Source organism: Corynebacterium bovis DSM 20582 = CIP 54.80 (assembly GCF_030408615.1).
GTDB classification, from domain to species: Bacteria; Actinomycetota; Actinomycetes; order Mycobacteriales; family Mycobacteriaceae; genus Corynebacterium; species Corynebacterium bovis.
In genome coordinates, this window is the sequence record NZ_CP047187.1 from 288,357 (window position 1) to 346,027 (window position 57,671).

The following is a 57,671-nucleotide window of genomic DNA, read 5'->3' on the forward strand; positions in this document are numbered from 1 at the left end:
GGGAGGGGGAGCGGGAGCGGCGGCGGGCGGAGCTCGCGGCGGCGGGGCGGGTGCCGGCGTTGCGGTTGCGGGCGGACTGTGACCGGTGGTCGGTGCGGGAGGGGTTCGCGACGGCGGACGAGGAGGGGCGGCCGGTGGTCGACGGGGTGTACCGGGGGCCGGTCGACGACATGGTCGTGCGCCGGGGCGGCGCGGCGGCGCAGGTCACGGGCCGGGAGTACGCCTACAACCTCGCCGTGGTCGTCGACGACGCGCTCGCGGGGGTCGGGCAGGTCGTCCGCGGCCGGGACCTGTTGTCCTCCGCGCCGCGGCAGGCGTACCTGGCGCACCTGCTGGGGCTGCCGGAGGTGGGGTACGTCCACGTGCCCCTGGTGCTGGGGCCGACGGGGCGCCGGTTGGCGAAGCGTGACGGGGCGGTGACCCTGCGGGAGATGCCGGGGCGTGATGTGGGGGAGCAGGCGCGTGAGGTGCTGCGGTGGGTGGTCTCGACGCTGCGTCTCGGCGAGGCGGCGGAGGGGGTGACCCGGCTGGAGGAGCTGGTGCCCGTGTTCGGGCCGGGGTGTGTGCCGCCGGAGGATGTCGTGTGGCGGGGGTCGGCCGCGCGCTGACGGGGGCGGTGGGGACCGGGCGGGTCTGACAGTGTCCCGCGGCGGGTGGCGGGGGCGGACGTCGTCCCAGGACAGCGGGAAATCCGCGGAAAAACATACTCTCAGTGTCCTTTTATCGCATTCACGGCATTCCGTTTGCATGTTCACCGCAGACGCATATATTTACCGTCGGAGCCCTGCTTCACGACTGCGGCACCGGGCTGTGGCGTGGGCCAGGGAGCGACACCACTGAAAGAAGGTTGAACACCATGTCGTGGACTGCACACCGCAGGCGACGGGATGAGGCGGGCCCGCCGGGTCGCACACCCCGGCGACGGGCCTGGAGGTCCGTCATCGCCACGGGGTTCGCTGCGGCCCTCACGGTCGGCGGCACCATGCCGGCCAACGCTGAGGTCCCCCGCACCCCGGACACCACCATTCTCGCCGCCGACGCGGCAGCGGCCCCGACGGACGCGGGGGCGGCCCCGGGCGGGGTAGCGTACGCGGACGACCCCGGCCAGAGCGCGGCCCCGGGGACGGCGCGCATCCGGATCACGGCCCGCGCGTTCACGGACAACCCGTGGGCGGCGCAGGCGCAGGACATCGCCGCACAGTCGCCGGACGCACGGTACAGCCAGGGCATCACCTTTGAACTGTGGTCGGCGATCGAGGACCGCCGGGACATCTGGCTCCCGACGAACGACTACCCGCAGGGGGAGCTCCCCAGCTATCCCCGTAACCCCAACAGGCTGGCCCTCGACGCCATCGAGAACGCCGGTCCGCAGCAGAGGATCGACGCGGACTGGGCGCGCTGCACGACCGACGCGGACGGGCGGTGCGACATCGTCGTGCCGCGGGACGGCCTCAACAAGCGGTACTTCGTCAGGCAGATCAGCGACGCGCCGGGTGCCTTCCACACGGATGACCTCACCTGGGCGACGTCGAACCAGCGTGTCCGCGTGAGCCTGCCCGGTCTCACCGGCAAACTCCAGCCGGGTCGCGTGTACACGTCGCCGGCGCCGAGGACGTATCTCGCCCAGGTACCGACCGCCCGGCGTGACGCCCGTGGGTCCTTCGGCGCCGCGGCGCAGTCGATCGTGAACCCGCCGTTGGACACGACGCAGGTCTGTGAGCAGCCGGCATCGGGGCCGACGATCGCCCTCGTCCTCGACACCACCGGGTCGATCTCTCTGTCGCGAGCCGAGGGAACCCTCCGCGACGCGGTGTACGGTCCGGGCGGATTCCTCGAGAACCTCAAGGGGACGGGGGTGAAGATCGCCTCCTTCAGCTTCGCGACCGTCTCCCCGGGCAGCGAGCGGGAGAACGACCCCGAGCCGTTGAACATCGACACGGACTACGACACGATCGTCGCCCGTATTCGTGACCGCCAGCTCAACAGGATCGAAGGGCTGACGAACTGGGAGGACGGCCTCCGGGCCGTCGACGAGAACAACGCCAAGTACAAGTACGACGAAGTGATCTTCGTGACCGACGGTGACCCGAACCGGTGGAGCAACAACCCGAAGGTTGACGTCGGCACCGACGGCTCCGTCCGTGGTGTCGAGGCGGCCGTCTACCGGGCGAACCGTATCAAGGAGGCGGGCACCCGGATCGTCACGATCGGCGCCGGGTTCGCCGAGACGGACACGACCTGGGACGGGGAGGGCAACCTCAAGGCGATCAGCGGGGCCGTCAACGGGGCGGACTACTTCGCGACGAAGTGGACGGACCTGGCGCAGACCCTGCGGGCGCTGGCCGGTCAGTTCCAGTGCCCCACGCCGATCAGCGTGAAGAAGACCATCGTCGACGGGACGGGGGCCGAGCTCCCGGACCAGAGCGCGGCGAACGACTGGGCCGTGGACGTCCGGGTCGACAACCTCGCCGGCTTCGTGGACAACGGCCGGGGGAAGAACCCGTCAAAGTTCCCGCTCGCGACCCTCACCCCGAACGCGGACGCCACCGACGACAGCGACGTCGACACCTCCGCGGCGGTGATCCGCGACAGCGGCCGCACGGCCGGGGACACCCACACCGCCCGCTGGGCGCTGTCGTTCAACGCCGGCCAGAAGGAGAACGCCCACGGTGACGTGACCCTCTCCGAGAAGACCGACTCGAAGCCGGGCTACCGGTTCGTCCCGGGCCGGACGGTCGACGGGAAGACGGTCGGCTCCCACTACCGGATCTTCGACAGGTCCACGGGGAAGACCGTGGGCCGGGACGTCCTCATCACGTCGCCGACGCAGACGATCCCGAACGTCACCTGGGGCCAGGGGGTGGAGGCCGTGTTCGCCAACACCCCTGAGCCGAAGATCAGCGTCGCCAAGACCGCGAAGACGAACGAGGTCACCGTCGGCACCGACGGGACCTTCACCGCCGAGTACACGGTGACCGTGACGAACACCGCCGACCACACCGCGGTGGCCGAGCCGGTCGGGGACCGTCCGCAGCTGCCCGAGGGGTGGACGGTCCGGAGCGTCAGCGTCGACGGCGAGGAGCGCACCGCCGGCGGTGACGGCACCTACCCCGTCGCCCGTGACCTCGTGCTCGACGGCCACGCGACGAAGGAGTACACCGTGGCCGTCACGGGCCTCGCCCCGAAGGAGTTCACCGACGGCCGGACCCCGGAGCAGTGCTCCGCGGAGAACCCGCAGGGCGGCGTGCGCAACACCGTCACCATGGGCGGGGACACCGACGGCGACGGCAACAACGCCGCGTGCGTCACCGTGATCCCGCCCGCGCCGGGCAGGCCGACGGTGACGAAGACGTTGGACTCCGTGAACCGGAAGGACGACGGCACCGCGACCGCGACCTACACCGTGACCGTGACCGGGGACGCCCAGCGCCCGTCGTGGTACACGCTCGCCGACCGCCCGTCGTTCGCGCCGAACGTCACGATCGACGGCTGGACCGTCACCGCGGGTGCAGGGACGCCGGAGGTCACGCCCGCGATCAACGGGCCGTACACGGATCCCGGCACGATCGTCGGCACCGACGCGAAGATCGACGCGGGGGCGACCCACACCTACACCGTCGAGTTCCGGCTCAGCGGGCTGAAGGATGTCCCCACGGCGAACGTCGTGTGTACCCCGGGCGAGGACGCCCCCGGCCACGGCCTGTTCAACGAGGCGACCCTCACCGCAGGAACGAAGGAGCAGACCGCCGACGCCTGTGGTCCGGTGCCCGCCATCCCGGGTGCCCTGAAGATCGTCAAGAAGATCAAGGGGAATGACGCCAACGACGCTCCGGGTGTCGAGGTTGCTCCGGGTGAGGACATGCCTGTCACCTACGAGGTGACGAACACGGGCGAGCTGCCGGTCTTCGACGTCACCGTGACCGACAAGATCACCACCGAGGGTGACAAGGTTGTCGACGGCATCACCGTGTCTGACGAGGAGAGGCCGAAGGCCGAGAAGCTCAACCGGGGGGAGACCGTCACGTTCACCGCGACGATCAAGGCCCCGGCGACGGGTGGGACCCTGCACACGGATCTCGCCCAGGCCCACGGCCGGCCGGCCGACCCGAACGACCCGACGACCGTCGACGAGAACGTGACCGATCACACCGTGAACTCGAACGAGGATCCGGCGAATGCGACGACCTCGGCGCATGACGGGCTGACGATCGTCAAGAAGATCAACGGTGACAACGCCAACGACGCTCCTGGTGCGTCGGTTGACCCGGGTGCGGACATGAATGTCACCTATGAGGTGACGAACACGGGTAACCGCCCGGTGTTCAACGTGACCGTGGCCGACAAGATCACCACTGAGGGCGACAAGGCCGTCGAGGGCATCACCGCGTCTGATCCGGAGAAGGCCAAGCGCCTGAACCCGAAAGAGACGGTGACGTTCACCGCGACGATCAAGGCGCCGGCCACCGGTGGGACCCTGCACACGGATCTGGCGCAGGCTCATGGTGTGCCGCCGAAGCCGGGTACGCCGAATGAGCCGGGTGATCCGAACGATCCGAAGAGCCCGCCGGTGAACTCGAACGAGGATCCGGCGAATGCGACGACGAAGCCCAAGGATGGGCTGACGATCGTCAAGAAGATCAAGGGCAATGACGCCAACGACGCTCCTGGTGTTGAGGTTGAGCCGGGTGAGGACATGCCTGTCACCTATGAGGTGACGAACACGGGTAACCGTCCGGTGTTCAACGTCAATGTCACGGACAAGATCACCACTGAGGGTGACAAGGCCGTGACGAACATCACCGCGGATGATCGGGCGAAGGCTGCGAAGCTCGACCCGGGCCAGACCGTGACGTTCAGCGCGACGATCAAGGCCCCGGCCACCGGTGGGACCCAGCACACGGACCTGGCGCAGGCTCATGGTGTGCCGCCGAAGCCGGGTAAGCCGAATGAGCCGGGTGATCCGAATGATCCGAAGAGCCCGCCGGTGAACTCGAATGAGGATCCGGGTAATGCGACGACGAAGCCCAAGGATGGGCTGACGATCGTCAAGAAGATCAAGGGGAATGACGCCAACGACGCTCCTGGTGTTGAGGTTGAGCCGGGTGAGGACATGCCTGTCACCTATGAGGTGACGAACACGGGTAACCGTCCGGTGTTCAACGTCAATGTCACGGACAAGATCACCACTGAGGGTGACAAGGCCGTGACGAACATCACCGCGGATGATCGGGCGAAGGCTGCGAAGCTCGACCCGGGCCAGACGGTGACGTTCACCGCGAAGGTCAAGGCGCCGGCCACCGGTGGGACCCTGCACACGGATCTGGCGCAGGCTCATGGTGTGCCGCCGAAGCCGGGTAAGCCGAATGAGCCGGGTGATCCGAACGATCCGCAGACTCCGCCGGTGAACTCGAATGAGGATCCGGCGAATGCGACGACGAACCCCAAGGATGGGCTGACGATCGTCAAGAAGATCAACGGCAATGACGCCAACGACGCTCCTGGTGTGGAGGTTAACCCGGGTGAGGACATGCCTGTCACCTATGAGGTGACGAGCACGGGTAACCGTCCGGTGTTCAACGTCAATGTCACGGACAAGATCACCACTGAGGGTGACAAGGCCGTGACGAACATCACCGCGGATGATCGGGCGAAGGCTGCGAAGCTGAACCCGAAGGAGACGGTGACGTTCAGTGCGACGGTCAAGGCGCCGGCCACGGGTGGGACGCTGCACACGGATCTGGCGCAGGCTCATGGTGTGCCGCCGAAGCCGGGGAAGCCGAATGAGCCAGATGATCCGAAGGATCCGCAGACCCCGCCGGTGAACTCGAATGAGGATCCGGCGAATGCGACGACGAACCCCAAGGATGGGCTGACGATCGTCAAGAAGATCAACGGCAATGACGCCAACGACGCTCCTGGTGTGGAGGTTAACCCGGGTGCGGACATGAATGTCACCTATGAGGTGACGAACACGGGTAACCGTCCGGTGTTCAACGTGACCGTGGCCGACAAGATCACCACTGAGGGTGACAAGGCTGTGACGGACATCAAGCCGTCTGATGCGGCGAAGGCTGCGAAGCTGAACCCGAAGGAGACGGTGACGTTCACCGCGACGATCAAGGCGCCGGCCACCGGTGGGACGCTGCACACGGATAAGGCGACCGCTCATGGTGTGCCGCCGAAGCCGGGGAAGCCGAATGAGCCAGATGATCCGAAGGATCCGCAGACCCCGCCGGTGAACTCGAATGAGGATCCGGCGAATGCGACGACGAACCCCAAGGATGGGCTGACGATCGTCAAGAAGATCAACGGCAATGACGCCAACGACGCTCCTGGTGTGACCGTGGAGCCGGGTGCGGACATGAATGTCACCTATGAGGTGACGAACACGGGTAACCGTCCGGTGTTCAACGTCAATGTCACGGACAAGATCACCACTGAGGGCGACAAGGCCGTGACGAACATCACCGCGGATGATCGGGCGAAGGCTGCGAAGCTGAACCCGAAGGAGACGGTGACGTTCACCGCGACGATCAAGGCGCCGGCCACGGGTGGGACGCTGCACACGGATAAGGCGACCGCTCATGGTGTGCCGCCGAAGCCGGGGAAGCCGAATGAGCCGGGTGATCCGAACGATCCGCAGACTCCGCCGGTGAACTCGAACGAGGACCCGGCGAATGCGACGACGAAGACGCCTGCCGAGACGTCGTCCTCGACCCCGCCGGCTCCGCCGGCGGTCACGAGCACGACGGAGCCGCCTACCTCGTCCACCGAGCCGGCCCCGTCGACCTCGTCGACCGAGCCGCGTCCGACGACCACGGAGCCGACGACCTCGACGACCGAGCCCAGCCCGTCGGCCCCGGCGACGTCCTCGACTGAGCCGAGTGCCACGACCTCGGTGCCGCCCGCACCGACGACGCCGGTGACCCCGCCGCCGACCGGGAGCATCCCGTTCCTGCCGCTGATCCCGCTGCTGATCCCGCCGATCCCGCTGCCGGTCCCGCCGGCTCCGGTGATGCCGCCGGCCCCGCCGGTGCCCGGCACCGTGACGCAGCAGGTTCCGGTTCCGCCGGCGACGCGGACGCCGGGCGCTCCGGAGCCCGGTGTGCCGACGCCGCCCACGACGGTCACCCCGGGTGTCGCCGGGGACCGTGCCCCGGGTGCTGCGCAGCCCAGCGAGGCAGGCCGCCAGGGTGTCCTGGCGAAGACCGGTGTCAGCGCCGGTCTCGGGTACGCCCTCCTGGCGGGCCTGGTGCTCCTCGTCGCCGGTGGCGTGTTCGTCATCGCGGGTCTCCGTCGCCGACAGGAAGGAGACCGCTCCTGATGCGTGACCCGGCCGTGTGACACGGCCAGGCCCGACGGCCGTCACCCTTCTCCACGCGGGGAGGGGTGACGGCCGTCGTCGTGGGTGGGGGCTGGGTGACCGGCGGTACCTGAGGGCCGGTGGCGGTGGTACCGGGTAGGAGGTTGCGGCGCCGGTCACGTCCGGTGGCTGTGTGGGTGGCGACGTACACCGTCGCTGCTGGTTACGGGGGTGCGGTTGCTCTCGCTGTTGTCGTGTTGTCGCCCGGGCGCGGCCGTCGTGCACGGTGGTGTGGGTGGTGGGGAAGGAGGGCTGCGCGGAGGTGATGTGCGCGGGGCGACGGCAACGTTGACAGGTCTTCAGCCGGGGGCGGGGGTAGGTGGAGACGGGGAGTCTCTGGACGACTCATGACAGTTGGGGGTGCCAGGAAAAGCGGTGCAGATGATTCTGATAGTGGAACTGCACTGATGATGTACTTCCGTATGGGGTCCGGTCATCGGCCGGGGGGTGGCGATAAATTCATCGGTACGAATCCAATTTTAGAGCGGGGGGAGGCTTTGTTTCGACCTGTGTAGATAAGGTGCTCCGATAACTGAATTCCTGGGAATTATGTCTGCCGACCGTGGTGCATCTGTGCTGTTCATGGCCGTTAAGTGGGAAGATTATGAAACAAAAAGGGAAGCGACGGTTCGTAATACCGTCGCGGGCGTTCTATGTCCCGTTTGCATCTGTCTCGAAGCTACTTATATTTACACGTGGCTTACTCTGTGCAGCCCTGCGGCGAAGTGCTTCAGGAGGTGTGCATGAGGGGCTATGTCACCAAAGGAAGGTTTGAGACTATGTCGTGGACTGCACACCGCAGGCGACGCTCAGACTCGGGGCCACCGGAGAAGAATGTCCGGTACAGGACCCTGAAGTCTGTGTTCGCCGTGGGGTTCGCCGCGACCCTCGCCGTCGGCACAGCCGTGCCTGCGAACGCCGAGGGACAGCGAGCGCCACGTGCACCGCAAGGGATTGAGGACGCCGTCCTCAGCCAGTTGCGTGATGCAAACACCACCACCCTGGCCGCTGCGGCGGACGGGAAGAGCGCAGGGAAGGAGGTGAAGAATCCGGTCATGTACGCCGCCGCGGGGGAATCCGCCCCGGCGGGCACGGCGATCCTCCGGATCAACGCCCGGGCGTTCTCCGACAATCCGTGGGAGGCACCGAAGCGCGCGACCGCGGCACAGTCCACGGACTACCGCTACTCCAGCGGCCTGAAGTTCGAGCTCTGGACGGCCGACTCCGATGAGGATGACGCTCAGGAGAAGGGCGCGAAGGAGAAGGTCAACGCGGACTGGGCGAGCTGTACGACCAACGACCAGGGCACGTGTGACATCGTCATCCCGCAGTCGCACCTGAACAAGCGGTACGCCGTGAAGCAGGTCAACGACGCCCAGGGCTCGTTCCACATGGACTACTTCAACTGGGGCGACCACGGCAACGCGAAAAACCGGCACAACGCCCCGTACCCGGGGTACACCGTGCGGGTGCAGTCCGGGAAGGTCTACTCCTTCCCGCTGACCAGCGACATCGATGATGACCGCCGGTCCTTCGGTGCCGCTGCCCAGTCCCTGGACAACCCGCCGCTGGAGGCCGCGCGAACCTGCTACCCGCGTGGCCCGCGGATCGCGCTGGTCATGGACACCACGCTCTCCATCGAGGACAGCGGGAACAAGAACAACCTGCGCAATGCGGTCTACGGCCCGGACGGCTTCGTCGACAACCTCCTGGGAACCGGCGCGGAGATCGCGTCGTTCAGCTTCGCTGAGCTCTCCCCCGGGGATGACCAGCAGAACTTCCCGGAGCCCCTGAATGTGGACACGGACGCCGAGAAGATCAAGAAGCAGATCCGTGAGCACAACCTCAACAACTTCGACGACGCGACCAGCTGGGAGCAGGGTCTCGCTGCCGTCTACGAGGCGAACAAGCAGTACCACTACGACGAGGTCATCTTCATCACCGACGGTGACCCGAACCACTGGAGCCGTCAGGTTGAGGGCCCGAACAACGACGGTAGCGTCCGGGCCATCGAGGCCGGCATCTACCGCGCGAACCTCATCAAGGCGATGGGCACGCGCATCGTCACGATCGGCGCCGGCTGGGCGGCCAACCCCGGCCAGACCGACAGCTCCAACCAGCTGAAGGCCGTCAGTGGCCCGGTCAGCGGCCTGGACTACTTCGCGACGGACTGGGGCCGCCTGGCCGAGAGTCTCCGCTACGCGGGTAACCAGATCACCTGTCAGACGGGCGTCAACGCCAAGAAGGTGATCGTCGACGCGGCGGGTAAGCCCGTCGCCGATCAGTCCCCGGCGAAGGACTGGGCGATTGACATCTCCGCAGAGAACTTCGCGGGCACGGTCGACAACGGGCGCGGCGAGAACCCGGCGAATCTTCCGCTGGCTGCTCTGAACCCGAACAACGACACGGACGACAGTGCGAACCCCCTGGTCCTGAAGGACCAGGAGCGGACCACCGGTGACGACAACATCGCGCACTGGGGCATCAGCTACTACGCGCGCGACCGTAAGGACGCCCACAGCGACGTCACCCTCGCCGAGAAGACGGACTCCAAGCCCGGCTTCAAGTTCGTCCCCGGAAAGATGGTCAACGGGGAGCCGACCGGCTCCTACTACAAGATCATCGACCGGACGACGCGGCAGCCCGTGGGGGATCCGGTGATGATCACCTCGCCGTCGCAGAAGATCCAGAACGTCCAGCGTGGACAGACGGTGGAGGCGGTCTTCGCCAACACCCCGGAGGCGAACTTCAGCGTCGAGAAGACCGCGAAGACCAAGCGCATCACCGCAGGGTCCGACGGAACCTTCACCGCGGAGTTCACCGTGACCGTCACGAACAGCAGCAAGGTGGCCGGGACGTCACCGTCGGTGAACGACCGGCCGGTGGAGGACAGCGACTTCGTGGCCGACACCGTGATGGTCGACGGCCACCAGGTCGAGGTCGGTGACGGTGGAACCTACGAAGTCACCCCGGGTGTTCCGCTTGAGCCGGGTGGAAAGAAGACCTTCACCGTGACGTTGAAGGGCCGGACCCCGCCGGGCTTCCTCGAGAACCAGCGCCCGGCCGAATGTACGCCGGAGAATCCCGACGGCGTGCGCAACGGTGTGGAGATGTCCGGCGACACGGACGGCAACGCGAACAACGAGGCGTGTGTCTCGGTTGATCCGCCGAAGCCGGGTGCCCTGGCGATCATCAAGAAGATCAACGGGGACGACGCCAACAACGCCCCCGGTGTGTCCGTTGAGGTCGGTCAGGACATGAACGTCACCTACGAGGTGACGAACACCGGTGGCATGCCGGTGTACAAGGTGACCGTCGCCGACAAGATCACCACTGAGGGTGACAAGGCTGTTGAGAACATCACCGCGGATGATCAGGCGAAGGCTGCGAAGCTCGACCCGGGCCAGACCGTGACGTTCAGCACGAAGGTCAAGGCCCCGGCGACCGGTGGCACCCTGCACACCGACGTGGCGAAGGCCCACGGTGTGGCCACTGACCCGAAGAACCCGAACGCCCCCGGGCAGAATGCGCCGCAGGTCGAGTCCAACGAGGACCCGGCGAATGCGACGACGAAGCCCAAGGATGGGCTGACGATCGTCAAGAAGATCAACGGCAATGACGCCAACGACGCTCCTGGTGTTGAGGTTGAGCCGGGTGAGGACATGCCTGTCACCTATGAGGTGACGAACACGGGTAACCGTCCGGTGTTCAACGTCAATGTCACGGACAAGATCACCACTGAGGGTGACAAGGCCGTGACGAACATCACCGCGGATGATCGGGCGAAGGCTGCGAAGCTCGACCCGGGCCAGACGGTGACGTTCAGTGCGACGATCAAGGCGCCGGCCACCGGTGGGACGCTGCACACGGATCTGGCGCAGGCTCATGGTGTGCCGCCGAAGCCGGGTAAGCCGAATGAGCCGGGTGATCCGAACGATCCGCAGACTCCGCCGGTGAACTCGAACGAGGATCCGGCGAATGCGACGACGAAGTCTCAGGATGGGCTGACGATCGTCAAGAAGATCAACAACGCCGATGCCAATGAGGCTCCTGGTGTTGAGGTTGAGCCGGGTGAGGACATGCCTGTCACCTATGAGGTGACGAGCACGGGTAACCGTCCGGTGTTCAACGTCAATGTCACGGACAAGATCACCACTGAGGGTGACAAGGCCGTGACGAACATCACCGCGGATGATCGGGCGAAGGCTGCGAAGCTCGACCCGGGCCAGACGGTGACGTTCAGTGCGACGGTCAAGGCGCCGGCCACCGGTGGGACGCTGCACACGGATCTGGCGCAGGCTCATGGTGTGCCGCCGAAGCCGGGTAAGCCGAATGAGCCAGATGATCCGAAGGATCCGCAGACCCCGCCGGTGAACTCGAATGAGGATCCGGCGAATGCGACGACGAACCCCAAGGATGGGCTGACGATCGTCAAGAAGATCAACGGCAATGACGCCAACGACGCTCCTGGTGTGGAGGTTAACCCGGGTGCGGACATGAATGTCACCTATGAGGTGACGAACACGGGTAACCGTCCGGTGTTCAACGTGACCGTGGCCGACAAGATCACCACTGAGGGTGACAAGGCTGTGACGGACATCAAGCCGTCTGATGCGGCGAAGGCTGCGAAGCTGAACCCGAAGGAGACGGTGACGTTCACCGCGACGATCAAGGCGCCGGCCACCGGTGGGACGCTGCACACGGATAAGGCGACCGCTCATGGTGTGCCGCCGAAGCCGGGGAAGCCGAATGAGCCAGATGATCCGAAGGATCCGCAGACCCCGCCGGTGAACTCGAATGAGGATCCGGCGAATGCGACGACGAACCCCAAGGATGGGCTGACGATCGTCAAGAAGATCAACGGCAATGACGCCAACGACGCTCCTGGTGTGACCGTGGAGCCGGGTGCGGACATGAATGTCACCTATGAGGTGACGAACACGGGTAACCGTCCGGTGTTCAACGTCAATGTCACGGACAAGATCACCACTGAGGGCGACAAGGCCGTGACGAACATCACCGCGGATGATCGGGCGAAGGCTGCGAAGCTGAACCCGAAGGAGACGGTGACGTTCACCGCGACGATCAAGGCGCCGGCCACCGGTGGGACGCTGCACACGGATAAGGCGACCGCTCATGGTGTGCCGCCGAAGCCGGGGAAGCCGAATGAGCCAGATGATCCGAAGGATCCGCAGACCCCGCCGGTGAACTCGAACGAGGACCCGGCGAATGCGACGACGAAGTCTCAGGATGGTCTGACGATCGTCAAGAAGATCAACGGGAATGACGCCAACGACGCTCCTGGTGTGTCGGTTAACCCGGGTGAGGACATGAATGTCACCTATGAGGTGACGAACACGGGTAACCGTCCGGTGTTCAACGTCACTGTCACGGACCGGGTGGAGTCGGAGAACAACGCTGAGGTGAAGAACATCGCCCCGGCGCAGGTTGATCGGGTTAATCCGGGTGAGACGGTGACGTTCACCGCGACGATCAAGGCGCCGGCCACCGGTGGGACGCTGCACACGGATAAGGCGAGCGCTCATGGTGTGCCGCCGAAGCCGGGTAAGCCGAATGAGCCGGGTGATCCGAATGATCCGAAGAGCCCGCCGGTGAATTCGCCGGAGGATCCGGCGAATGCGACGACGAAGCCCAAGGATGGGCTGAAGGTCGTCAAGAAGATCAACGGGGATGACGCGAATCAGGCTCCTGGTGTGTCGGTTGACTCGGATGCGGACATGAATGTCACCTATGAGGTGACGAACACGGGTGGCCGCCCGGTGTTCAACGTCAATGTCACGGACAAGATCATCACTGAGGGTGACACAGCTGTGACGAACATCACCGCGGATGATCGGGCGAAGGCTGCGAAGCTCGACCCGGGCCAGACGGTGACGTTCAGCGCGAAGGTCAAGGCGCCGGCCACCGGTGGGACGCTGCACACGGATCTGGCGCAGGCTCATGGTCTGCCGCCGAGTCCGACGAACCCGAATGAGCCGGGTGATCCGAATGATCCGAAGAGCCCGCCGGTGAATTCGCCGGAGGATCCGGCGAATGCGACGACGAAGCCCAAGGATGAGCTGAAGGTCGTCAAGAAGATCAACGGTGACGACGCCAACATCGAGCCTGGTGTTGCGGTCAAGCCGGGGTCTGACATGGATGTCACCTATGAGGTGACGAACACGGGTAACCGCCCGCTGTCCGATGTCACTGTGACCGACCGGATTGTGTCGGAGAACAACACTGAGGTGAAGGGCATCACCCCGGAGAAGGTCGATCAGCTGAAGCCGGGTGAGACGGTGACGTTTAAGGCGACGATCAAGGCGCCGGCTGCTGATGGTGTGAAGCACCACGATGTGGCCACCGCGCATGGTGTGCCGCCGAGCCCGAGTGAGCCGCCGAGCCCGACGGAGCCGAATAAGCCGGGTAACCCGCCGAGTTCGACTGAGCCGCCGAGCCCGTCTGAGCCGAACAAGCCTGGTGTTCCGCCGGTGAACTCGCCGGACGATCCTGGGTATGCTCACACCCCGCCGAAGGACAGCCTGAAGATCGTCAAGAAGATCAACGGTGATGACGCCAACACCAAGCCTGGTGTTGAGGTTGACGCGGGGTCTGACATGAAGATCACCTACGAGGTGACCAACGATGGTCAGCGTCCGGTGTTCAACGTCAGTGTCACCGACAAGATCACCTCGGAGAACAACGCTGAGGTGAAGGACATCACCACCGCAACGCCGGAGAAGGCTGCGAAGCTGAACCCGGGTGAGAAGGTGGAGTTCACCGCGACGATCAAGGCGCCGACTGCCGGTGGTGTTCTGCACACCGATGTGGCGAAGGCTCATGGTGTGCCGCCGAGCCCGGACGACCCGGAGAAGCCGGCTGAGCCGCCGAGTCCGGATGATCCGAACAAGCCTGCTGTTCCGCCGGTGGAGTCGAATGAGGATCCGGGTAATGCGACGACGAAGCCCAAGGATGGGCTGAAGGTCGTCAAGAAGATCAACGGTGACGACGCCAACGCCGAGCCTGGTGTTGAGGTTGCTCCGGGGTCTGACATGGATGTCACCTATGAGGTGACGAACACGGGTGACCGCCCGCTGTCCGATGTCAGTGTGACCGACCGGATTGTGTCGGAGAACAACACTGAGGTGAAGGGCATCACCCCGGAGAAGGTCGATCAGCTGAAGCCGGGTGAGACGGTGACGTTTAAGGCGACGATCAAGGCGCCGGCTGCTGATGGTGTGAAGCACCACGATGTGGCCACCGCGCATGGTGTGCCGCCGAGCCCGAGTGAGCCGCCGAGCCCGACGGAGCCGAATAAGCCGGGTAACCCGCCGAGTTCGACTGAGCCGCCGAGCCCGTCGGAGCCGGGTAAGCCCGGTGAGCCGCCGAGTCCGTCGGAGCCGAACAAGCCTGGTGTTCCGCCGGTGAATTCGCCGGAGGATCCTGGGTATGCTCACACCCCGCCGAAGGACAGCCTGAAGCTGGTCAAGAAGATCAACGGTGATGACGCCAACAACGCTCCCGGTGTGTCGGTTGAGCCGGGGTCTGACATGAAGATCACCTACGAGGTGACCAACGATGGTCAGCGTCCGGTGTTCAACGTCAGTGTCACCGACAAGATCACCTCGGAGAACAACGCTGAGGTGAAGAACATCACCACCGCAACGCCGGAGAAGGCTGCGAAGCTGAACCCGGGTGAGAAGGTGGAGTTCACCGCGACGATCAAGGCGCCGGAGGCGAGTAACAAGCTGCACACCGATGTGGCGAAGGCTTATGGTGTGCCGCCGAGCCCGAGTGAGCCGCCGAGCCCGACGGAGCCGGGTAAGCCGGGTAATCCGCCGAGTTCGACCGAGCCGCCGAGCCCGTCGGAGCCGGGTAAGCCGGGTAATCCGCCGAGCTCGACCGAGCCGCCGAGTCCGGATGATCCGAACAAGCCTGCTGTTCCGCCGGTGGAGTCGAATGAGGATCCGGGTAACGCGACGACGAAGCCCAAGGATGGGCTGAAGCTGGTCAAGAAGATCAACGGTGATGACGCCAACAACGCTCCTGGTGTGTCGGTTGAGCCGGGGTCTGACATGAAGGTGACCTATGAGGTGACGAACACGGGTGACCGCCCGGTGTTCAACGTCAGCGTCACGGACAAGATCACCACTGAGGGTGGCAAGGTTGTCGAGGGCATCACCGCGTCTGATCCGGAGAAGGCCAAGCAGCTGAATCCGAATGAGACGGTGGAGTTCACGGCGACGATTAAGGCGCCGGAGGCGGGTAACAAGCTGCACACCGATGTGGCGAAGGCTTATGGTGTGCCGCCGAGCCCGAGTGTGCCGCCGAGCCCGACGGAGCCGGGTAAGCCGGGTAATCCGCCGAGTTCGACCGAGCCGCCGAGCCCGTCGGAGCCGGGTAAGCCGGGTAACCCGCCGAGTTCGACCGAGCCGCCGAGCCCGTCGGAGCCGGGTAAGCCGGGTAATCCGCCGAGTTCGACCGAGCCGCCGAGTCCGGATGATCCGAACAAGCCTGCTGTTCCGCCGGTGGAGTCGAATGAGGATCCGGGTAATGCGACGACGAAGCCCAAGGATGGGCTGAAGGTCGTCAAGAAGATCAACGGTGACGACGCCAACGCCGAGCCTGGTGTTGAGGTTGCTCCGGGGTCTGACATGGATGTCACCTATGAGGTGACGAACACGGGTGACCGCCCGCTGTCCGATGTCAGTGTGACCGACCGGATTGTGTCGGAGAACAACACTGAGGTGAAGGGCATCACCCCGGAGAAGGTCGATCAGCTGAAGCCGGGTGAGACGGTGACGTTTAAGGCGACGATCAAGGCGCCGGCTGCTGATGGTGCGCAGCACCACGATGTGGCCACCGCGCATGGTGTGCCGCCGAGCCCGAGTGAGCCGCCGAGCCCGACGGAGCCGAATAAGCCGGGTAACCCGCCGAGTTCGACCGAGCCGCCGAGCCCGTCGGAGCCGGGTAAGCCGGGTACCCGCCGAGTTCGACTGAGCCGCCGAGTCCGTCGGAGCCGGGTAAGCCGGGTAATCCGCCGAGTTCGACCGAGCCGCCGAGTCCGTCGGAGCCGGGTAAGCCGGGTAATCCGCCGAGTTCGACCGAGCCGCCGAGTCCGTCGGAGCCGGGTAAGCCCGGTGAGCCGCCGAGCCCGTCTGAGCCGAACAAGCCTGGTGTCCCGCCGAGCCCGGAAGAGCCGAACAAGCCTGGTGTTCCGCCGGTGAATTCGCCGGAGGATCCCGGGTTCGCTCACACGACGCCGAAGGACAGCCTGAAGCTGGTCAAGAAGATCAACGGTGATGACGCCAACGCCGAGCCTGGTGTTGATGTCGCTCCGGGGTCGGACATGAAGATCACCTACGAGGTGACCAACGATGGTCAGCGTCCGGTGTTCAACGTCAACGTCACGGACAAGATCGTCTCGGAGAACAACGCTGAGGTGAAGGACATCACCGCGTCTGATCCGGAGAAGGCCAAGCGCCTGAACCCGGGTGAGACGGTGACGTTCACGGCGACGATCAAGGCGCCGGCTGCTAATGGTGTCCAGCACCACGATGTGGCGCAGGCTCATGGTGTGCCGCCGAGCCCGAACGATCCGGAGAAGCCGGCTGAGCCGCCGAGCCCGGATGAGCCGAACAAGCCTGGTGTTCCGCCGGTGGATTCGCCGGAGGACCCCGGGTTTGCCCGGACCACGCCGAAGGACAGCCTGAAGCTTCAGAAGCTCATCGGTGACGATGATGCGAATGAGGCTCCGGGTGTTGAGGTTGCCCCTGGCGCTGACATGAAGATCACCTACCGGGTGACGAACGATGGTCAGCGTCCGGTGTTCAACGTCAATGTCACCGACAAGATCGTCTCGGAGAACAACGCTGAGGTGAAGGACATCACCGCGTCTGATCCGGAGAAGGCCAAGCGTCTGAACCCGGGTGAGACGGTGGAGTTCACCGCGACGATCAAGGCGCCGGCTGCCGGTGGTGTCCAGCACCACGATGTGGCGCAGGCCCATGGTGTGCCGCCGAGCCCGAACGATCCGGAGAAGCCGGCTGAGCCGCCGAGCCCGGATGAGCCGAACAAGCCTGGTGTTCCGCCGGTGGATTCGCCGGAGGATCCCGGGTTCGCTCACACGACGCCGAAGGACGGCCTGAAGGTCGTCAAGAAGATCAACGGTGATGACGCCAACACCGCTCCTGGTGTCGAGGTCAAGCCGGGGTCTGACATGAACATCACCTACGAGGTGGAGAACACGGGTAACCGTCCGCTGTTCAACGTCTCTGTGGTCGACAGGATCGCGACCGACGGCAACGCCGAGGTCAAGGGCATCTCCCCGGCATCGGTGGAGAAGCTTGAGCCTGGTGCGAAGGTGACGTTCACGGCGACGGTGAAGGCTCCGGAGGGTGACAACAAGTGGCACGCGGATGTTGCCCGTGCCTACGGTGTCCCGCCGAGCCCGACGGACCCGTCGAAGCCGGGTGATCCGAACGATCCTCGGACCCCGCCGGTGAATTCGCCGGAGGATCCGGGTAACGCTCACACCCCGCCGCCGGCTGAGCCTCCGGCTCCGCCGAAGCGTGGTCTGAAGGTCGTGAAGAAGATCAACGGTGACGACGCCAACGTCGTGCCCGGTGTCGAGGTCAAGCCCGGCTCGGACATGAAGGTCACCTACGAGGTGACCAACACCGGTGACCAGGTGCTCAACGACGTCCGCGTCGTGGACCGCATCGTCACCGAGTCCGATGCTCCGGTTAAGGGCATCACCCCGGAGAAGGTCGACAGCCTGAAGCCCGGTGAGACCGTGGTCTTCACGGCGACGATCAAGGCGCCGCAGGCGTCGGCGACGGTGCACCATGATGTCGCGAAGGCGATCGGTGTGCCGCCGTCGGGTGGCAACAAGCCGCCGAGTGGTGGTGTCACGCCGCCTCCGGGTGGTCAGACCCCGCCGACCGGTGGTGTCACGCCGCCTCCGGGTGGTCAGACGCCGCCTCCGACGGGCGAGGTCACGCCGCCTCCGGGTGAGGGCACTCCGCCGCCGGTGGAGTCGCCGGAGGATCCGGGATTCGCTCACACGCCGCCGCCGGGTGACAAGACCCCGCCGCCGCCGGTGATCCCGATCATCCCGATCATCCCGATCCTGCCGCCGCTCCCGCCGGTTCCGCCGGCGCCGCCGGCTCCGCAGGTTCCGACCCCGCCGGTGCCGCCGGCTCCGAACCCGCCGGCTCCGCAGGTTCCGGCCCCGCCGGCTCCGCAGGTTCCGGCCCCGCCGGCTCCGAATGCTCCGGTGCCGCCGGCTCCTGCCCCGCAGGCGCCGACGCCGCCTGCCCCGGAGAACAACCGGGGTGGGGCGCTGGCCAAGACCGGTGTCAGTGCCGGCCTGGGTTACGCCCTGCTGGCTGGCCTGGTGCTGCTGGCTGCCGGTGCGGTGATGTTCGTCCTCGGACGGCGTCGCCGCTCGGAGGGAGGTGACCGCTGAGTCACTCCCCGGACAGGTCCCGGCCCCTGCGGGGGTCGGGGGTCTGTCACCTGAGGTGAGATAGCCCGACGCGGCCGTCGTTCCACTCCCTGTGGTCAGGGGGAGGAGCGGCGGCCGTTCGGCGTGGGTGGGGGAGCAGCACCGGTTCGGCGTGGGTGGGGGAGCAGCACCGGTTCGGCATGGGTGGGGGAGCGGTGCCGGTTCGGTCTGAGGGGCGGCGGCCGTTCGGTGTGGGTGGGACACCGGTGCCGGTTCGGCGTAGGAGGGGAGGGCGCCGCCTCCGTGGGGGCTCGTCGGGTCGCGGAGGGGGACGTCGTCCCTCCCGGTCGGGAGGACCCGGCCCGGCCCGGACCCTCCTGACCCCGTGCGCGCACAACAAAGAACCCCCCGATCCGAGGACCGGGGGGTTCTGCTGGCGGAGGATAGGGGATTTGAACCCCTGAGGGATGTGACTCCCGCACGCGTTCCAGGCGTGTGACATAGGCCGCTAGTCGAATCCTCCGCCGATGAATATACACATGCCCCGTGCCGGACAACAAAATGCCAGGACACCGTGGGTGCCGGGTGTCGGGGGCACTGCCGGCACGCGGCCGGCACGCGGTCAGCGCGGACCGGGCCCAGCCCGGTTGTCCGGACCGTTCGTCATCCGCTACGCTGGTGGACCGGATCCCGTGCGGCGTCCATCTCGCGAACTCCCCCAGGGCAGGAATGCAGCAAGGGTCAGTGAGCTCTGACGGGTGCGCGGGGTCCTTCGACTTTTCAGCGTCCCCGGGGGGGGGCTGTGACGCCCGAGGCTCTGCGACGTGCGGGTGCCCTGTGACGCCCGGTGTCCCCGGGCCGCCGTCGGGCCCCGCCCGGGGGTGCGGGGCGGTCCCGGACCAGGGCCGTCGGGGGGTGCGGGGTATCCGGCGGGGGGCCGCGGGGCGCCGCCGGGGGTGCATCGGGAGTGCAGCGTCGGCACCCCTCACCTGGCCCGGTAGACTCGGTGCGGACACGAGACAGCCGACCCCATTCACCACAGGAGGACCGGGGGACATGACGCAGGATGACGTCCGTACAGAGACACTGCTCGCCCTCAAGGACGAGGCCCGGGCACGGTACGAGGAACTGAGGTCGAAGGGGCTCGCGCTGGACCTCACGCGGGGGAAGCCGTCGCCGGAGCAGCTCGACCTCGCCGACTCCCTGCTCACCCTCCCCGGCCGGGGACCCGTCGCCGGGGACGGCACGGACGTCCGCAACTACGGCGGGGCCAGCGGGATCGCCGACATCCGGCAGATCTGGGCGGAGGTGCTCGGCGTTCCCGTCGACACCCTCATCGCCGGGGACGCGTCGAGCCTGAGCATCATGTTCGACCTGGTGAGCTGGGCGCACACCTTCGGCACGCAGGACTCGCCCCGGCCGTGGTCGCAGGAGGAGCAGGTCACGTGGATCTGCCCGGTGCCCGGCTACGACCGCCACTTCGCGATCACCGAGCGGTTCGGCTACCGGATGGTGACCGTCCCGCTGCGGGAGGACGGCCCGGACATGGACGCCGTCCGGGAACTCGTCCGTGACCCGCAGGTCAAGGGCATGTGGACGGTCCCGGTGTTCGCCAACCCGACCGGGGTGACGATCTCCCGCGACGTCGCCCGGCAGCTCGCCGAGATGGAGACCGCGGCCCCCGACTTCCGCGTGGTGTGGGACAACGCCTACGCCGTGCACACGCTCACGGACACCTTCCCGGAGATCATCGACGTCACCGCCCTCGCCGCCGAGGCCGGCCACCCGAACCGGTTCTGGCACCTGTCCAGCACCTCGAAGATCACCTTCGCCGGCGCGGGTGTGGCGTTCCTCAACTCCTCGACGGAGAACCTGGACTGGTACCGGTCCATCGCCGGGGTGCGGTCCATCGGGCCGAACAAGGTCAACCAGCTGGCGCACGCCCGCTACTTCGGCAGCGCCGACGGGGTGCGGGAGGTCATGCTCCGGCACGCGGACTCGCTCGCGCCGAAGTTCCGGGCCGTGCTGGAGATCCTCGACCGCAGGCTCGGCGGGCTCGGGGTCGCCGAATGGACCCGCCCGGAGGGTGGGTACTTCATCTCGCTCGATGTTCTCGACGGCACCGCCGCGCGGGTCGTCGAGCTGGCCCGGGAGGCGGGCGTGTCCCTCACGGCCGCGGGGTCGTCCTTCCCCCTGCGGCACGACCCCGACGACCGGAACATCCGCCTCGCGCCGTCGATGCCGACGACCGAGCAGCTGGTCACGGCGATGGACGGTGTGGCGACGTGCGTGATCCTCGCCGCGATCGAGGCCGTCGAGGCCGGGGGCGCGGCCGGTGGCGCCGGGGCCGCCGGGACGGCGGAGGATGACGCGGCGACGTCCGGTGCCGAGGCGGAGGCCGCGGCCGAGGGTGCACCCGAGGCCGAGGGGCGCTGACCGGGTGAATCTCGACGAGAGCCGCATCTGGCTGCGCAGCATCCTCCCGGACGACCCGCAGTTCACGGTCCGGCAGGTCGGCCCGAGCTTCCCGGACTTCCACGTCGCCGAGGTGCAGCTTGCGGGGGAGACCGTGGCGGTCACCGCCGACGCCGCGCGCATCGAACCCGGGCTCGTCACCGAGGACGGGTCGGATCTGCGGGTGGAGCTGCTCACGGTCGTCGCCGGGGGAGGGACGACGGCCGCAGCGCTGGTCACCGCCGCCGCGACGATGATCGCCCAGGACCCCCACACGCACAGCCCCCAGCCGGGGACGATGCTGCGGGACCTGGGCGAGCACGTCGATGCGTCGTTGACCGCGCGGCACGGGCTGCTCGTCGTGCCCTGGGTGTGGGACCGGGGCGTGCCGAACATGCACGAGGTCACCGCCGGCGGGCGGCACGCCGGGGGTGCGGCGCACCACGAGTTCACGCACCCGGGGCGGCTCACGGTCGTCGCGCAGCTCATGATGCTCACGGACCCGGAGGCGGACTACGCCGCCGCCCACGGTGTGCCGGCGCTCCAGGACGTGCTCGCGGCGTCCGGGGTGAACCTCAACGACGTCCGGCGGCCGGCCGTGGCGGTCTGACCGCGGGCCTCCTGGGCTGTCCGGACCGGACTGTAGGCTGATAGCCGTGGCACTCTACAGGAAGTACCGGCCTGCCTCGTTCGCCGAGGTCGTGGGTCAGGAGCACGTGACGGAGCCGTTGTCGACAGCCCTCGACAGCGGCCGGATCAACCACGCGTACCTGTTCTCCGGGCCGCGTGGCTGCGGGAAGACGTCGTCGGCCCGGATCCTCGCCCGGTCGCTGAACTGCGTCGAGGGGCCCACGTCCACGCCGTGCGGGGTCTGCGACTCGTGCGTGGCCCTGGCGCCCGGGGGGCCGGGGACGTTGGACGTCACGGAGCTCGACGCCGCGACGCACAACGGTGTGGACGACATGCGGGAGCTGCGCGACCGGGCGTTCTACGCGCCGGCGGAGTCCCGCTACCGGGTGTTCATCATCGACGAGGCGCACATGATCTCCTCGGCGGGGTTCAACGCCCTGCTGAAGATCGTCGAGGAGCCGCCGGAGCACCTCATCTTCATCTTCGCGACGACCGAGCCGGAGAAACTGCTGGCGACGATCCGGTCGCGGACGCACAACTACCCCTTCCGCCTGCTCACCCCGCCGGCCATGCGCGGCCTGCTGGAGAAGGTCTGCGGGGAGGAGGGCGTGATCGTCGAGGACGCGGTGTACCCGCTGGTCATCCGGGCGGGCGGCGGGTCCCCCCGTGACTCCCTGAGCATCATGGACCAGCTGCTCGCCGGGGCGGGGCCGGAGGGGGTGACGTACACCCGTGCGCTGGCGCTGCTGGGGGTGACGGACTCCGCGCTCATCGACCGGGCCGTGGACGCCCTCGCCGGGCACGACCAGGCGGCGTTGTTCCGCTGCGTCAACGAGGTCATCGACGCCGGCTACGACCCGCGCCGGTTCGCGACCGACCTGCTGGACCGGTTCCGGGACCTGCTCGTCGTCCAGGCCGTGCCGGACGCTTTCGAGCAGGGGCTCGTCGACGCCCCCGCGGACCAGCGGCAGATCCTCTCCGAGCAGGCCCAGGACCTGGGGCAGGCGACGCTCACGCGGTGCGCGGCCCTCGTCAACGAGGGGTTGGAGCAGATGCGCGGGGCGACGGCACCCCGGCTGCTCCTGGAGATCCTGTGCGCCCGCATGGCCCTGCCGGCGGCGGGCACGACCGTGGAGGCGTTGGCGCAGCGCATCGAGGCCCTCGAGTCCGGTGGCGTGCGCGCCGTCCCGGGGGGACCGGGTGCCGGGGAGGGCACGCCGTCGCTGTCCTCCGGGAAGCGGTACGAGCGCCGGTCCCAGCGCCAGGCGCGCGAGGCTGCGGAGCGGGCGGCCCGGGAGGCCGCCGGTGCCGCGGCGGCCGGCACCGGCGACGGCGCGACCGGCACGGGTGCGGCGACCACGGGCGGGGACGTGGACCGGTCCGCGGCGACCGTGCGCGAGTCCCCGGAGGCCGTGCAGGCCACGGCCGCCGGGGCGGCGACGACGGCGGCGATGGCCGACGGTGTGGAGACACCCGCCGCGTCGCCGGCCACGTCGCCGGACGCTGGCGCGACGGATGCGACCGATACGACCGATACGACGGGTTCGACGGGTTCGACGGGTTCGACGGCGACGCCGGACGGTTCCGCCGGGGCTGACAGTTCCGCCTCGCCCGCCACTCCCGCCACTCCCGGCGGTGCCGGCGGGGACGACGCCACGGACGGTGTGCAGGACCGGACCCCGGACGGGGCAGCGGACGCGGCGGAGGAGGACCCCACCGTCGCCGAGGCCCGTCGCGCGCGGGAGATCGTGGAGCGCAACCGGCGGCTCGCCCGGGGCCAGCAGGACACGGCTCCGTCGAGCGCGGGGAACAGCGCCGGGCCGGGTGCGGAGGACACCGCTGCGCCGGGCGCGGATGAGACCGCCGGACACACGTCCGCCTCCGCCTCCGGCACCGACGCCGGGGCCGGGCAGGACACGGCTCAATCGAGCACGGACGACACCGCTGCGCCGGGCGGGGATGACACCGCCGGACAGCCCGTCACGCCGTCGTCGCAGCCGGACGCCGCCGCGGCCGGGGACCTCCCGGTCGGCGAGCTGTGGGACCGCGTCCTCGCGGAGCTGCGGGAGATCACCCTCAGCGCGTGGATCGCCGCGCGTGGGGCCGAGCCCGTCGAGGCCACCCGGGGCGACGACGGCACCGTGACCGTCGACCTCCGGCACCACACCGGGGCCCTCGCGGCGTTCGTCACCAACGCCGACCAGGCGGAGGCGTTCGCCGAGGCCGGGCGTCGTGCCGTCGGCGCACCGGTCCGGGTCCGGGCGACGGTCGGCGGGCGGACCGTCCAGCAGCCGCCACAACCGTCCACCGGGCAGCCGCCGGGAAAACCGCAGGCGGTCTCGGCTGACGGTGACGGTGCCGGGGCCGCGCCGGAGAACACGCCCACGCCGGACGGGATGACCGGCGGCGCCGGGTCGACGGACACCGGTGACCCCGGCTCCACGCCGGCCACCCCGGCGACGCCCGACGCGCCACCAGAGCCGGAGGACACATCTGCGCCGGGCGACGCCGCGCCGGCTGCCTCGTCGTCCCCGGCCGCCGCGCCGTCGTCCCCGGTCCCCGGGGAGGACCCGGTTCCGCCGGTGTCCGCCGCGTCGTCGGCACTCGAGCGTGCCCGGGCGATGGAACGCGCCCGCGCTGAGCGCATGGCCGCCCAGGCCGGGGGCGCGGCGCAGGCCGGCTCCCCCGGCGACGGGTCCGGACGCACCGGCACCCCCGGTGGGGCGACCCGCGGTGGGGCCGTCGGCACCGGGCAGGGAACCGACCAGGGGACCGGGCCGCTCACCGGGTGGCGTGCCCGGAAGGCGACCATCGAGGCGCGCCGGGAATACGCCTTCGACCAGGGCTTCAACGGCGTCCCCCTGCCCGAGGAACCGCCGGAGGACCCGTGGGACGGTGGCGGCCCCGGCGAACCGGGCGACGTCGCGCACGCCCCGGCCCCCGGCACCGGCCCCGCCCGCCCGGGCCCAGGCACCGGCGCCGGGCCCGCCACCCCGGGCGGCCCCGCCACCGGACCGGACCCCGCGGCCGACCCGTCGGGCGCGACGGGCCCCGGCCCGGACCCGCGCGGGCGCCGGGAGACCCCGGAGGAACGCCGGCAACGCGAACAGGACGAGATGCTCGAGGACCGTGACCGGGGAGGCCCCAGCCAGTACGATCACCGCACGCCCCTGGAGATCGCCGGGGAGCTCATCGAACAGCACCTCGGCGGCGAACGGACACGCTGACCCGCGGTACAGTGGCCGGGCGTCGCGAGGGTGGCGTCGACACCCTGACAGACCCCCACCGGCACGCGGGACCTGCCGAGCACGTCCCCCGAGACAACCCCACGACAGCCCCGGCCCCCGAGCCCGGACGAAAGGAACACCATGAGCCAGCCCGACATGAACCAGATCATGGCCCAGGCCCAGCAGATGCAGCAGCAGCTCCAGGCGGCGCAGGCGGAGATCGTCGCCTCGACCGTCGAGGGCACCGCCGGCAACGGGCTCGTGACCGTCGTCCTCGGCGGCGACGGCGAGGTCCGGGACCTCACCATCGACCCGAAGGTCGTGGACCCGGAGGACGTCGAGACGCTCCAGGACCTCGTGGTCGGGGCGTTCCGCGAGGCCAACCAGAACCTCCGCGACCTCGCCGACGAGAAGATGGGGCCGCTGTCCCAGGGCATGGGCGGCCTCGGGCTCTGACCCGGCCCCCGCCGGGAGCCCCGTCGCCGGGCGACCCGCGCCGGGCCCCGGCCCCCGACCCCCACCCACGCCCCGCACCGACAGAGGTCGCACAGTGTTTGAAGGTCCGCTCCAGGACGTCATCGACGAATTCTCCCGCCTGCCCGGCGTCGGGCCGAAGAGCGCCCAACGCATCGCGTTCCACCTGCTCCAGGTCGACCCCGAGGACGTCGACCGGCTGCGCGCGGCGCTCGGCCGGCTGCGCGAGGGCGTGACGTTCTGCCGGATCTGCCACAACATCTCCCAGGAGGACGTCTGCCGGATCTGCGCGGACTCCTCCCGGGATACGTCGTCGGTGTGCGTCGTCGAGGAGTCGAAGGACATCCAGGTCATCGAACGCACCGGGGAGTACCGCGGGCGCTACCACGTGCTCGGCGGGGCGCTCGACCCCCTGAACGGGGTCGGCCCGAAGGAACTGACCGTCACGAAGCTCGTCCAGCGCATCGGCGGGAACGTCCCCGACGTCGTCATCGGCGGGAAAGCCGGGGCCCGGGCCGGTGCGGTGACCCCCACCGGGTCCGGTGGGGACCCGGGCCAGGGGGACGACGGCGTGGAGTACGCGCCGGCCCCCGAGATCACGGAGGTCATCATCGCGACCGACCCGAACACCGAGGGCGAGGCCACGGCCAGCTACCTCGGCCGGCTCCTCCGCGACTTCCCCGGTCTCCGCGTGAGCCGCCTGGCCTCGGGCATCCCGATGGGCGGGGAGCTGGAGTTCGTCGACGAGCTCACGCTCTCCCGCGCCTTCGCCGGACGCACAAGTATCACAGGTGGGTGAGCCGTCCGGGGTGCCGCACACCCGGGGGGTAACGTGGCATGCAGCGAGGTCCGCGGACACCCGCGGCCCCGCGCAGGCATGACAGACATGCCCGGACACGCACGACGCCGTGCGCCGACGCACAGACACGCACGCACAGGACAGTGAGGATGAGGACGATGAAGATCGGGACGACCCGCCGCCGCACCTCGGCGACGACAGCCGTGGCGGACGCCGCGAAGAACTCCGTGCAGGACGTCATGGACACGGTCACCGGCAGGCGTGCCGCCGCCGCGCGCCGCCGCAACGCCATCCGCACGGGCGTGTGGGCCACGGTGTTCACCGGCGCGGGCATCCTCCACTTCATCCACAAGGAGACGTTCAACGACCTCGTCCCCGAGGAACTGCCGGGCACGCAGACGCAGTGGACCTACGGCAGCGGTGCGGTGGAGCTCGCCCTCGGCGCCGCGATCGTGAACCCGGGCACCCGGGAGGCCGCCGGCCGGGCCGCCGCGTGGTTCCTCCTCGGCGTGTGGCCGGGCAACATCAAGATGGCGTGGGACTGGCGGAACGAGACCCCGGTGAAGCGGGCGATCGCGTTCCTCCGCGTGCCGATGCAGATCCCGATGATCGCGGACGTGCGTAAGCTCCGGTCCCCGCGGTCGGGGTGGATGTCCTGACCCCGTGACCGTCCTCATCACCGGTTTCGAACCGTTCCGGGGCCGGCGGCACAACACGTCGTGGGACGTCGCCCGCGCGGTGACGTCCCGGCTGCGGGGCAACGGCTTCCTCACCGACGCCGCGACGTCGTCCGGCGGCCGGGCGTCCATCGACCTCGCGCAGCTGCCCGTGGTCTTCGGCACGGTCGTGCGCGAACTGCCGGGCCTGGTGCAGGTCCGGCAGCTGCGGGTGGCGGTGTGCCTCGGGGAGCGGACGGGGACCGACGTGCCGCTCCTCGAGACGCGGGCGGTGAACGCGCAGGTCGGCCGGGACAACAGCGGCGCGGACGTCGACCGTCCGATTCTCCCGGGCGGGGAGGGGGAGCGGGTGCTGTCCCCGGACGTCGTGCGCCTGCTGGAGGAGGTCGAGGGGCTGGGGGTCAGTGACGACGCCGGCCGCTACGTGTGCAACACGACGCTGTGGACGGGCCTGGACCTGGCCCGGCAGGGGGAGGTCGACCGGTTCGTCTTCATCCACGTCCCGGCGTTGGAGGCCGGTGACGCCGAGGGGCTGCGGCGGGTGGTCGGCCGGGTGACCCGGGCCGTGGAGATCCTCGCCCGGGCCTGACAGGCCTGACGGGGGCTGACACGCCTGACACGGCTGACGGGCCCGACAGGCCTGCCGCCCCGGCGGGTCAGCTGCGCAGCCGCTCGGCCCGCAGGCGCGCGACCTCGCGGGTGACCTGCTCCGCGAGCTCGCCGTCGAGCGGGGGGAGCTCCGCGACGGTCGTCCCCGTCGCCTGCGCGAGCAGCGCGTCGGCGAGCTGCGGGTTCCGCGCGAGCGCGGGGCCGTGCATGTACGTCGCGACGACCGACCCCTGCACCACGCCCTCCGCGCGGATCTGCCGCTCGGCCTCCTCGCCGTCGAGCCCCGCCGCGGCGGCCCCGGCGGCGTCGGTGTTGCCCGTGCCGTGGGTGAGCCGCCCGAGCGGGCGGGCGTCCGGGCCGAGGATCGTGGCCCCCATGTGGTTCGCGAAGCCGGTGAGCGTGTCGGTGAGCGCCGCGGTCCAGTCCGTGCCCGTCCGCGCGCCCGCCCCGGCGCCGGCCCCGTTCCCCGCGGAGTCGCCGTCGCCGGCGGAGGTGCCGGTCCCGGCGGGGGCCGCGGGCGTCACCGGCTCGGACCGGATCTCCCCGATCATGCGGTGGGCCAGCCCGGACGTGGTGGCGTCGAGAATCCCGAGCCCCTCGACGACGCGGCCGGACGCGCGGAAGGACACGCCGAGCACCTGGAGCCCGGCGCAGATCGCGAGGACGGGCCGGCCGGCGGCGGCTGCCCGGGCGAGGCCACCGTCGGCGGCGAGGTGCTCCGTGGCGACGATCTGCGCGGTGTCCTCGCCCCCGCCGAGGGTGTAGACGTCGAGCGTCTCCGGCACCGGCTCCCCGAGGGTGAGCCGGTGGATCTCGGCGGTGAGGCCGCGCATCCGCGCGCGTTGGCGGAGGACGAGGGCGTTGCCGTCGTCACCGTACGTCCCGAGCACGTCGGGCAGGACGAGGCCGATGGTCAGGTCGGTGTCACTCATGGGTCTCCCCCCGGTCGGTGGCGGCCGTCGTGTCGGCGGCGGTGTCGGTGTCGGTCGTGTCGGTGGTGTCGGTCGTGCCGGTGCTGCCGGTGCCGGTCGTCGTGGCGGCGGGCTGCGCCCCCGCCCGGTCGAGGGCCCGCCGCAGGTCGCGGAAGGCCGTGTAGTTCGCGAGGACCTCCACGCGCCCGGGCGGGCAGTGCCGGATCGCCTCGACGGTGTCCACGACGAGCTCGTGGGTGATGCCCGCGTACCCGAGGCGCACCCCGAGGTCCGTGCCGCGTTCCCCGGCGGCGACGACGTGCAGCCCACCGAGGTTCTCGAAGCGCACGTCCCACAGCCAGGACAGGTCCTCACCGTCGGCGACCTGCCCGTTGACGGAGATGACGAGCCCGTCGGCGGAGCGGTCGACCATGGACAGCGCCTCCTGCCAGCCGGCCGGGTTCTTCGCGAGGAGCATGTGCACGCGGCGGCCGTCGATCTCGACGGTGGAGTACCGCCCGGCGACGGAGTCGACGCGTTCGACGGCGGCGAGCGCGTCGGTCCGGTCGACGCCCATCGCGACGGCGGCGGCGATGGCCTCGGCGGCGTTGCCCCGGTTCGCGTCCCCGGGCAGCTTGAGCTGCATCGGCAGCACGTCGCCGTCCGGGGTGGTGAGCCCGTCGGGGCCGATGACCCACTCCGGGGTGGGGCGCCGGAACTCCCGGCCGGTCGGCAGCGGTTTCACGGCGTACCAGTCGACGAGGTGACCGGCGTCGTCGGTCTCGCGGATGACCGCGCCGCCGGTGCGCGGGCAGCTCGCGGAGTCGCCGGCCCAGCTGCCGCCGGCGGAGACCCACACGACGTTCGGGCAGTCCCACGCGACGGAGGTGACCTGGACGTCGTCGCAGTTCGCGATGACGGTCATGTCCGGCCGGGCCTCGACGCACGCGCGGAGGGAGCGTTCGATCTTCGTGATCTCCCCGACGCGGTCGAGCTGGTCCCGCGACAGATTGAGCAGCACGAGCGTGTCACAGTTGAGGCGGTCGGCGATCGACGGGACGTGGAGCTCGTCGACCTCGAGGACGAGGGTCTCCCGGTCGCGCCCGGCGAGGAGCGCCGAGATCACGCCGGCGTCCATGTTGTCCCCGCCCTCATTCGTGGCGACGGTGCGGCGGGTGCGCACCGCCTCCGCGAGCATCCGGGTGGTGGTGGACTTCCCGTTCGTCCCGGTGACGATCGCGCACGGCCGCCCCTGCCCGAGCTGGGCGAGGAGGTCCGGGTCGATGGCCCCGGCGACGAGACCCCCGATCATCCCTCCCGCCCCGCGGCCGGTCTTTCGGGACGCCCAGGTGGCGAGGTCCGCCGCGCGGCACGCCAGTCTGCTTCGAAGACTCATTCGGCTCATTGGGCCGAGGATAGTGGAGCAGGTCCCGCCGCAGCCGCCGCCACTCCGGGCCCGGGGGTGGGTGCAGGGTGCCGACGCCGTCCGTGCGTCAGCGACACCCGGTGACGTGGGCGGTCGCGCGGCGGGGGAGGGCGTCAGCGGGCGGGCGGCCACGGGTCCGCCGGTGGGCGGGGTGGTCGGCGGCCGGGGTGGTCAGCGCGCGCGGCCGCCGCCGGACTTTCCGCCGGATGCCCCGCCGGAACGGCCGCGACCGGACTTCCCGCCGGGCTTCCCGCCCGAGCGACCCCCGCCGGGCTTCCCGCCCGACTTCCCGCCGGACTTCCCGCCCGACTTTCCGCCCGAGCGGCCGCCGCCGGATTTCCCGCCCGCCGCGCCGCCCTGTCCGCCGGCCTTCCCGCCGCCGGACTGGCCTCCCCGGCCCGGCCGCCGTCCCTGGCCCCGCGCCCCGCCGCGGCCCGTGGACCGCCGGGACCCGTCCGACCCGGACCCGCCCGCGCCGGTGCGCCGGTGTGCGGCCCGCGACGGTTGGGGCGCCGGGATGTGGGTGCGTGGCGTCGTCGTCGACCGGGTCCGTTCCCCGGGCCGGACGTCGTCGAGGAGGTCGAGGAACTCCCGGTCCGTGACGAGCGGGATCCCCTTCCGGTCCGCGTGCATGGCCTTCCCCCGCAGGTCGTGGCTGGAGTTGCACACCACCACGGAGGTCGTCCGGTTGAGCTTCTCGCTGTACGCCAGGCCGGCGCGCATCGCCCGGCCGATGATCTCGTCCGCGTCGCCGGCGATGTCCGGGCTCACGACGATCTCCATGCCCTGCACGAGCGGCGACCCGGCCGTCCACGCGCCGGGGTTCTCGTAGGGGCGGGGCGCGGTCGCGGCGTCGACGCGCACCGTGCTGCGCTGCAGGCCGAACTGGTCGGCGGTGAGGTCGGCCGGGTCGAGCGAGCGGACCGGGCCGGCCGCCGGGGCCGTCCCCGGTGCGGTGTCGCCGCCGGGCCCGGAGCCGGTGCCGGAGCCGGTGCCCGCGTCGGTCTCCCCGGCGAGCGCCCGCTGGGCGAGGTGCAGCGGCATGAGCAGGCGCGTGTCGGCGAGCAGGAGCTCGTCCCCGGAGATCTCCGCCCGGGCGAGCGAGGCGGTCGCCGTCACCGCCGGGAGACTGTCCGCGGGCAGGTCGGGCAGGTGGTAGTGGGCCGCCACCGCGCGGAGGCGCGCGTCGTCCTCCTGCACGACCTGGTGCCGGGCCGTGCCGAGCGTGTCGACGATCGCGGTGGGGGTCGGGATCTCGACGCGACGCCCCTGCCGCCCGCGCCCCGACCGGCCGCGGCCGCTGCCCCGGTGGGCGCGGCGGAACTCCTGGACGATGAACCCCCACGTCATCGTCGCGTCGTGGCAGACGAGGGTGCGCCCGTCGAGGAGCCGGGAGAGCGTCTGCGCGACGGTCGCGAAGCCCGGGGCCTGGGCCAGATCCGCCTCCGTGTATCCGTGGAGGTGCCACGGGCCGGGGTCGTCGCCCGGGTTGAGCTGCTGGACGAACCCGGTCACCCGGTGGGTGCCGTCGGCGGCCGGGCCGGTCGACGTGCCGTCCGGGCCCGCCCCGGCGTCGGCGGGGGTCTCGACGACGGTGTCGCGGTGCACCGGGCCGCGGTTGCCGGTGAACGTCACCGGGGAGCCGTCGGCGGCGTGGAGCGTCGCGGCGAAGGCGACCATCCGGGAGGTCGTCGGGTGGATCCCCGAGGTAGCGACGGTGAGCGCGACGTACGGGGCCTGCTCGACCGTGGGGAGGTCGCCCTGGAAGGTCTTCGGCTGGTGGACGCGCCGGCCGGCCGGGGGGCCCGACGCCGTCGCCGGCGCCGTCCCGTCCGCGGGGCCGCCCGTCGATCCGTTCGCCGACCCGGTGGCCGGGGTGGTCGTCCGGGTGCCGGAGCCGGCGCGGCGCACGACGCGGCGACGGCCGCGCCGGCGACGCTGGGGCTGGGGGCGGGACCCGCCGGACGCGTGGTGGCCGGATCCGGACTCCCCGTCGGCTGCCGGGGTGGAGGGGGAGTCGGATCCGGAGGACGTCATGCGGAGCATTCTACTGACCGGCGGGGACCCGACCCAAGCGGTGCCCCGCCCGCCGGTCCGGGACGTGGCCGGGGAGCCGGCCCGGACAGTGGGTGGGGAGCCGGCCCGGACGGTGGGTGGGGAGGTCGGTGGGAAGGCCCGCGGGGAATAGGGGCACGGGGAAAGTCGTCGGACCCGGAAAAGGCCCGTCACGCTTCGCGGGAATGGTGCGCGGAGTCGTCCGGACGCGGGCGCGGGACACGGCGACTTTCCGAACGGAGGGCCCCGGGGTTTCCGACGCCCACCTCCCCGCCGCATGGCGCGTGAGGTGGGACCGGGCGATAATGTGAGTGGACGCGTGGTCCGTGCACGGGCGGCGTCGACCCCCGCTGCTCCTGTGCGACCTCAGGGAAAGCGCGGAGAATGCCCCTGAGTGGTCTCAAGGAAACCTGAGAGCGAAGCCCCCAGAGAACTCCCCTCGGACACCGGCAATATCCACGCCCGTGGTTAATCCTGTGTTTGTTTTGCCCCCGGACGGGAGGGCGTCCTGCGGGAATGTGGCGTCGAAAAGTGGTGCCGGGTCGTCATCGGGCGTCAGGAATCACTACGCTGGTCTCATGCTCCCAGAAGACACAGGATCACACGCCCCCGCGGGCAGGACCGGCGGATCGTCGACCGGGGCTCCCTACGGTGCCCCGGGTACCACGGTGCGCCGTCAGGACCCCGTTCGCCGGGTCGGTAAGAAGACCGGCCCGAAGCCCCGTTTCTCCCGCCAGGACGTCATCGACGCGGCGCTCGACATCGGGATCAACTCCTTCACGATGGCGGCGGTCGCGTCCCGTCTCGGCGTCGCGGCCCCGGCCGTCTACCGCCTGTTCGACGGCCGTGACGACGTCACCCGTGCCTGCCTCGTCGAGGTCGTCGCCGAGATGCCCCGCCCGGACGAGGACGCCGACTGGGAGGCCGTCATCCGCCACTGGGCCGAGCGCACGTGGGAGACCAGCGAGAAGTACCCGGGCCTCGCCCGCCTGCTCATGTCCTCGCCGGAGAACTACGAGCACATCCGTGACCGTCTCCAGTCGATGCTCACCACCGTCGTCGACCGTGGCTTCACCCCGGGCCAGGCCGCGTTCGCCCTCGACCTCGTCCTCGGCATGACCCTGTCGAGCTTCCTCGGCGGGTCCTCCGTCCGCAGCGCCGTGGCCGACGTCGCCGTCGCCGCCGAGGCGCAGGGCCGGGAGTTCGACCGGTCCTCGATGGAGCGCTCCGACCGGGAGATCTTCGAGTACAAGCTCCAGTTCATCATCGACGGCATGAAGGACCACTGCCCGGACATCTGACGTCCCGGACGGTGCCCCCGACAGACGACGGGTGCCGCCCCCGCCACCACCACGGTGGCCGGGGCGGCACCCGTCGCGTGCGTCCGGGGGCCGGTCGGCGCCGGTCGGACCCGGATCAGGCCGGGGTCAGGCGGTGGTCGGACCCGGATCAGACCCGGATCAGGCCGGGGCCCGGCCGCCGCCCGTGAGCCCCCGGATCAGGCCGGGGTGATCGGGTCCGTCTCCCGGCTCCGGTTGACCGCGCTCGTGATCGCCTTGAGGGAGGCGTAGGTGATGGACCCGGCGATGCCGACACCCCACACCTTCCGGCCGTCGACCTCGACCAGGACATACGCGGCGGCCTCGGCGTCGTCCCCCGAGGTCCGGGCGTGCTGGGTGTACTCCTGGACCTCGGCGTCGATGCCCAGGGACTCCAGCGCGTTGCAGTACGCCGCGACCGGGCCGTTGCCGCGGCCCTGGATCGTCCGCGTCTCGCCGTCGACCTCGACCTGCGCCGTGACGCGGGTCTCCGCGCCCTCGGCCTGCGGGCCGTCGACCGTGACCGAGATCTGGTCGAGCGGCGCGGTGCGGTCCAGGTACTCCGTGCTGAAGATGTCCCACATCGCCTTGGAGTTCACCTCGCCGCCCTCGGCGTCCGTGACCGCCTGGACGACCCCGGAGAACTCCACCTGCATCGGACGCGGCAGGTCCAGCCCGTGGTCGGTCTTCATGATGTACGCCACGCCGCCCTTGCCGGACTGGCTGTTGACCCGGATGACGGCCTCGTAGGTCCGGCCGACGTCCTTCGGGTCGATCGGCAGGTACGGCACCTCCCACGTGACGCGCTGGAACTCCGCGTCCGGGATGTCCCGCACGGGCGTGCCGGGGCTGACCTGCTCCGCCATCGCGTTGAGGCCCTTGTTGATCGCGTCCTGGTGCGAGCCGGAGAACGCGGTGAAGACGAGGTCGCCGCCGTAGGGGTGCCGCTCCGGCACGCGGAGCTGGTTGCAGTACTCCACCGTGCGCCGGATCTGGTCGATGTCGGAGAAGTCGATCTGGGGGTCGACGCCCTGGGTCAGCATATTCAGCCCCAGGGTGACGAGGCAGACGTTGCCCGTCCGCTCACCGTTGCCGAACAGGCAGCCCTCGATGCGGTCCGCGCCGGCCATGTAGCCGAGCTCGGCGGTGGCCACGCCCGTCCCACGGTCGTTGTGCGGGTGCAGCGACAGGACGATGGACTCCCGCCGCTCGAGGTTGCGGGACATCCACTCGATGGAGTCCGCGTACACGTTCGGCGTGATCATCTCCACCGTCGACGGCAGGTTGATGATCATCGGGTTGTCCGGCGTCGGCTCCATCACCGCGGTGACCGCGTCGCAGACCTCCTTGGCGTACTCGACCTCGGTGCCGGTGTAGGACTCCGGGGAGTACTCCCACCGCCAGTTCGTCTCCGGGTACTCCTGCGCGATCTCCCGGATGAGCCGGGCGGCGTCCGTCGCCAGGGCCTTCACGGCCTCCCGGTCCTTGCGGAAGACGACGCGCCGCTGGAGCTTCGACGTCGAGTTGTAGAAGTGCACGATGACGTTCCGGGCGCCGCGGCACGCCTCGAAGGTGCGGCGGATGAGGTGCTCCCGGGCCTGGACCAGCACCTGGATCGTCACGTCCTCCGGGATGCGGTCCTGCTCGATGATCTCGCGCACGAACGCGAAGTCCGTCTGGGAGGCCGAGGGGAAGCCGACCTCGATCTCCTTGTAGCCCATGCTGACCAGCAGGTCGAACATGCGGCGCTTCCGCTCCGGGCTCATGGGGTCGATGAGGGCCTGGTTGCCGTCACGCAGGTCGACGGCGCACCACTGCGGGGCGCGGTCGATGACCTTGTCCGGCCACGTGCGGTCCGGCAGGCGGAACTCCGCGACCTCCGTGAAGTACGGCTCGTAGCGGTGGGCGGGCATCGAGGACGCGCGCTGCCGGTTCCACGCCGGCTGGCCGTCGGCCGGGGGGCCGTCCGGGGTGCGGATGCGGGCGGGGGCGGAGATGTAGGCGTCGTTGGGGCTCATGGGTGGACTGCTCCTTCGCGGATGTCCACGTCCGGCGGTGTCGGTGACCGCGGGGACGTGGCGTGTGGGTCACCGACCGGCACGACGGAACTCCGCGACGGGGTGCCGGTCGGCTACTGCTGTCCTTGGGCCCCGCCGCGGCACGGAAGAAGTCGACGCGGATGCAGCCGACGTGCGCGGGCAGAATGCATGGGTCGACTATAGCGCACGTCACATCAGGGCCGGCAAGGGTTCCGGCGGACCGGGCTGATGAAGGGGTGGTGTGCGGGGGTCCGGCGTGTCGTTTACATTCATGGGCATGTCTGCACTTCTCGACGCCCCGACCCCCGCCCGGCGGCTGTCCCGCCCCGCCCTGGCCGCCGCCCTCGCCGCGTCGGTCGTGCTGTGGGGCGTGCAGCTCACCGTCCTCACGGTGTGGGGCGGCCGGCACGGACAGTCGCTCGGTGACGTCCTGTCCCAGTGGGACACCCAGTGGATGAGCCGGATCGCGCTCCACGGCTACGCCGGCTGGACGGAGGGGGGACACCCGTCGCAGTGGCAGTCCATCGCCTTCTTCCCGGGGTACCCGGTGCTGCTGCGCATCGTCTCCGCCCCGCTCGTCGTGTTCGGGGTGGAGTCCGCGACGCTCCTCGCCGGGTGCCTGCTCTCGGGGGTGCTCGCGGCGGCGATGGTCGTGGGGCTCGTGCGGCTCGTCGGGGACGGGCTCGACGCCGTGCCCCCGCAGACCCTCATCGGGCGCGTCGTCGCCGTGCTGTTCGACGGGCGCGGCGCCGACCGGGACGCCGATCCGGACGGTGACGGGGACGCTGACCGGGACGGCGACGGCCGCGGCGCCGTCGCCCGGGGCCGCGACGGGGTCGCCGCGCGGGTGACCGCCGGGACGGGGGAGGACGGGGCCCCTCGCCGGCCACGGCCACCGCCGTCGCCGCCCTGGCCCTCGGCGCGCCGATGTCCGCCGTGTACTGGATGCCGTACTCCGAGTCGCTCTTCGGTGTCTGCGCCGTGTGGTGCCTGGTCATGCTGCGGCGGCACCGCTTCCTCGCCGCCGGCGCGCTCGCCGGGGTCGCGGGGCTGACGCGCCTCACCGCGGTGGCGCTCGTCGTCACCCTCGGCCTCGCCGCGCTCGTCGAGACGGTGCGGGTCATCCTCGACCGCCGGGCCGGGGCCGGGTCCGGGGTCGCCGGTGACGGGCCGGGGTCGTCGGTGACGACGCCGCTCACCGCCTGGGTCGCCACGGTCGTCTCCGCCGTCCCGCTCGCGCTGTACATCGCGTGGGCCGACGGGCAGGCGGCGCCGGTCGGCGGGTACTTCGGGGCGCAGGACTCCGGGTGGCACAGCGGGTTCGACGGCGGCCGGGCGACGATGCGGTGGCTGCGCGAGCGGACGTTCGTCGGGCCGGGCGACGGCGGGGACGTCGGCTACATCATCGCCGGTCTGAGCGTCATCGCCGTCGTCCTCATCGTGGTGGCGTCGCTGTGGCCGCTGCTGCGGGGCGCCCTGGACTGGCGGCTGTGGCTGCCGGCGGCGATGATCGCCGGGATCGTCGTGTTCTCCGACGGGATCATGCACTCGCGGCCCCGGCTGCTGATCTTCCCCGTGCTCGTCCTGCTGCTGCCGTGGGTGGCCGCGGGGGCGCGGCGGTGGCGGTGGGCGTTCACCGTGCCGTTCGTCGTCGCCTGGTGCGTCCTCGGGTTCTTCGTGTCCGGGTGGCTGCTCGTGCCGTTCCGCTGGGCGATCTGAGCCGGCGGGGGCGCGGTCCGGGGGCGCGGTACGGGGGTGTGCGGCCCGGGCGCGGAGAGGGGGGGCTGACCCGGGGGTGCGGTCCGGGCGTGAAGGGGGGCTGACCCGGCGGGGGCCGGGGGAAAGGTCAGTCGACGCCCTTGCGGGACAGCACGACCGTCGAGACGATCATCACCGCGAGCGCCGCGGCCATCGCGATCCACTGGGCGCCGCGGACCTGGAAACTCTCCCCGAGGACGAAGTACCCCAGCGTGAACGCCACGAGCGGCTCGGTGATCGTCATCGCCGGCAGCGAGTTCTTCAGCGCGCCCGCGTTGAACGACGACTGCTGGACGACCGTGCCCAGCACCGCCATCGCGACGAGGCCGTAGAACTCCCACGCGGCGACGAGCCCGCCCAGCCCGCCGGAGACGAAGATGTCCACGACCGACTTCGACAGCACCGCGACGTACCCCATGATCGCGCCGGTCACCGTCCCGAGCAGCAGCGCCTTCTCGCTGCGGAACCGACGCCGCGAGGACGCCACCACGGCGCTGAGGACGACCGCCCCGACGACGAGGGCGATCAGCCAGATGTGCACCGGCGGCTGCGACAGGCCCGGCAGGGGACGCCCCATGACGACGACCACGCCGACCGCGACGGTGAGCAGCCCCGCCCACGTCATCTCCGGGGTGCTCACCCGGCGGCCGTCGAACCGGGCCGACAGCGGGAGCGTGAACATGAGGGAGAGCACGAGGATCGGCTGGACGACGAGCAGCGTGCCGAAGCCGAGTGCCACGATCTGGAGGACGTAGCCGAACAACGCGCAGAACACCCCGGCCCACCACAGCGGACGGGTCACCGCCGCGAGGATCGGCACCCCTCCGCCGTCCTCCGGTCCGCTCGTCGTCTGTTCGGTGATCTGGTGCCGCGCGACCGTCCCCCAGGCGATGGTGAGGGCGGACGCGAGGGCGAAGACGATCGCCAACAGGTTGTTGTGAGTCATCGTCCGCCCAGGCTAGCGGCTCCGGCCGCCGGACGCCGGGGTCGGGGTGACCGGGCGGGGTGCGTGTCGGGTGGGGACCGGGTGCCGGACGACGCCCCGGGGCGGGTGCGTGTCGCCCCGGGACCCGGGGGGGGGAAGCCGCGGGCGGGGGCGCGCCGGGCCGTCCACAGGCTGCGTCGGGACCCTTCCACCCGGTGCGGGCGGTCGGGTAGGCTGAAGCGGATTGTTTCCCCGCGGATCCGGGAAGGTGGATCGAGGAACGTGGCACTGGTCGTGCAGAAGTACGGTGGATCGTCGTTGGAGAACGCGGAGCGGATACGCCGCGTCGCGGAGCGGATCGTCGAGACCAAGAAGAAGGGGAACGACGTCGTCGTCGTGTGCTCGGCGATGGGGGACACCACCGACGAGTTCCTCGACCTCGCCCAGCAGGTCAACCCCGTGCCCCCGGCCCGTGAGATGGACATGCTGCTCACCGCCGGGGAGCGGATCTCCAACGCGCTCGTCGCCATGGCGATCGAGTCCCTCGGGGCGGAGGCCCAGTCCTTCACCGGGTCGCAGGCGGGGGTCATCACCACCGAACGGCACGGCAACGCGCGCATCGTCGACGTCACCCCGGGCCGGGTGCAGGAGGCCCTCGACCGCGGCAAGATCTGCCTCGTCGCCGGCTTCCAGGGCGTCAACCGGGAGACCCGGGACGTCACGACGCTCGGCCGGGGCGGCTCGGACACCACCGCCGTGGCCCTCGCCGCCGCACTCAAGGCCGACGTCTGCGAGATCTACTCCGACGTCGACGGGGTGTACACCGCGGACCCGCGGATCGTGCCGAACGCCCGGAAACTGGAGAAGATCTCCTTCGAGGAGATGCTCGAGATGGCCGCCGTGGGGGCGAAGATCCTCATGCTGCGGTGTGTGGAGTACGCCCGGGCGTTCAACGTGCCGCTCCACGTCCGTTCGTCATTCAGCAGTGAACCCGGCACCCTCGTCGCCGGAACAATGGAGGAGATCCCCGTGGAAGAAGCAGTTCTCACCGGCGTCGCGCACGACCGCTCCGAGGCCAAGGTCACCGTGCTCGGCATCCCGGACACCCCGGGCGAGGCCGCGCGGGTGTTCCGGGGGATCGCGGACGCCGAGATCAACATCGACATGGTGCTCCAGAACATCTCGAAGGTGGACTCCAACCGGACGGACATCACCTTCACCTGCCCCCGGGCCGACGGCCCCCGGGCGCTCGAGATGCTCAAGGCCATGCAGAGCACCTCCGACTTCCAGCAGGTCCTGTACGACGACCACATCGGCAAGGTCTCCCTCGTCGGCGCGGGGATGAAGTCCCACCCCGGCGTCACCGCGGACTTCTGCGAGGCGCTGCGCGACGCCGGGATCAACATCGAGCTCATCTCCACCTCCGAGATCCGGATCTCCGTGCTCATCCGGGACACGGACCTCGACAAGGCCGTCACCGCCCTCCACGAGCGCTTCCAGCTCGGCGGGGACGAGGAGGCCGTCGTCTACGCGGGGACCGGGCGCTGACGCGCCGCCGGACCGACCGCACGCATCGGACACACCGGACCCACCGGAAGGAAAGATCGGGATCATGACCACACTCGCCGTCGTCGGCGCGACCGGACAGGTCGGCCGCGTCATGCGCACCCTCCTCGAGGAGCGGGGGTTCCCCGCCGACCGGGTGCGCTTCTTCGCCTCCGCCCGCTCGGCCGGGACCACCCTCCCGTTCCGGGGTGAGGACATCACCGTCGAGGACACCGCCGCGACGTCGACCGAGGACCTGCGGGGCATCGACATCGCCCTGTTCTCCGCCGGCGGGGGCACGTCCCGCGAGCACGCGCCGCGGTTCGCCGAGGCCGGGGCGGTCGTCGTCGACAACTCCTCGGCGTGGCGGAAGGACCCGGAGGTCCCGCTCGTCGTCTCGGAGGTCAACCCGGACGACGTCACGGCGCGGCCGCGGGGCATCATCGCCAACCCGAACTGCACGACGATGGCGGCGATGCCCGTCCTCGGGCCGCTCCACCGCGCCGCGGGTCTCACCCGCCTGCGCGTGAGCTCCTACCAGGCCGTCTCCGGGTCCGGGGTCGCCGGGGTCACGGCGCTCGAGGAGCAGGTCCGGCGCGCCGTCGGCGACGGTGACGGCGGGGTGCTGCGGGACCTCGTGCTCGACGGCTCCGCGCTCGGCGGCCCGGACGGGCTGTCCGCCGACGAGCTCGGGCCGTACGTCGCGCCCATCGCCTTCAACGCGCTGCCCTTCGCCGGCGCCCTCGTCGACGACGGCTCCCGGGAGACCGACGAGGAGCAGAAGCTGCGCAACGAGTCGCGGAAGATCCTCGGGATCCCCGACCTCCGCGTCGCGGGCACGTGCGTCCGGGTGCCGGTCTTCACCGGCCACACCATGACCGTCCACGCGGAGTTCTCCCGGCCGGTCACCCCGGACGAGGCCGAGGGGATCCTCGCCGACGCCCCGGGGGTCGAGCTCGTCGAGGTGCCGACGCCCCTCGCCGCGGCCGGGCGCGACGAGTCCCTCGTCGGCCGGATCCGGCAGGACGGGTCGGTCGACGACAACCGCGGCCTCGTCCTCGTCGTGTCGGGGGACAACCTCCGCAAGGGGGCGGCGCTCAACACGATCCAGATCGCGGAGCTGGTGCTCGACCGCGGCTGACAGCGCCGGGGGGCTGCGCGGGCTGACCGGCCCGGGGGGCTACGCGGGCTGACCGGCCCGGGGGACCGGGCGCGCCAGGGGGGGATTCCCGGGCTGACCGGCCCGGGTCCGGCGCCGTCAGCGTCGGCCCGGCCGGGGCCCGCGATCCCCGGTCAGGCCGGGGCGGGCAGGTCGGGCCACAGCTCACGCATGAGGTCGACCACCATCGCGGCGAACTCGGCCGTCGGCCCCGGCGTCCGCGAGCGCACGAGCGTGACACCCAGCCGCTCCGCCGTCTGCGCGGCCTCCGTGTCCAGGTCCCAGATGACCTCCACGTGGTCGGAGACGAAGCCCACCGGGCACAGGACGACCGGGTTGCGGTTGCCCTCCGCGACCCGCCGCTCCAGGTGGTCGCAGATGTCCGGTTCCAGCCACGGGATGTGCGGGGGGCCCGACCGGGACTGCCACACGAGGTCGACGTCCGCGGCGCCGTCGTCCGCGAAGGACGTCAGGGCCCGCACCTCGCGGGCGGTCGTGAGGATCTGCCCGGAGTAGCGCTGCGACGGGTCGTCGGGGGCGGACTCCTCGTCCGCCGACAGCGGGATGGAGTGCGCGGTGAAGATCAGGTCCGCGTCCGCGCGCACGTCCTCCGGCAGCGACGCCAGGGCGTCGTCGACACCCCGGGCGAAGATCGGCGCGAACCGGGGATGGTCGTGGAACGGCCGGATCTTCGTCAGCGTCGGCGGGGTGAGCCCCGCCTCCCGCGTCGCCGCGGTCGCCCGCGTGATGTCCTCGGCGTACTGCCGGTCACCGGAGTACCCGCCCCACGCGGACGTCGCGAAGACGAGCGCCTCCGTGATCCCGTCGCGGGCCATCTGCGCCACCGTGTCCTCGACGAACGGGTGCCAGTTGCGGTTGCCGAAGTACACGGGCACGTCCGCGCCGGCCTCGGCGAGCGTCGACTCGACGGTGCCGATGATCTGCCGGTTGAGGTCGTTGATCGGGCTGCGCCCGCCGAGGGTGAAGTAGTGCTCGCCGACCTCGACGAGCCGCTCCCGGGGGATGTTCCGGCCCCGGGTCACGTTCTCGAGGAAGGGGACCACGTCCTCCTTCTTCTCCGGGCCGCCGAAGGAGAGGTAGAGCAGCGCCCGGCGGGCGGAGGGGTCCGGACCGTCGGGCGTGTGGGCCGTGGGGGCGTCGTGAGGGTGTTCAGGCATGTGTCCAGACTACGTCCGTGCCGCACGCTGACGGACCGTGGCGTGGCCGACCGCCCTGACCGGGGGTGACCCGGGGTGTGACCGTCAGCCGACGTCCCGCAGGTGGCCGCGCCGCCGGGCGGCCGGGGCCCCGGGGAGACCGCCGGTCCGCCGGAGCGTGGCGTCGTCCCCCCTCCCGGGGAGCCCCGCGGTCCTGGCCGTCGCCCGCGACCGGTCCCCGGCCTCCCCGGCGGCGCGGGCGGCGTCCTGGGCGGCGACCATGTCCGCGCGGGCGCGGGCGACCCGGGACCGGATCGTGCCGACCCGCACCCCCGCGATGTCCGCGGCCTCCGCGTACGTGTACCCGAGGACCTGGGTGAGGACGAGGGCCTCGCGGCGCTCCGGGTCGAGGAGGTCGAGCAGGGCGCGGGCGTCGACGAGCTCGGCCCACGTCTGGTCCCCGGCGGTGTCGGGCGACGGGGAGTGCTCGGCGGCGTCCTCCCACTGCGCGGTGGACTTGCGGGGCCGGGCCATGTCGTGGCGGACGCTGTCCACCCACACCCGGCGGGCGAGGGAGAGGATCCACGTCCGGGCCGTCGACCGGGCGGCGAAGCGGGGCAGCGCGCCGAGGACCCGCAGGTAGGTCTCCTGGGTGAGGTCGTCGGCGCGGTCGGTGTCCGCGAGGTGGGCGAGGAGCCGCCACACGTCCTGGTGGGTGGCCTGGATGAAGGCGTTGAGCGCCGTCCGGTCGCCGGTCGCGGCGCGGAGGGCGAGGTCGGTCACGGCCGTGTCGTCGGGCCGACCGGGGCGTCGGTGGCCGCCGTCGGGGGCGGTGCCGTCGGTGGCGGTCGTCTGGTGCACGGTGACCAGCCTAGCAGGGGGGTCCGCCCACCCCGTCGGCTGCTCCGGGCGGCTCCGGGGGAGGGGGGAGGGGGACGACGGCGACCCCCGGCGGGCGGGCGCGGGAGCACCGGGCGGGGCGGGGCCGGCGGGACGGCGGAGTGCGAGCTCAGGCCGGCTGCGGAGGTGACGCGGGCGGTGGCGCGGGGCCCGCCGGACGGGCCCGGGGACGGCCGGTGGGGCGGTCCGGGCGCAGCCCAGGCAAACCTATGAGAATAAGGAGATTGATGGAATGAATGTATAACGTGACGGCAAGGGCCATCGGAATCTGGCATACTGGGCGGCGGTACCGTCCCGGGCACACCGGGCCGGACGTCACAGACGAACGTCACAGGTCGCGGGTGCGCAGGGATGCCCAGGGGCTGGGACGGGTGACACGAGAAGAACAACTCGCAGTCCGAGGAGGACGACATGACTGACAACACCACTCCGGCCGGTAACCCGGCAGGCTCCGACGATGTCGCGATGCGCGGGGTCTGCCCCGTGACCGGGCACTCCAGCAACATCAACGGCGCCCCGGTCCGCACCGAGGAGCACAGCGTCACCGTCGGTGCGCAGGGCCCCATCGCCCTCAACGACGTGCACCTCATCGAGAAGCACGCCCACTTCAACCGGGAGCGCATCCCGGAGCGCAACGTCCACGCGAAGGGCTCCGGCGCCTTCGGTGAGCTCACCGTCACCGAGGACGTCTCGAAGTACACGAAGGCGGACCTCTTCCAGCCGGGCCGCGTGACCCCGATGCTCGCCCGCTTCTCCACCGTCGCCGGTGAGCAGGGCTACCCCGACACCGTCCGCGACGTCCGCGGGTTCTCGCTGAAGTTCTACACCCAGGAGGGCAACTACGACCTCGTGGGGAACAACACCCCGGTGTTCTTCCTCCGCGACGGCATCAAGTTCCCGGACTTCATCCGCTCCCAGAAGCGGCTCCACGGCCCGGGCCTCCAGTCCGCCGACATGCAGTGGGACTTCTGGACCCGCAGCCCGGAGTCCGCACACCAGGTCACCTACCTCATGGGTGACCGCGGCATCCCGACGGACTTCCGCCACATGGACGGCTTCAGCTCCCACACCTACCAGTGGATCAACGCCGACAACGAGCGCTTCTGGGTGAAGTACCACTTCAAGACCCGCCAGGGCTGGAAGTACTTCACCGACGAGGAGGCCTCGCAGGTCCTCGCCTCCCAGGACTTCGACCACTCCCGCAAGGACCTGTGGGAGGCCATCGAGGCCGGCGACTACCCGACGTGGGACGTCAAGGTGCAGATCATGCCCCTCGACGAGGCCGAGGGCTACCGCTGGAACCCGTTCGACCTCACCAAGACCTGGTCCCAGAAGGACTACCCGCTCATCCCGGTCGGCCACTTCACGCTGAACCGGAACCCGGAGAACTTCTTCGCCCAGATCGAGCAGGCCGCGTTCGCGCCGTCGAACATCGTCCCCGGCATCGGCTTCTCCCCGGACAAGATGCTGCTCGCGCGCTCCTTCGCGTACGCGGACACGCAGCGCTACCGCCTCGGCGTGAACTACCACCAGATCCCGGTCAACCACCCGATCGCGGACAACGGCAACCACTTCACCGCGAAGGACGGCGCCTCGGCGCACGAGTTCCCGCCGGCCGGCACGCCGACGTACTCGCCGAACCGCTTCGACCGCGGCGAGGGCCTCGACGACGTCAAGGACGGCTCCGGTGCCGTCGAGAAGGGCGTCGCCCCCGGCGAGTCGAAGTACGGCTTCGGCCGCGGGCAGGAGTCCGCGACCGGCGTCGCCTACGATCTCGGTCTGTTCGACGAGAACCACGGCGGCGACCTCACCCGGGGCGCGTACGTCCGGCACGAGGACGACGACGACTTCATGCAGCCGGGCATCCTCGTCCGGGAGGTTCTCGACGACGCCGCGCGTGAGCGGCTCGCCGGGAACATCGCCCGGGCCATGGACGGTGTCTCCGAGCAGGTCGAGCAGCAGTGCTACGTCTACTGGAGCAAGGTCGACGAGAACCTCGGCGCCCGCGTCAAGGAGCTCTTCCAGGCCGCCGACAACAGCCCGGCCGACCAGACCGGCCCGCGCGGCGAGTGACACCCCCGGCCGTCGGCGGCTGACACCGCCGGCGTCGCCACCGGTCCGCGGCTGAGACCGTGACCACTGCCAGGCCCCGCACCCCGTCCACGGGTGCGGGGCCTGGCGTCGTCTCCGGACCTCCCGCCGTCCCGCGCCACGGCCCACGCCCCGCGCCACGGTCCCCGTCCCGTGCCCGCCGCTCCACCCACGCGACGGCGCGGACGCCGGTACCCTGGCGGCCGAACGGCCGGGACGGACCCGGCCGGGACCCGGCCCCGGGAGACGGGGCCGGAACCAGTGAAGGGAGAACGACCATGGCTGACTCGACTGAGGCTCTGTACACGGGAACGGCGCTGTCCACCGGGGGCGGCCGCGACGGTCACGTCGCCACCGACGACCGGCGGATCGACCTCGAGGTCCGGCCGCCGAAGGAGATGGGCGGCTCCGGCGAGGGCACGAACCCGGAGCAGCTCGTCGCCGCCGGCTGGGCCGCGTGCTTCAACGGCGCGCTCCAGGCGATCATGCGCAAGGAGGGCGTGAAGGTCGACACGCCGCCCGAGGTCCGCGTGCAGTCCACCATCAACCGCGACGGGGAGGGCTTCTCCATCAGCGCCGCGATCACGGCGACGTTCCACGGCGTCGAGCAGGCCGTGGCCGACGACCTCGTGGCGAAGGCGCACGAGTTCTGCCCGTACTCGAAGGCGACGCGCGGCAACGTGCCGACCGAGGTCACCGCCACCGTCGCGTGACCGCGTGACTGCGTGACCGTATGACCGCGTGACTGCGTGACCGTATGACCGCGTGACCGCGTCACCGGGGCCGGGGGCCGACCCCCGACCGGCCCCGCCCCCTGCACGTCTCTGCACGCCCCCGCACGCCCCCTGCACACCCCCGCGCGCCCTCCCACCCCACCCCCCCCGGTGGCCGGGACCGGCCTAGCGCGGTTCCTTCGCGCGTTCGCCGCCGGACAGCGGCACGGTGTGGTCCCAGTGCGTCGCGTGCAGGGCGCGGCCCATGATGAACGACCCCATCGCCGCGACGACGAGCAGCGCGACGATCGCGACGATCGCCTTGACGAACTCGGCGAGGATGAACCCCTCCGTCGACCACGAGTACACGAGGTTCGCCGCGACGAGCAGCGGCAACCCCACCCCGACGGCCGGGCCGACCATGTTGATCTGGCTCAGCGCGTCCGGGGCGAGGTACATCGCCACCGCCGACCCGAGGACCATGACGGACCCGCACACGGCGAGGACGCCGATGAGGACCGCGGCGAACCAGTTCGGGTCGTGGAACTCCTTGACCTGGCCGGCGGCCTCGCCACCGGCGGCGAGCAGCGTCGTCACTCCGGACATGTCAGCGCCTCCCTCGGGTGATGATGCGGGCGTAGGCGATGGTCGTCAACGCGCCGAAGAGGCCGGCGAACATGACGACGTCGTACGTGATCGCCGACCGGTGGAACAGGCAGTAGGACAGGAACAGTCCGACCATGGCGAAGAACACCATGTCGGAGAGCACCGCGCGCCGGGCGTCGTTGTGCGTGGACGCCGCGCGCCACAGGACGATGAGCAGGGCGAGGGCGTTGACGGCGATCGTGATGCCGCCCGCGATGGTGAGGAAGGTCGTGGGGCTCATCGGTCGTCGTTCCTCTCTGGGTCGGGGGCCGGGCGGCGGTCGGGTCGGGGGTCGGGGTCGGGGGCGCGGTCGGTGCGGCCGTCGGGGCGGGGCCCGGAGGGGGGACGACGGGACCCTCCGCGCGGTGCCTGCGTCTCGTCGACGCTGCTCAGGGGGATGCCGTCGCGCCGGGCCCGGTCGATGCTCCGGCGGATGTCCGTCCCGACGGCGTCGGAGTGGCCGGGCGGCGGGGTGTCGGGCACCGTGTCCCCGGGCGGCCGGCGGTCGGCGAGGTCGGCCCGGAGGTCCTGGGTGCCGTCCTGTTCACCGAGGCGGGCGGCGTCGCCCGGGCTGGGCCACGTCGAGGGGAACGGGGAGACGTCGTCGCCGCGGGCGCGGCGGGCGTTGCGTTCGGCGATCTCCTGGCGGATCTCGTCGGCGAGCTCGTGGGCGTGGGCGGGGTCGCGGGACGCCTCCTGGGCGAGGATCGCGGCGACGAACGCGGCGGCGTGGGGCGTCGAGTCCACCTTCTCCATGTCGAAGGCGTCCTCGTTGCGGGCACGGCCACCGCGGCTGCCGTGGTAGCCGCGCGGTCCCGGCGTGCCGCGCTCGACGAGGTGCTTGACGTCGAATTGCTGCTTGCGCTTCCGGACGGACGGGGCGAGCTTCGCCTCCATGACGGCGATGTCGTGGAGCAGCTCCTCCGGTTCGGAGCCGTACATGGCGTGGACGGCGAGGAAGCGCTGGACGTTCGTCAGGCCGTGCGTGTCGAACTCCGCGCCGGCGACGGCGGAGGCGTCGTGCCGGTCGCGGTTGCCGGCGGCGGCGTCGTAGTCGACCTCCTTGGGGCCGGTCACGCCGAGGGCGAGGGTGCCCGGGGTCATCGTGATCGACGCGATGAGGGCGGCGATGTCCCGTTCGGAGGTCACGCGCAGGGGGTAGTAGAGGACGACGGGGGCGATGTTGCGGCCGGTCGTGAACGTGTCGTAGACCATCGCGACGGACTCGACGATGATCTGGCCGGTCAGCCAGAGGACGTACCGCGCGCAGTGGATGACGGTCCTGAGCAGCTTCACCGGTGGTCACCAGCTTCCGTGTCGGGGGCGGCGGGGGCGGCGGGGGCGTGGGAGGCCGCCGGTGCCCCGGACGTCGCCGGGGCGTCGGCGGTGCCGCGCGGGGCGGGGGCGACGGGCGTCCCCGGGGTGTCCGGGGAGGGGTCCGTCGGACGGGCCGCCCCGACCCCGAACGAGTCGGTGTCGAGGACGGAGCCGACGCCGCGCTCCCCGCCGAGCACCGCGTGGACGTACGGGGCGGTGTCCGTGAGGTCGTCGGCCGCCCGGTTCGTCAGCGCGAACACGCCGCCCGCCCCGACGAACATCGCGACGCTCACGGCGAGCAGCGTCGCCCCCGGCAGCACGAAGCGCGGCGAGACCGCGAGCGACGGGTTCATCTGCTTCGGGCTCATCGGCTTGCCCCAGAAGACCTCCCGCCACACGTAGAGCATGGAGAACAGGCTGCCGAGCCCGGCGACGAGGATCGCGCCGACGACCAGCCACGCCTTCCACGTCCCGTCGCCGGCGACGCCGAGGACGAGGGCGAGCTTGCCCCACACCCCGGAGAACGGCGGGAAGCCGATGATCGACAGCGCCCCCGCCGCGAACACGGCGGCGGGGAACGGGTCGCGGCGCAGCAGCCCGCTGAGGGTGCGGATCCGCCCGGTGCCGTACGTCTCCTCCACCGCACCGGCGGTCATGATGAGCGACCCGGCGGTGACCATGTGGTGGAGCATGTAGAACAGCGCGGCGCTGAGCAGCAGCCGGGGGTTCTCCGCGACGAAGGCGAGGGCGACGAGGATGAACGGGATGCCGTTGACCATCTGGTAGGCCAGCACCCCGCGCATCGACGCCTCGGCCATGCCCGCGAACGCGCCGATGAGCATCCCGGCGACCGTGATGACGATGATCGCCCACGACCACGCCGGGTCGCCCTCGAAGACGACCATGAACACCCGGATGATGGCGTACACGCCGACCTTCGTGTGCAGGCCGGAGAACAGGGACATCACCGCCGGCGAGGTCGACGGGTAGGCGCGGGGGAGCCACGTGTGGACCGGGGCCATCCCGGCCTTCACCCCGAGCGCGAGGAGGACGAGGCCGAGGGCGACGACGAGCTGCCACTGCGTGCCGTGGACGCCGTCGGCGAAGGAGACCCCGCGCGGACCGGCGGCCCCGGCGAGCGCGGCGAGGTTCGTCGTCCCCACCACCGCGTACGTGAACCCGACGCCGATGACGAGCACCGCCGACGTCACGAGGTTGACGATGACGAACATCCGGGCCGACGCGAGCCGCGCCCACGTCCCCGTCATCGCGAGCAGCCCGTACGAGGGCATGAGCATGACCTCGACGAACACGAAGAGGTTGAACAGGTCGGCGGTGAGCACGGCGCCCCACACGCCGCCGATGAGCATGAGCGTCAGCGCCGGGTAGAAGCGGGCGGCGGTCTCCCCGACGGCGTCGGCGAACCAGTTCGCGGTGAGGGCGATGAGGCCCGTCGTGACGATCATGAGGCCGGTGAACGTGTCCGCGGCCAGCGGGATCGACACCCCGCCCGGGTAGCCGCCGACGGCGTGGGCGACGGTCGAGGTGTCCCCGGACACGGCGGCGACGAGCCACGCGCCGCCGAGGACGCCCGCCGCCGGGACGACGATCCCGAGCGTGCGGCGCACCACGGCCCACGGGGCGACGGCCGCGAGGCCCGCCGCGATGAGGGGCACGGCGATGAAGAGGGGGAGCAGTGCTCCCACGTCCGTCGGGGCCATCAGTAGTTCTCCTCACGCTGTCGACGTCGGGCGGCCTCGGGGGAGTCCTTCGTGATGTGGTGGGCCGACCGGCCCATGGTCTGGAGGGAGCGGAAGCTCTTGCGGGCCTTCTCCGGGTCCTCGGCGGCGCTCGTGTCGTCGTCGCGCCCGAGCGCGGCGAGGGTGAGCATGAGGGCCGTGGCCGCCATGCTGATGACGATGGCGGTGAGGACGAACGCCTGGGGGAGGGGGTCCGCGGCCTCGGCGGCGGTCGCCCGGTCGGCGAGGGGTTCCTCCCGCCACGCGCCGACGCCGGCGGCGAGGAGGATGAGGTTCGTCCCGTGGCTGATGAGGGTCATGCCGATGACGAGGCGGACCATGCCGCGCTGCATGATGAGGTACGTGCCTCCCGCGACGAGGATGGCGATGACGGCTGCGATGATCATTCGTCGGTCTCCTCGGCGGTGTCTGTGGCTGTGTCTGTGGCTGCGGCTGCGGCTGTGTTTTTGTCCGTGTCGTCCGTGGCCGTGCCGTCGACGGCGTCGGTCGTGTCGGCCGTGCCGCCGTCCCGGTCGCCGTCGCCCTCACCCTCGCCCTCGCCGTCGCTGTCGTTGACGTCGTCGTCGAGGGGGCGGCTGAGGATCGACCGTTCCGCCGGGGGGAGGTCGGAGGTCACGCCGAGGTCCTCGTCGTCGGGGTCGGGGGTCCCGGAGTCGTCGTCGGACCCGGTCCCCGTCCCGGAGGCCGCGGCCGCGTCGCCGTCGGTGCCCCGGTCGGAGGTCACGACGGACGCCTCACCGGACCGGCCCCCGGGGGTCACGACGGACGCCTCACCGGCGTCACCGTCCGCGGCCCCGCCGGCGTCCGGCCGGGACGCGCCGCCGCCGGCGGAGACGGCCGTCGCCCCGGCGAGCGCGGGGATCGGCGAGTGCCGGCGCGGCGTCGCGCCCCGGCCGGCGGTCGTCGGCGCGGGGACGGCCTGGGCCGCGCGGTCGTCGGCGCCGCCGGTGCGGGCCGCCGGACCGCCGCCCCGGCCGGGGCGTTCCCGCCCGCCGAGCTGGTTGACGACGACGATGACCATGCCGATGACCGACAGGTACACGCCGAGGTCGAAGACCATCGACGTCGTGACGTGCATCGACCCGATGTGCCCGTGGAGCGGGGTGAGGAACCCGCCCCCGGCGTACCCGGCGAGCCCGGTGACCATCGCGAGGACGACGCCCCCGCCGATGAGCCGGTAGCCGAGGTCGCGGCCCCCGATGGTGCGGTTGCGCGGCGCGCCGAGGTACCAGGTGAACAGCGCACCCGAGGCGACGAGCGCGGCGATGAACCCGCCGCCCGGGGCGTTGTGCCCGCGCATGAACACGGTGAAGGACACGAGGCCCAGGACCGGCAGCAGGTACGGCATGAGCGCCCGGGTGGGGATGGAGTTGAGGTGGGTGCTGCGCAGGTACTTGGAGTAGAACGGCGCGAGCTCCGGGACCTTGTGGACGTCCGGGAAGCGCGTCGACCCTTCCGCGCGGAACAGCTCCGCCGTCGACCCCGGGCCGTAGCCGGGCAGCGGCGAGCGCGGGACGGACGCGACGACCGCGGCGATGACGATGCCGGTCATCCCGAGGACGGTGAGCTCGCCGAGGGTGTCGAAGGCACGGAACTCGACGAGGATGGTGTTCACGACGTTGTTGCCCGAGGAGATCTCCGGGGCGTTGTCGAGGTACCAGTCCGCGAGCGGGGGCTTGCCGTGCCGCCCGGTGAGCAGCCACACCCCGACGAAGGTGACGAGGCCGACGATCGTGGCGAGGACCGTCGCGAACTTCGCCCGGTTCTCCCCCTCCCGCAGGTAGAGCCGCGGCTGGTGCCGCACGACGAGCATCATGACGACGACGACGAGGAACTCGACGAGGAGCTGCGTCAGCGCGACGTCGGGCGCGCCGAGCGTCAGCATGAGCCACGAGACCCCGACGCCGGCGATACCGGAGAGCACGATCGACGCCAGCCGCGACCGCGTCGACACGACCGCGCCGACACTCAGCGCGACGATGACGAGCGCGATGAGGTCCGTCGGGTCGTCGATCCCCGACATCCGCGGCGGCAGGTCCGCGAGCCCCTGCAGGCGGCCCGGCCCGAGCAGCGAGAACATGCCCAGGGCGATGACGGACCCGAGGATCCACACCACGTGCCGGCTCGGGGCCATCGACGCGGCGGGCCGGCTGACGAGCCGCCCCCACCGCGCGGCGAGGGTGACGACGAGCGCGATGAGCTGCGCCCCGCTCACCGGGAAGAGCTTCCGCCCCTCGGACCACCGCGAGATCCGGTGCCGCTGCGTGACACCGACGACGCCGAGGACGACGACGACCGCCGTGACGAGCACCGGGACGGTCACGCCGTGCCAGAGCCCGAGGTGACTGTGGGCGTCCTCGCCCGTGACGACCGCGGCCACCGCATCGAGGGGGGCGTCGTACCGGGAGAGCCAGAACACCGCCGGCAGGGACAGGACACCCGGCAGCGCGGCCGGGACCCAGAACAGGGGGGAGGCCTCGTGGACGTGGCTCATGTCGCGGCGGCCGTCGATGAACGCGCCGAAGACGTAGCGGGCGGAGTAGAGGAACGTCGCGACCGCGCCGCCCGTCGCCGCGACGAGGAGGACGACGACCCACGGGTCGGTGAACGGGGCGTCGAGGAAGGCGTCGAGCATCCCCTCCTTCGACACGAACCCGAGCAGCGGGGGAATGCCGGCCATCGACGCCGCGGACAGGACCGCGGCGGCGAACGTGAAGGGCATCCGGTTCCACAGCGGGCCGAGACGACGGATGTCACGGGTGCCGGTGGCGTGGTCGACGACGCCGATGAGCATGAACAGCGAGCTCTTGAACATCGCGTGCGCGGCGGTGTGGAGGATCGCCGCGGTGATCGCGAACGGGGTGCCGATGCCGATCGTGGCGACGATCCAGCCGAGCTGCGAGACCGTCGAGTACGCCGTGAGCTTCTTGAGGTCCGTCTTCTGCAGCGCGAAGACCGCCGCCGCGACGGCCGTCGTCATCCCCACCCCGACGAGCATGACGTGCCACACGGCGGTGCCGTGGAACATGCCCGAGAACCGGATGAGCACGTACACGCCCGCCTTGACGACCGCCGCCGCGTGGAGGAACGCGGAGACCGGGGTGTCCGCGGCCATCGCCTCGGGCAGCCAGGCGTGGAAGGGGAACTGGGCGGCCTTCGAGAACCCGGCGAGGGCGACGAGCACCGCGACCAGCGTCGTCGTCCCCGGCTCGCGGGCCCACACGTCGCTGTGGATGATGCCCGTCAGCGACGTCGTCCCCGTCGCCGCGACCATGACCCCGACGGCCGCGAGGAGCAGCAGCCCCCCGGCGAAGGTGAGGATGAGGGTCCGGACCGACCCGGCCTCGCCGCTCGACCCGGAGCGGGCGATGAGGAAGAACGAGCACAGGGACACCGTCTCCCAGGCGAAGAACAGCACCGTCACGTCGTCGGCGAGGACGAGGAGGAGGATCGACGTCATGAACGTCGCCATGAACAGGTAGAAGCTGAGGATCTTCCGCCCCACGTGCAGGTACTGCGTGGAGTACACGAACACGACCGCGCCGATGACGAGCGCGAGGAGGGTGAAGAACAGCGACAGGGCGTCCAGCCGGAGGGCGAGGGACAGTCCGCCGTCGAGCCCGGGGACGAGGCCGTCGACCCACGTCACCGACGCGGTCACCGGCGTGCCGTCGAGGATGCCCCGGGCGTGGGAGCCGACGTAGCCCCCCAACCCCAGGTACACCACCGCGAGGGGCCAGCCCGCCTGCCGGTCGAGGATCCGGACGAGCAGCGGGACGAGCAGGAGGGCCAGCGCCGCGACGGCAGGGACGGTGAACAGGCTCACGGTGGCGACAACACCCCAACTCGGTAGACATGGACCTGCGCTCCGTGGCCCGGTGGCACCGGTGTGGCGGTGGCTCCGCGGGGCAGGTTCGGGCACTCCGGACGTCCACCGGCGGGGGCGGCCGACCACTGTCGGGGTCGCCGCCGGGCGGGCCCCGGCTCCCCGGGCTGACTCACGGGGTCACGGGGGTCGTGTCGCCGCGGACGTCATCGAACGTGACCTACGTTACCAGGTGGGAAGGCGGTTCCACCTGCGGGTCCGGTGGTACGGACGGTCGGCGGGGTGTGACACACCGGCGCTACGGTGGTGGCATGACCGACCGACGCACGATTCCCACGACCACATCCACAGCCGGTCCCGCGGCCGGGGGCCCGGACCTCCCCGTCCTCGGGTTCGGCACGTACCGGCTCCGGGGGGACGACGGCGCGCGTGCCGTCGCCGACGCCCTCGACCTCGGGTACACCCTGCTGGACTCCGCGTACAACTACGAGAACGAGGGGACCGTCGGGGAGGGGATCCGCCGGTCGGGGGTCGACCGCGACCGGGTCACCGTCACCAGCAAGCTCCCGGGGCGCTACCAGGAGCACGACGACGCCCTGGTCACGGTGCAGGAGAGCCTGTACCGGACCGGTCTCGACCACATCGACCTCTACCTCATCCACTGGCCGAACCCGTCCCGGGGGCACGCCGTCGAGGCGTTCGGGGCGCTGCTCGAGGCCCGGGAGCGGGGGCTGGTCCGGCACGTCGGGGTGTGCAACTTCCTCCCCGAGCACCTGGACGCCCTCGAGCAGGCCACGGGGGAGCTGCCCGTCGTCAACCAGATCGAGCTCCACCCCTTCTTCCCCCAGGTGGAGGCCCTGGAGTACCACCGCAGCCGCGGGATCGTCACGCAGGCGTGGAGTCCCCTCGGGCGCGGGGCGGTGCTCGACGCCGCGCCGGTGACGGCGGCGGCGGAGGCCCACGGGGCGACCCCGGGGCAGGTCGTGCTCGCGTGGCACCGGGCGGTGGGGTCGGTGGCGATCCCGAAGGCGTCGTCGCGCGAGCGGCAGCGGGAGAACCTCGGGTCGCTGGACGTCGAGCTCACGGCCGACGAGATCGCGGCCGTCACCGCCCTCGGGCGGCCCGACGGCCGGCTCAAGGGGCAGGACCCGGCGGTCTACGAGGAGTTCTGACGCGGGCGGCGGTCAGCGCCGGGCGGGGCGCGCGCCGGCCGGGGTCAGGGGGCCGGGGTGGCGCGTCGCGCCGGGCCCGGCCGGGGGGGGGGAGGCCGGGGTCAGGCCTCGCCGACGAACCGGCCGACGGCGTCGAGCCCGGCGTCGGTCATGTGGAGCGGCAGGTTGCGCGGGCCGCTCGTCGTGTCGATGAGCCCGGCCATCCACCGGTCGTTCGAGCACATGCCGTGGTCCCAGCTCAGCGGCTTGACGTCGATGAAGCGGGCGCCGGCGTCGCGGGCGCCGTCGATCTGGGCCCACTGGATCGCGTCCTCGAACTCGCCGGTGCGGAAGATCTTGTCCTGCACCGGGGCCCCCGGGATGACGTTGAGCAGGCAGACGTCCCGGTTGTCGTTGGTCATGCGCGGGTAGCCGGTGATCTTGATCTCGGCGTTCGGCGCGAGGCTGCGGACGTGGTTGACCGTGTCACGGATGGCGACGCGGAGGTTCTCGCGGATCTGCGGCACGGGCATCGGGTTGGGGGTGAAGGTCGCGTAGGGGTACGTGTCGTTCGCCCCGGCGAAGATGACGACCTCGCGGGTGTCGCCGGTCAGCGCGCCCTGTGCGGCGGCGCGGTCGGCCTGGTCGGTGACGTGCAGGCCGCCCGTGCGGAAGGAGGCGCCGGCGCACGTGTAGTTCTCGGCGGGCAGTCCGCTGCCTGCGCCGACGGCGTTGGCGAAGCGCTGGTCGGAGCCGCAGCCGACGCCGTCGAGCCGGCCACCGGGCAGCGGGGTGATCTTGCCGCTGAGGTAGTCGACGAGGTTGGGGTTCGCGGCGAGCGAGTCGCCGAGGACGACGACGTTGCCCGGGGCCGCGGACGCCGACGGGGCGACGGCCGCTGCGGCGGCGGCACCGGCGAGCGTGCCGAGGGCCAGGAGTGAGCCGAGGGCCCGGCGGGCCGTCGGGGCCGCGCGGTGACGGCCGGAGGTGCGGTGATGGCGAGACATGGGATCTCCTCAGGTGTGGGTAGGCAGGCCCGTCCGGGCCGGTGGCGCTGTCCGCTGCCGGGCTGCCCCGCATGGGTCGACCAGTAGTGTGACCATGTATTGCACAGGAAAGCAAATGCTGTGGGGGGTCCGGGACCGGCGCCGTGCCCGACCGGCGGCCGGTGGACGCCGTCGGGGACGGGGCGTGCGCGGCCGTGCCGCCGCGCGACAGCCGCCATGTTACACATGTGGTGCCTGTTAACTAGTGGTGTGGATGTGACGGGTGGGGTTTGGGAGGGGAGGGGAGGAGGGGAACGACGCCGCCCTCCGCCACCCCGACGGCTGACGCGGGGTCCGCCCGGCCGCCTCCCGCGCGGCGCTGCCGCCGGCCGTGCAGCCGCTGCCCCCGCCCCGCGGACCGGCCGCCTCCCGCGCGGCGCTGCCGCCCCACCCACCGGACATGCGAAAGGCCCCCACCTGCCGAGCAGGTGGGGGCCTTTCTGTGGCTGTCGGGGTAGCGGGATTTGAACCCACGACCTCTTCGTCCCGAACGAAGCGCGCTGCCAAGCTGCGCCATACCCCGGTCTGGAGCGACACGCATTCGGCGGATGATGACTCACCCGTCCGGCGGCGTCGTCGCAACGTCGACAACTATAGACGCTGGCTCAAACGATGTGCAAAACGCCACGTCAGCCCGCTGATCGCCGGCTGTGCGACCGTCACCGCGCCGGCCGCTCCACCACGTGCAGCAGCGTCGCCGACGGGCGGCAGAACGTCCGCACCGGGACGAACTTCGAGTTCCCCAGCCCCGTGCTCACGTGCAGCCACATCCGCTCCGTCCACCGGGACAGCCCGGACGCCCGCGACCGGTCGATCCCGCAGTTCGTCACGATCGCCCGCTGGCCCGGCAGACACAGCTGCCCGCCGTGCGTGTGACCGGACAGGACCAGCTGGTAGCCGTCCGCGGCGAACCGGTCGAGGATCCGCGGCTCGGGGGCGTGGGACAGGCCGAGCGCCAGGTCCGCGTCCTCGTTGGGGTGGCCGGCGACCGTCGCGTAGTCGTCGAGATCGTGGTGGGGGTCGTCGACCCCCGCGACGGCGAGCCGCACCCCACCGGCGACGAACTCCACCCGGCGGTGCGTCGCGTCCTCCCAGCCGTGCTCGATGAACGCCGCGCGCATCCCCCGCCACGGCAGCTCCACGGACCCCGGCGGGTTCTTCCGCCCCCACAGGTAGCCGAACGGGTTGGGGAGGCGGGGCGCCCAGTAGTCGTTGCTGCCGAAGACGAAGACCCCCGGCCGGGCGAGCAGCGGCCCCAGGGCGGCGAGCACGCCGGGCACGCCCCCGACGTCGCTGAGGTTGTCGCCGGTGTTCACGACGAGGTCCGGCTCCAGCCGGTCGAGGTCCGAGACCCACTGCTGCTTGCGCCGCTGCCAGGGGATCATGTGCAGGTCCGAGAGGTGGAGGACCCGGAACGACGCCCGGTCGCGGAGGGTCCCGGGGGGAAGGACCGGCACGGTGACCTCGTGGAGGGTGAACCGGGAGGTCTCGGCGACGGCGGCGGCGACGGTGGCCGCCCCCGCGACCGCGCCGGCCCCCAGCACCGTCGCGGCGGTCCGGAGGACGCGGCGGGACGGGTGTCCCCCCGCCGTGTCACGCGCGCCGCGGAGTCGACGGAAGCGGCTGGTCGCCGCGCTGGCGTTGAATGTCACGGAGCGTTTCACGCAGGCCAGTCTAGCGGGGAGGGGTGACGGTCCCCGGCGTGCCCGTCCGGCCCGCCGCGGGGCGCAGCCACGGTGAGCCCGCCGCGGGGCCGCCCGCGGTCACGGTGCCGCGTGGACCCCCGGCGTGCCCGTCCGGGCGAGACCGCCCGCCTCCGGGGAGCGCTGGCGGAGGAACCGGGGGTCGACGGGTGGCAGGCCCGGGGAGCCGAAGCGGTCGATCACCGGCAGGGACGCGCCGAACCACGTGGCCGCCGGCTCGTTGCCGCCGTAGAGGCCGCCCTTCGCGCACTGCCGCAGCGGCGACGTGCACAGCGGGGACGGCGTGCCGCCGTCGTTGTAGGCGTAGACCGCGCCCGCCCAGCCGGGGGTGAAGCCGAGGAAGGCGGCGGAGTAGCTGGTCTCCGTCGTGCCGGTCTTCGCGGACATGGGGGCGGTCCAGCCGGCGGCGCGGGCGGCGGCGGCCGCCGTCCCGTGCGCCGTGTCCCCGCCGAGCCCGTCGGCGAGGGCCCGGGCGATGCCGGGGTCGAGGACCTGCTCGCAGTCGTTCTTGCCGACGGGGACGTCCCGGCCGTCACGGTCCGT

At 71.0% G+C, this 57,671-nt stretch carries 34 protein-coding genes, 2 tRNA genes and 1 other RNA gene (2 of these 37 cut by a window edge); 19 read left to right on the plus strand and 18 right to left on the minus strand.

Annotation, left to right across the window (positions count from 1 at the left end; all coding sequences use genetic code 11):
* From gluQRS to CBOVI_RS01035, 4 genes are all read left to right on the plus strand, one after another.
* Positions 1–608 carry the 3' portion of a tRNA glutamyl-Q(34) synthetase GluQRS gene (gene gluQRS / locus CBOVI_RS01020; protein WP_050798270.1) on the plus strand. It extends 412 nt beyond the left edge of the window, so the window shows 608 of its 1,020 coding nt (coding positions 413–1,020); its start codon lies off the left edge, out of view; it ends in the stop codon at positions 606–608.
* A 374-nt stretch (positions 609–982) separates the two neighbouring features.
* On the plus strand, positions 983–7,324 hold the full coding sequence (locus CBOVI_RS01025; RefSeq protein ID WP_183273694.1) for a DUF7507 domain-containing protein: 6,342 nt from the start codon (positions 983–985) through the stop codon (positions 7,322–7,324).
* Between the two features lie 1,079 nt (positions 7,325–8,403).
* Positions 8,404–16,590, plus strand: a complete 8,187-nt coding sequence (locus CBOVI_RS01030) for a DUF7507 domain-containing protein (RefSeq protein ID WP_183273695.1) — start codon at positions 8,404–8,406, stop codon at positions 16,588–16,590.
* The gene (locus CBOVI_RS01035; protein WP_010271291.1) at positions 16,587–18,833 is read left to right on the plus strand and encodes a DUF7507 domain-containing protein; all 2,247 of its coding nucleotides are present in this window, start codon (positions 16,587–16,589) and stop codon (positions 18,831–18,833) included. Before CBOVI_RS01030 ends, CBOVI_RS01035 begins: the two co-directional genes overlap by 4 nt.
* Before the next feature lie 413 nt (positions 18,834–19,246).
* Here CBOVI_RS01035 and CBOVI_RS01040 read toward each other — a convergent pair.
* Positions 19,247–19,335 (minus strand) — tRNA-Ser (locus tag CBOVI_RS01040).
* Positions 19,336–19,494: 159 nt separating this feature from the next.
* On the opposite strand from CBOVI_RS01040, the gene ffs reads away from it, so the two are divergent.
* The 8 genes from ffs to CBOVI_RS01080 all read left to right on the plus strand — a co-directional run bounded on the left by ffs (position 19,495) and on the right by CBOVI_RS01080 (position 27,662).
* Positions 19,495–19,589, plus strand: an RNA gene (gene ffs, locus CBOVI_RS01045) — signal recognition particle sRNA small type.
* Positions 19,590–19,868: 279 nt separating this feature from the next.
* Positions 19,869–21,248 (plus strand): aspartate aminotransferase type Ic, encoded by a 1,380-nt coding sequence (locus CBOVI_RS01050; protein ID WP_010271288.1) that lies wholly within the window; start codon positions 19,869–19,871, stop codon positions 21,246–21,248.
* 4 nt (positions 21,249–21,252) lie between these two features.
* A complete protein-coding gene (locus tag CBOVI_RS01055; protein WP_010271286.1) occupies positions 21,253–21,876 on the plus strand; it encodes a suppressor of fused domain protein in 624 nt (207 codons plus the stop codon).
* Between the two features lie 46 nt (positions 21,877–21,922).
* Positions 21,923–25,123: a DNA polymerase III subunit gamma and tau gene (locus tag CBOVI_RS01060; RefSeq protein WP_183273696.1), complete on the plus strand. Its 3,201-nt coding sequence runs from the start codon at positions 21,923–21,925 to the stop codon at positions 25,121–25,123.
* A gap of 141 nt (positions 25,124–25,264) precedes the next feature.
* A complete protein-coding gene (locus CBOVI_RS01065; RefSeq protein ID WP_010269417.1) occupies positions 25,265–25,579 on the plus strand; it encodes a YbaB/EbfC family nucleoid-associated protein in 315 nt (104 codons plus the stop codon).
* A gap of 94 nt (positions 25,580–25,673) precedes the next feature.
* A complete protein-coding gene (gene recR / locus CBOVI_RS01070; protein WP_010269421.1) occupies positions 25,674–26,396 on the plus strand; it encodes a recombination mediator RecR in 723 nt (240 codons plus the stop codon).
* A gap of 149 nt (positions 26,397–26,545) precedes the next feature.
* Positions 26,546–27,055 carry a DoxX family protein gene (locus CBOVI_RS01075; protein WP_232625774.1) on the plus strand — a complete coding sequence of 170 codons (510 nt, stop codon included), beginning with the start codon at positions 26,546–26,548 and terminating at the stop codon, positions 27,053–27,055.
* A 4-nt stretch (positions 27,056–27,059) separates the two neighbouring features.
* Complete coding sequence (locus tag CBOVI_RS01080) at positions 27,060–27,662, plus strand: pyroglutamyl-peptidase I family protein (protein ID WP_010269428.1); 603 nt, start codon at positions 27,060–27,062, stop codon at positions 27,660–27,662.
* A gap of 67 nt (positions 27,663–27,729) precedes the next feature.
* Here CBOVI_RS01080 and CBOVI_RS01085 read toward each other — a convergent pair whose 3' ends face one another.
* The 3 genes from CBOVI_RS01085 to CBOVI_RS01095 form a co-directional block, all read right to left on the minus strand.
* A complete protein-coding gene (locus CBOVI_RS01085; protein WP_125186396.1) occupies positions 27,730–28,614 on the minus strand; it encodes a type 1 glutamine amidotransferase in 885 nt (294 codons plus the stop codon).
* Positions 28,607–29,989, minus strand: coding sequence for a MurT ligase domain-containing protein (locus tag CBOVI_RS01090; RefSeq protein ID WP_083826048.1), 1,383 nt, complete (start codon positions 29,987–29,989; stop codon positions 28,607–28,609). The genes CBOVI_RS01085 and CBOVI_RS01090 overlap by 8 nt, the downstream gene beginning before the upstream one ends.
* A 201-nt stretch (positions 29,990–30,190) precedes the next feature.
* The gene (locus CBOVI_RS01095) at positions 30,191–32,056 is read right to left on the minus strand and encodes a BRCT domain-containing protein (RefSeq protein WP_183273697.1); all 1,866 of its coding nucleotides are present in this window, start codon (positions 32,054–32,056) and stop codon (positions 30,191–30,193) included.
* A gap of 596 nt (positions 32,057–32,652) precedes the next feature.
* On the opposite strand from CBOVI_RS01095, the gene CBOVI_RS01100 reads away from it, so the two are divergent.
* Positions 32,653–33,375 carry a TetR/AcrR family transcriptional regulator gene (locus tag CBOVI_RS01100; protein ID WP_083826024.1) on the plus strand — a complete coding sequence of 241 codons (723 nt, stop codon included), beginning with the start codon at positions 32,653–32,655 and terminating at the stop codon, positions 33,373–33,375.
* 197 nt (positions 33,376–33,572) lie between these two features.
* Here CBOVI_RS01100 and leuA read toward each other — a convergent pair whose 3' ends face one another.
* The gene (leuA, locus tag CBOVI_RS01105) at positions 33,573–35,411 is read right to left on the minus strand and encodes a 2-isopropylmalate synthase (protein WP_010267750.1); all 1,839 of its coding nucleotides are present in this window, start codon (positions 35,409–35,411) and stop codon (positions 33,573–33,575) included.
* A 948-nt stretch (positions 35,412–36,359) separates the two neighbouring features.
* On the opposite strand from leuA, the gene CBOVI_RS01110 reads away from it, so the two are divergent.
* The gene (locus CBOVI_RS01110) at positions 36,360–37,151 is read left to right on the plus strand and encodes a hypothetical protein (RefSeq protein WP_183273698.1); all 792 of its coding nucleotides are present in this window, start codon (positions 36,360–36,362) and stop codon (positions 37,149–37,151) included.
* A gap of 127 nt (positions 37,152–37,278) precedes the next feature.
* Here the strand turns inward: CBOVI_RS01110 and CBOVI_RS01115 are convergent, their stop codons facing one another.
* Positions 37,279–38,136, minus strand: a complete 858-nt coding sequence (locus CBOVI_RS01115) for a DMT family transporter (protein ID WP_010274773.1) — start codon at positions 38,134–38,136, stop codon at positions 37,279–37,281.
* Between the two features lie 261 nt (positions 38,137–38,397).
* Between CBOVI_RS01115 and CBOVI_RS01120 the strand changes: the two genes are divergently transcribed.
* Together CBOVI_RS01120 and CBOVI_RS01125 are read left to right on the plus strand one after the other, a co-directional pair.
* Positions 38,398–39,663, plus strand: a complete 1,266-nt coding sequence (locus tag CBOVI_RS01120) for an aspartate kinase (protein WP_010274776.1) — start codon at positions 38,398–38,400, stop codon at positions 39,661–39,663.
* 64 nt (positions 39,664–39,727) lie between these two features.
* Positions 39,728–40,801 (plus strand): aspartate-semialdehyde dehydrogenase, encoded by a 1,074-nt coding sequence (locus tag CBOVI_RS01125; RefSeq protein WP_010274779.1) that lies wholly within the window; start codon positions 39,728–39,730, stop codon positions 40,799–40,801.
* A 152-nt stretch (positions 40,802–40,953) separates the two neighbouring features.
* On the opposite strand, the gene CBOVI_RS01130 is transcribed toward CBOVI_RS01125, so the two are convergent.
* Together CBOVI_RS01130 and CBOVI_RS01135 are read right to left on the minus strand one after the other, a co-directional pair.
* On the minus strand, positions 40,954–41,997 hold the full coding sequence (locus CBOVI_RS01130; protein ID WP_010274780.1) for a ferrochelatase: 1,044 nt from the start codon (positions 41,995–41,997) through the stop codon (positions 40,954–40,956).
* 84 nt (positions 41,998–42,081) lie between these two features.
* Entirely contained in the window at positions 42,082–42,837 is a 756-nt protein-coding gene (locus CBOVI_RS01135; RefSeq protein ID WP_125173732.1) for an RNA polymerase sigma factor, read from the minus strand.
* A 504-nt stretch (positions 42,838–43,341) separates the two neighbouring features.
* Between CBOVI_RS01135 and CBOVI_RS01140 the strand changes: the two genes are divergently transcribed.
* On the plus strand, positions 43,342–44,949 hold the full coding sequence (locus tag CBOVI_RS01140; protein ID WP_232625977.1) for a catalase: 1,608 nt from the start codon (positions 43,342–43,344) through the stop codon (positions 44,947–44,949).
* Positions 44,950–45,245: 296 nt separating this feature from the next.
* Positions 45,246–45,680: an organic hydroperoxide resistance protein gene (locus tag CBOVI_RS01145; protein WP_010269646.1), complete on the plus strand. Its 435-nt coding sequence runs from the start codon at positions 45,246–45,248 to the stop codon at positions 45,678–45,680.
* 186 nt (positions 45,681–45,866) lie between these two features.
* Here the strand turns inward: CBOVI_RS01145 and CBOVI_RS01150 are convergent, their stop codons facing one another.
* The 6 genes from CBOVI_RS01150 to CBOVI_RS01175 are packed head-to-tail and all read right to left on the minus strand — an operon-like array spanning position 45,867 to position 53,228.
* Complete coding sequence (locus CBOVI_RS01150; protein ID WP_029157895.1) at positions 45,867–46,286, minus strand: Na+/H+ antiporter subunit G; 420 nt, start codon at positions 46,284–46,286, stop codon at positions 45,867–45,869.
* A gap of 1 nt (position 46,287) precedes the next feature.
* Entirely contained in the window at positions 46,288–46,566 is a 279-nt protein-coding gene (locus tag CBOVI_RS01155; RefSeq protein WP_010269640.1) for a cation:proton antiporter, read from the minus strand.
* Positions 46,563–47,621: a Na+/H+ antiporter subunit E gene (locus tag CBOVI_RS01160; RefSeq protein ID WP_010269636.1), complete on the minus strand. Its 1,059-nt coding sequence runs from the start codon at positions 47,619–47,621 to the stop codon at positions 46,563–46,565. Before CBOVI_RS01160 ends, CBOVI_RS01155 begins: the two co-directional genes overlap by 4 nt.
* Positions 47,618–49,363, minus strand: a complete 1,746-nt coding sequence (locus CBOVI_RS01165; RefSeq protein WP_010269633.1) for a monovalent cation/H+ antiporter subunit D family protein — start codon at positions 49,361–49,363, stop codon at positions 47,618–47,620. Before CBOVI_RS01165 ends, CBOVI_RS01160 begins: the two co-directional genes overlap by 4 nt.
* Entirely contained in the window at positions 49,363–49,788 is a 426-nt protein-coding gene (locus CBOVI_RS01170) for a cation:proton antiporter subunit C (RefSeq protein ID WP_010269629.1), read from the minus strand. Before CBOVI_RS01170 ends, CBOVI_RS01165 begins: the two co-directional genes overlap by 1 nt.
* Positions 49,785–53,228, minus strand: a complete 3,444-nt coding sequence (locus CBOVI_RS01175) for a DUF4040 family protein (protein WP_183273699.1) — start codon at positions 53,226–53,228, stop codon at positions 49,785–49,787. Before CBOVI_RS01175 ends, CBOVI_RS01170 begins: the two co-directional genes overlap by 4 nt.
* Positions 53,229–53,539: 311 nt before the next feature.
* Here CBOVI_RS01175 and CBOVI_RS01180 point away from each other — a divergent pair, with 311 nt between their 5' ends.
* Positions 53,540–54,400, plus strand: a complete 861-nt coding sequence (locus CBOVI_RS01180; RefSeq protein ID WP_125173761.1) for an aldo/keto reductase — start codon at positions 53,540–53,542, stop codon at positions 54,398–54,400.
* A 101-nt stretch (positions 54,401–54,501) separates the two neighbouring features.
* Here CBOVI_RS01180 and CBOVI_RS01185 read toward each other — a convergent pair whose 3' ends face one another.
* The 4 genes from CBOVI_RS01185 to CBOVI_RS01200 form a co-directional block, all read right to left on the minus strand.
* Positions 54,502–55,386, minus strand: coding sequence for an SGNH/GDSL hydrolase family protein (locus CBOVI_RS01185; protein ID WP_010273056.1), 885 nt, complete (start codon positions 55,384–55,386; stop codon positions 54,502–54,504).
* 488 nt (positions 55,387–55,874) lie between these two features.
* Positions 55,875–55,948 (minus strand) — tRNA-Pro (locus CBOVI_RS01190).
* A gap of 136 nt (positions 55,949–56,084) precedes the next feature.
* Entirely contained in the window at positions 56,085–56,966 is an 882-nt protein-coding gene (locus CBOVI_RS01195) for a metallophosphoesterase (protein WP_221190533.1), read from the minus strand.
* A 222-nt stretch (positions 56,967–57,188) separates the two neighbouring features.
* Positions 57,189–57,671, minus strand: partial view of a transglycosylase domain-containing protein gene (locus CBOVI_RS01200; protein ID WP_232625775.1) — the final stretch only. It continues 1,725 nt past the right edge of the window; 483 of the gene's 2,208 nt are visible here — the last part of the coding sequence; its start codon lies off the right edge, out of view; the stop codon is at positions 57,189–57,191.

Excerpts from the sequence above, each read along its gene's own strand:
- CBOVI_RS01025 (WP_183273694.1), top strand. The coding sequence starts at position 983 with ATGCCGGCCAACGCTGAGGTCCCCCGCACCCCGGACACCACCATTCTC.
- CBOVI_RS01050 (WP_010271288.1), top strand. The coding sequence starts at position 19,869 with ATGACGCAGGATGACGTCCGTACAGAGACACTGCTCGCCCTCAAGGAC.
- CBOVI_RS01065 (WP_010269417.1), top strand. The coding sequence starts at position 25,265 with ATGAGCCAGCCCGACATGAACCAGATCATGGCCCAGGCCCAGCAGATG.
- CBOVI_RS01075 (WP_232625774.1), top strand. The coding sequence starts at position 26,546 with ATGAGGACGATGAAGATCGGGACGACCCGCCGCCGCACCTCGGCGACG.
- CBOVI_RS01085 (WP_125186396.1), bottom strand. The coding sequence starts at position 28,614 with ATGAGTGACACCGACCTGACCATCGGCCTCGTCCTGCCCGACGTGCTC.
- CBOVI_RS01090 (WP_083826048.1), bottom strand. The coding sequence starts at position 29,989 with ATGAGTCTTCGAAGCAGACTGGCGTGCCGCGCGGCGGACCTCGCCACC.
- CBOVI_RS01095 (WP_183273697.1), bottom strand. The coding sequence starts at position 32,056 with ATGACGTCCTCCGGATCCGACTCCCCCTCCACCCCGGCAGCCGACGGG.
- CBOVI_RS01100 (WP_083826024.1), top strand. The coding sequence starts at position 32,653 with ATGCTCCCAGAAGACACAGGATCACACGCCCCCGCGGGCAGGACCGGC.
- leuA (WP_010267750.1), bottom strand. The coding sequence starts at position 35,411 with ATGAGCCCCAACGACGCCTACATCTCCGCCCCCGCCCGCATCCGCACC.
- CBOVI_RS01110 (WP_183273698.1), top strand. The coding sequence starts at position 36,360 with ATGTCCGCCGTGTACTGGATGCCGTACTCCGAGTCGCTCTTCGGTGTC.
- CBOVI_RS01115 (WP_010274773.1), bottom strand. The coding sequence starts at position 38,136 with ATGACTCACAACAACCTGTTGGCGATCGTCTTCGCCCTCGCGTCCGCC.
- CBOVI_RS01125 (WP_010274779.1), top strand. The coding sequence starts at position 39,728 with ATGACCACACTCGCCGTCGTCGGCGCGACCGGACAGGTCGGCCGCGTC.
- CBOVI_RS01130 (WP_010274780.1), bottom strand. The coding sequence starts at position 41,997 with ATGCCTGAACACCCTCACGACGCCCCCACGGCCCACACGCCCGACGGT.
- CBOVI_RS01140 (WP_232625977.1), top strand. The coding sequence starts at position 43,342 with ATGCGCGGGGTCTGCCCCGTGACCGGGCACTCCAGCAACATCAACGGC.
- CBOVI_RS01145 (WP_010269646.1), top strand. The coding sequence starts at position 45,246 with ATGGCTGACTCGACTGAGGCTCTGTACACGGGAACGGCGCTGTCCACC.
- CBOVI_RS01150 (WP_029157895.1), bottom strand. The coding sequence starts at position 46,286 with ATGTCCGGAGTGACGACGCTGCTCGCCGCCGGTGGCGAGGCCGCCGGC.
- CBOVI_RS01155 (WP_010269640.1), bottom strand. The coding sequence starts at position 46,566 with ATGAGCCCCACGACCTTCCTCACCATCGCGGGCGGCATCACGATCGCC.
- CBOVI_RS01165 (WP_010269633.1), bottom strand. The coding sequence starts at position 49,363 with ATGGCCCCGACGGACGTGGGAGCACTGCTCCCCCTCTTCATCGCCGTG.
- CBOVI_RS01170 (WP_010269629.1), bottom strand. The coding sequence starts at position 49,788 with ATGATCATCGCAGCCGTCATCGCCATCCTCGTCGCGGGAGGCACGTAC.
- CBOVI_RS01180 (WP_125173761.1), top strand. The coding sequence starts at position 53,540 with ATGACCGACCGACGCACGATTCCCACGACCACATCCACAGCCGGTCCC.
- CBOVI_RS01185 (WP_010273056.1), bottom strand. The coding sequence starts at position 55,386 with ATGTCTCGCCATCACCGCACCTCCGGCCGTCACCGCGCGGCCCCGACG.